Origin of the sequence: Streptomyces sp. NPDC021212 (genome assembly GCF_044332925.1) — a bacterium.
Classification (GTDB): domain Bacteria; phylum Actinomycetota; class Actinomycetes; order Streptomycetales; family Streptomycetaceae; genus Streptomyces.
The window spans coordinates 454,005-511,675 of record NZ_JBIRPZ010000007.1; the positions used below are offsets into that span (position 1 = coordinate 454,005).

At 71.6% G+C, this 57,671-nt stretch carries 47 protein-coding genes (2 of these 47 cut by a window edge); 17 read left to right on the plus strand and 30 right to left on the minus strand.

Annotated features, from left to right (window positions below; genetic code table 11):
* Both ACH4SI_RS21485 and nrdR read right to left on the minus strand, forming a co-directional pair.
* A protein-coding gene (locus ACH4SI_RS21485; protein WP_398297870.1) for a vitamin B12-dependent ribonucleotide reductase crosses the window boundary here: on the minus strand, positions 1-603 show its 5' portion. The gene continues 2,262 nt to the left of window position 1, outside the view; 603 of the gene's 2,865 nt are visible here — the first part of the coding sequence; the start codon lies at positions 601-603; its stop codon lies beyond the left edge, outside the window.
* 115 nt (positions 604-718) lie between these two features.
* Positions 719-1,240, minus strand: a complete 522-nt coding sequence (gene nrdR / locus ACH4SI_RS21490) for a transcriptional regulator NrdR (RefSeq protein WP_398297872.1) — start codon at positions 1,238-1,240, stop codon at positions 719-721.
* A gap of 476 nt (positions 1,241-1,716) precedes the next feature.
* On the opposite strand from nrdR, the gene lexA reads away from it, so the two are divergent.
* Positions 1,717-2,520, plus strand: a complete 804-nt coding sequence (gene lexA / locus ACH4SI_RS21495; RefSeq protein WP_398297874.1) for a transcriptional repressor LexA — start codon at positions 1,717-1,719, stop codon at positions 2,518-2,520.
* A 93-nt stretch (positions 2,521-2,613) separates the two neighbouring features.
* Here the strand turns inward: lexA and ACH4SI_RS21500 are convergent, their stop codons facing one another.
* From ACH4SI_RS21500 to ACH4SI_RS21515, 4 genes are all read right to left on the minus strand, one after another.
* Complete coding sequence (locus tag ACH4SI_RS21500) at positions 2,614-4,614, minus strand: ATP-dependent DNA helicase (RefSeq protein WP_398297876.1); 2,001 nt, start codon at positions 4,612-4,614, stop codon at positions 2,614-2,616.
* A gap of 167 nt (positions 4,615-4,781) precedes the next feature.
* Positions 4,782-5,468 (minus strand): GNAT family N-acetyltransferase, encoded by a 687-nt coding sequence (locus tag ACH4SI_RS21505; RefSeq protein ID WP_398297878.1) that lies wholly within the window; start codon positions 5,466-5,468, stop codon positions 4,782-4,784.
* A gap of 68 nt (positions 5,469-5,536) precedes the next feature.
* Complete coding sequence (locus tag ACH4SI_RS21510) at positions 5,537-7,642, minus strand: IucA/IucC family protein (RefSeq protein ID WP_398297880.1); 2,106 nt, start codon at positions 7,640-7,642, stop codon at positions 5,537-5,539.
* Between the two features lie 163 nt (positions 7,643-7,805).
* Positions 7,806-9,332 carry a diaminobutyrate--2-oxoglutarate transaminase family protein gene (locus ACH4SI_RS21515; protein WP_398298010.1) on the minus strand — a complete coding sequence of 509 codons (1,527 nt, stop codon included), beginning with the start codon at positions 9,330-9,332 and terminating at the stop codon, positions 7,806-7,808.
* A gap of 259 nt (positions 9,333-9,591) precedes the next feature.
* Here ACH4SI_RS21515 and ACH4SI_RS21520 point away from each other — a divergent pair, with 259 nt between their 5' ends.
* Entirely contained in the window at positions 9,592-10,770 is a 1,179-nt protein-coding gene (locus ACH4SI_RS21520; RefSeq protein ID WP_398297882.1) for a trypsin-like serine peptidase, read from the plus strand.
* A gap of 83 nt (positions 10,771-10,853) precedes the next feature.
* On the opposite strand, the gene hflX is transcribed toward ACH4SI_RS21520, so the two are convergent.
* From hflX to miaA, 6 genes are all read right to left on the minus strand, one after another.
* The gene (gene hflX / locus ACH4SI_RS21525) at positions 10,854-12,356 is read right to left on the minus strand and encodes a GTPase HflX (RefSeq protein WP_398297884.1); all 1,503 of its coding nucleotides are present in this window, start codon (positions 12,354-12,356) and stop codon (positions 10,854-10,856) included.
* A 118-nt stretch (positions 12,357-12,474) separates the two neighbouring features.
* Entirely contained in the window at positions 12,475-14,079 is a 1,605-nt protein-coding gene (locus ACH4SI_RS21530; RefSeq protein ID WP_398297886.1) for a M1 family metallopeptidase, read from the minus strand.
* Between the two features lie 126 nt (positions 14,080-14,205).
* On the minus strand, positions 14,206-16,410 hold the full coding sequence (locus ACH4SI_RS21535) for a RelA/SpoT family protein (protein WP_398297888.1): 2,205 nt from the start codon (positions 16,408-16,410) through the stop codon (positions 14,206-14,208).
* A 136-nt stretch (positions 16,411-16,546) separates the two neighbouring features.
* Positions 16,547-17,482 (minus strand): diaminopimelate epimerase, encoded by a 936-nt coding sequence (dapF, locus tag ACH4SI_RS21540; RefSeq protein ID WP_398297890.1) that lies wholly within the window; start codon positions 17,480-17,482, stop codon positions 16,547-16,549.
* 74 nt (positions 17,483-17,556) lie between these two features.
* Complete coding sequence (locus ACH4SI_RS21545) at positions 17,557-18,057, minus strand: hypothetical protein (RefSeq protein ID WP_398297892.1); 501 nt, start codon at positions 18,055-18,057, stop codon at positions 17,557-17,559.
* A gap of 108 nt (positions 18,058-18,165) precedes the next feature.
* Entirely contained in the window at positions 18,166-19,104 is a 939-nt protein-coding gene (gene miaA, locus ACH4SI_RS21550) for a tRNA (adenosine(37)-N6)-dimethylallyltransferase MiaA (RefSeq protein ID WP_398297894.1), read from the minus strand.
* Between the two features lie 189 nt (positions 19,105-19,293).
* On the opposite strand from miaA, the gene ACH4SI_RS21555 reads away from it, so the two are divergent.
* Together ACH4SI_RS21555 and ACH4SI_RS21560 are read left to right on the plus strand one after the other, a co-directional pair.
* Positions 19,294-19,530: a gliding motility protein gene (locus tag ACH4SI_RS21555; RefSeq protein ID WP_398297896.1), complete on the plus strand. Its 237-nt coding sequence runs from the start codon at positions 19,294-19,296 to the stop codon at positions 19,528-19,530.
* 25 nt (positions 19,531-19,555) lie between these two features.
* The gene (locus ACH4SI_RS21560) at positions 19,556-19,819 is read left to right on the plus strand and encodes an antitoxin (protein ID WP_398297898.1); all 264 of its coding nucleotides are present in this window, start codon (positions 19,556-19,558) and stop codon (positions 19,817-19,819) included.
* Positions 19,820-19,879: 60 nt separating this feature from the next.
* Here the strand turns inward: ACH4SI_RS21560 and ACH4SI_RS21565 are convergent, their stop codons facing one another.
* From ACH4SI_RS21565 to miaB, 3 genes are read right to left on the minus strand one after another with little or no spacing between them, the layout of a single operon-like run.
* Positions 19,880-20,605, minus strand: a complete 726-nt coding sequence (locus ACH4SI_RS21565; RefSeq protein ID WP_398297900.1) for a class III extradiol dioxygenase subunit B-like domain-containing protein — start codon at positions 20,603-20,605, stop codon at positions 19,880-19,882.
* Positions 20,606-20,615: 10 nt separating this feature from the next.
* Positions 20,616-20,921, minus strand: coding sequence for a hypothetical protein (locus ACH4SI_RS21570; protein ID WP_398297902.1), 306 nt, complete (start codon positions 20,919-20,921; stop codon positions 20,616-20,618).
* Between the two features lie 34 nt (positions 20,922-20,955).
* On the minus strand, positions 20,956-22,446 hold the full coding sequence (miaB, locus tag ACH4SI_RS21575) for a tRNA (N6-isopentenyl adenosine(37)-C2)-methylthiotransferase MiaB (RefSeq protein WP_398297904.1): 1,491 nt from the start codon (positions 22,444-22,446) through the stop codon (positions 20,956-20,958).
* A 78-nt stretch (positions 22,447-22,524) separates the two neighbouring features.
* On the opposite strand from miaB, the gene ACH4SI_RS21580 reads away from it, so the two are divergent.
* Positions 22,525-23,514: a TAXI family TRAP transporter solute-binding subunit gene (locus ACH4SI_RS21580; RefSeq protein ID WP_398297906.1), complete on the plus strand. Its 990-nt coding sequence runs from the start codon at positions 22,525-22,527 to the stop codon at positions 23,512-23,514.
* Positions 23,515-23,536: 22 nt separating this feature from the next.
* Here the strand turns inward: ACH4SI_RS21580 and ACH4SI_RS21585 are convergent, their stop codons facing one another.
* Both ACH4SI_RS21585 and ACH4SI_RS21590 read right to left on the minus strand, forming a co-directional pair.
* A complete protein-coding gene (locus ACH4SI_RS21585) occupies positions 23,537-24,952 on the minus strand; it encodes an ATP-binding protein (RefSeq protein ID WP_398297908.1) in 1,416 nt (471 codons plus the stop codon).
* A 16-nt stretch (positions 24,953-24,968) separates the two neighbouring features.
* Entirely contained in the window at positions 24,969-25,685 is a 717-nt protein-coding gene (locus ACH4SI_RS21590) for a response regulator transcription factor (protein ID WP_398297910.1), read from the minus strand.
* A 295-nt stretch (positions 25,686-25,980) separates the two neighbouring features.
* Between ACH4SI_RS21590 and ACH4SI_RS21595 the strand changes: the two genes are divergently transcribed.
* The 8 genes from ACH4SI_RS21595 (at position 25,981) to ACH4SI_RS21630 (ending at position 32,534) form a co-directional block, all read left to right on the plus strand.
* Complete coding sequence (locus tag ACH4SI_RS21595; protein WP_398297913.1) at positions 25,981-26,757, plus strand: amino acid ABC transporter ATP-binding protein; 777 nt, start codon at positions 25,981-25,983, stop codon at positions 26,755-26,757.
* A 101-nt stretch (positions 26,758-26,858) separates the two neighbouring features.
* Entirely contained in the window at positions 26,859-27,767 is a 909-nt protein-coding gene (locus tag ACH4SI_RS21600; RefSeq protein ID WP_398297915.1) for a glutamate ABC transporter substrate-binding protein, read from the plus strand.
* 85 nt (positions 27,768-27,852) lie between these two features.
* Complete coding sequence (locus tag ACH4SI_RS21605) at positions 27,853-28,500, plus strand: amino acid ABC transporter permease (RefSeq protein ID WP_398297917.1); 648 nt, start codon at positions 27,853-27,855, stop codon at positions 28,498-28,500.
* A complete protein-coding gene (locus ACH4SI_RS21610; protein WP_398297919.1) occupies positions 28,497-29,432 on the plus strand; it encodes an amino acid ABC transporter permease in 936 nt (311 codons plus the stop codon). Before ACH4SI_RS21605 ends, ACH4SI_RS21610 begins: the two co-directional genes overlap by 4 nt.
* Before the next feature lie 159 nt (positions 29,433-29,591).
* Positions 29,592-31,301, plus strand: a complete 1,710-nt coding sequence (locus ACH4SI_RS21615; RefSeq protein ID WP_398297921.1) for an FAD-dependent monooxygenase — start codon at positions 29,592-29,594, stop codon at positions 31,299-31,301.
* 124 nt (positions 31,302-31,425) lie between these two features.
* A complete protein-coding gene (locus ACH4SI_RS21620) occupies positions 31,426-31,515 on the plus strand; it encodes a putative leader peptide (RefSeq protein WP_324618140.1) in 90 nt (29 codons plus the stop codon).
* 61 nt (positions 31,516-31,576) lie between these two features.
* Positions 31,577-32,134, plus strand: coding sequence for a cysteine dioxygenase (locus ACH4SI_RS21625; protein WP_398297923.1), 558 nt, complete (start codon positions 31,577-31,579; stop codon positions 32,132-32,134).
* Between the two features lie 19 nt (positions 32,135-32,153).
* The gene (locus tag ACH4SI_RS21630) at positions 32,154-32,534 is read left to right on the plus strand and encodes a rhodanese-like domain-containing protein (RefSeq protein WP_398297925.1); all 381 of its coding nucleotides are present in this window, start codon (positions 32,154-32,156) and stop codon (positions 32,532-32,534) included.
* Between the two features lie 30 nt (positions 32,535-32,564).
* On the opposite strand, the gene recX is transcribed toward ACH4SI_RS21630, so the two are convergent.
* The 4 genes from recX to ACH4SI_RS21650 all read right to left on the minus strand — a co-directional run bounded on the left by recX (position 32,565) and on the right by ACH4SI_RS21650 (position 35,938).
* The gene (gene recX / locus ACH4SI_RS21635; protein WP_398297927.1) at positions 32,565-33,176 is read right to left on the minus strand and encodes a recombination regulator RecX; all 612 of its coding nucleotides are present in this window, start codon (positions 33,174-33,176) and stop codon (positions 32,565-32,567) included.
* A gap of 3 nt (positions 33,177-33,179) precedes the next feature.
* Entirely contained in the window at positions 33,180-34,310 is a 1,131-nt protein-coding gene (gene recA, locus ACH4SI_RS21640) for a recombinase RecA (RefSeq protein WP_398297929.1), read from the minus strand.
* Between the two features lie 137 nt (positions 34,311-34,447).
* A complete protein-coding gene (locus ACH4SI_RS21645) occupies positions 34,448-35,653 on the minus strand; it encodes an AI-2E family transporter (RefSeq protein WP_398297931.1) in 1,206 nt (401 codons plus the stop codon).
* Positions 35,654-35,743: 90 nt separating this feature from the next.
* Positions 35,744-35,938 (minus strand): DUF3046 domain-containing protein, encoded by a 195-nt coding sequence (locus ACH4SI_RS21650; protein WP_398297933.1) that lies wholly within the window; start codon positions 35,936-35,938, stop codon positions 35,744-35,746.
* Between the two features lie 79 nt (positions 35,939-36,017).
* On the opposite strand from ACH4SI_RS21650, the gene ACH4SI_RS21655 reads away from it, so the two are divergent.
* The 4 genes from ACH4SI_RS21655 to ACH4SI_RS21670 all read left to right on the plus strand — a co-directional run bounded on the left by ACH4SI_RS21655 (position 36,018) and on the right by ACH4SI_RS21670 (position 43,345).
* Positions 36,018-36,974 (plus strand): hypothetical protein, encoded by a 957-nt coding sequence (locus tag ACH4SI_RS21655; protein WP_398297935.1) that lies wholly within the window; start codon positions 36,018-36,020, stop codon positions 36,972-36,974.
* A gap of 63 nt (positions 36,975-37,037) precedes the next feature.
* Positions 37,038-41,705, plus strand: a complete 4,668-nt coding sequence (locus ACH4SI_RS21660) for an ATP-dependent helicase (protein WP_398297937.1) — start codon at positions 37,038-37,040, stop codon at positions 41,703-41,705.
* A 15-nt stretch (positions 41,706-41,720) separates the two neighbouring features.
* Positions 41,721-42,524: an Fpg/Nei family DNA glycosylase gene (locus ACH4SI_RS21665; protein ID WP_398297939.1), complete on the plus strand. Its 804-nt coding sequence runs from the start codon at positions 41,721-41,723 to the stop codon at positions 42,522-42,524.
* A 32-nt stretch (positions 42,525-42,556) separates the two neighbouring features.
* Positions 42,557-43,345: an SDR family NAD(P)-dependent oxidoreductase gene (locus ACH4SI_RS21670; protein ID WP_398297941.1), complete on the plus strand. Its 789-nt coding sequence runs from the start codon at positions 42,557-42,559 to the stop codon at positions 43,343-43,345.
* A 511-nt stretch (positions 43,346-43,856) separates the two neighbouring features.
* On the opposite strand, the gene ACH4SI_RS21675 is transcribed toward ACH4SI_RS21670, so the two are convergent.
* The 9 genes from ACH4SI_RS21675 to ACH4SI_RS21715 all read right to left on the minus strand — a co-directional run.
* Positions 43,857-44,336 (minus strand): Dps family protein, encoded by a 480-nt coding sequence (locus ACH4SI_RS21675; RefSeq protein ID WP_398297943.1) that lies wholly within the window; start codon positions 44,334-44,336, stop codon positions 43,857-43,859.
* 159 nt (positions 44,337-44,495) lie between these two features.
* Entirely contained in the window at positions 44,496-44,879 is a 384-nt protein-coding gene (locus tag ACH4SI_RS21680; RefSeq protein ID WP_398297945.1) for a helix-turn-helix domain-containing protein, read from the minus strand.
* Between the two features lie 109 nt (positions 44,880-44,988).
* Entirely contained in the window at positions 44,989-45,540 is a 552-nt protein-coding gene (locus ACH4SI_RS21685; RefSeq protein ID WP_398297947.1) for a CinA family protein, read from the minus strand.
* Entirely contained in the window at positions 45,537-46,211 is a 675-nt protein-coding gene (pgsA, locus tag ACH4SI_RS21690; protein WP_398297949.1) for a CDP-diacylglycerol--glycerol-3-phosphate 3-phosphatidyltransferase, read from the minus strand. The genes ACH4SI_RS21685 and pgsA overlap by 4 nt, the downstream gene beginning before the upstream one ends.
* Positions 46,208-47,704, minus strand: a complete 1,497-nt coding sequence (gene rimO / locus ACH4SI_RS21695; protein WP_398297951.1) for a 30S ribosomal protein S12 methylthiotransferase RimO — start codon at positions 47,702-47,704, stop codon at positions 46,208-46,210. Before rimO ends, pgsA begins: the two co-directional genes overlap by 4 nt.
* 67 nt (positions 47,705-47,771) lie before the next feature.
* A complete protein-coding gene (locus tag ACH4SI_RS21700; protein WP_398297953.1) occupies positions 47,772-48,605 on the minus strand; it encodes a helix-turn-helix domain-containing protein in 834 nt (277 codons plus the stop codon).
* Positions 48,606-48,808: 203 nt separating this feature from the next.
* Entirely contained in the window at positions 48,809-51,655 is a 2,847-nt protein-coding gene (locus tag ACH4SI_RS21705) for a DNA translocase FtsK (protein ID WP_398297955.1), read from the minus strand.
* A 158-nt stretch (positions 51,656-51,813) separates the two neighbouring features.
* Positions 51,814-52,488, minus strand: a complete 675-nt coding sequence (locus ACH4SI_RS21710; protein ID WP_398297957.1) for a two-component system response regulator — start codon at positions 52,486-52,488, stop codon at positions 51,814-51,816.
* Between the two features lie 297 nt (positions 52,489-52,785).
* A protein-coding gene (locus tag ACH4SI_RS21715) for a HAMP domain-containing protein (RefSeq protein WP_398297959.1) crosses the window boundary here: on the minus strand, positions 52,786-57,671 show its 3' portion. 667 nt of this gene lie beyond the right edge of the window; the window shows 4,886 of its 5,553 coding nt (coding positions 668-5,553); the start codon falls outside the window, past its right edge — the gene reads right to left on this strand; it ends in the stop codon at positions 52,786-52,788.

The following is a 57,671-nucleotide window of genomic DNA, read 5'->3' on the forward strand; positions in this document are numbered from 1 at the left end:
CAGTTCCTTGGAGGAGCGGATGCGGGAGAGGTTCAGGCCGGCACCGGAGCCGCCCTTGAAGATCATCCCCTCCTCCTTGTACCAGTCCAGGATCGACTCCATGGAGTCGTCCACGGAGAGGATGAAGCAGGCACTGACCTGCTGCGGCTGCTTGGTTCCGACGTTGAACCACACGGGCGAGTTGAAGCTGAAGACCTGGTGCAGCAACGCATACGTCAGCTCGTGATCGAAGATCTCGGCGTCCGCGGGGGAGGCGAAGTAGCCGTTGGCCTCGCCGGACTTGCGGTAGGTGCCCACCACCCGGTCGATGAGCTGCTTCAGGCTGGCCTCGCGGGTCGGGGAGCCGACCGCGCCGCGGAAGTACTTGCTCGTGACGATGTTGACCGCGTTCACCGACCAGAAGTCGGGGAATTCCACGCCGCGCTGCTCGAAGTTGACCGACCCGTCACGCCAATTGGTCATGACGACGTCACGACGCTCCCAGGCCACCTCGTCGTACGGGTGCACGCCGGGGGTGGTGTGGACGCGCTCGATACGCAGACCCTTGTTCCTGCTTCCCTTGGAGCGGGAGCCTCGTGCGGGGCCGCTCGCCGTCTCTGTCATTCCGCCTCCCTGTACGGGCGAAAACGCCCTGATGTGCCCATTTCTTCCCAGGCACGGTGTCTCTTGTCTTTCACCCGGAAGCGCGATGCGCCCCGGGCAGGTCTTCGGCCGCCGGTCAGTCGACGGCGGTGACGGGCGCGGGGGCCTCCGCGGCCCCATCGGCGCCGGGCCCGCGGTCGCGCGCGGGAGGCCGTTGCTGGTCACGCAGCTCCGCGACCGCGGCCTCGAAATCCTCGAGCGAGTCGAAGGCGCGGTAGACGGAGGCGAAGCGGAGGTAGGCGACGAGGTCCAGCTCCTGGAGCGGACCGAGTATGGCGAGCCCCACGTCATGGGTGGACAGCTCGGCGCTGCCGGTGGCCCGTACGGCCTCCTCCACGCGCTGGCCGAGCTTGGCGAGGGCGTCCTCGGTGACGGGACGGCCCTGGCATGCCTTGCGGACGCCGGAGATGACCTTGTCGCGGCTGAAGGGCTCGGTGACCCCGCTCCGCTTGATCACCATCAGCGACGCGGTCTCCACGGTCGTGAAGCGGCGCGAACAGTCGGGGCACTGGCGGCGCCTGCGGATCGAGCAGCCGTCATCCGTGGTCCGGCTGTCGACGACACGGCTGTCGGGGTGCCTGCAGAAGGGGCAGTGCATGATTCCGTACCCTCCCTCACCCTCAAGAACGGCGCATGACTGATAAGCCCCGACCGGCCGCGCAGGCCCGTCGAAGCGACCACAAGCATAGGCGAAGATCTCGGCAACGAATCACCAGGGACCACAAGCTGTGGGTGGCTGACATCCATCAAACCACTAGATCTGGTGTCTGGCACTCAATCGTCCCGGATGGCGTGTCACGGCTCGGGAGCAGGCACGAGACTACGCGAACCCCACTGGTCCCGGATCCACGGGGACCGGGGTGCAAGACTGAGCCGCGCCGCCGGATACGACTGAAGCCCGCCGCCGGGCACGGCCGAAGCCCCCCATCAATCCGCGCCGGAACCGCCCTATACACCCAGTCCTGTGATCACGTCAGCTCATCCGGGATATTTCACTCGAACGTGTGTTTGGCGCAACCTTTCGAAAGCAACTACCGTTGTCCAACTAGGGAGAACATCTCGAGAGGGGCCGTCGTGACCACCACCGCAGAGAGCGCCGCTGTTACCGCCCAGGAGCGCTCCCAGAGCCGACTCGAACAGCCGCACGCGATGAATCAGACTCACGCGATCAACGACGCGAGCACGAACCCGGAGGGGCAGAAGACGACCCGATCACTACCCGGGCGACCGCCAGGAATCCGGGCGGACAGCTCAGGGCTGACCGACCGGCAGCGTCGCGTCATCGAGGTCATCCGCGACTCTGTGCAGCGGCGCGGCTACCCCCCGTCCATGCGGGAGATCGGCCAGGCGGTGGGCCTCTCCAGCACCTCGTCCGTCGCCCATCAGCTGATGGCGCTGGAGCGCAAGGGCTTCCTGCGGCGTGACCCTCACCGGCCCCGGGCGTACGAGGTCCGTGGCTCGGACCAGCCCAGCACGCAGCCGACGGACACCACCGGCAAGCCCGCCGCCTCCTACGTCCCGCTGGTCGGCCGGATCGCGGCCGGCGGGCCGATCCTTGCCGAGGAGTCGGTCGAGGACGTCTTCCCCCTCCCCCGCCAGCTGGTCGGCGACGGTGAGCTCTTCGTCCTGAAGGTGGTGGGCGACTCCATGATCGAGGCCGCCATCTGCGACGGGGACTGGGTCACGGTGCGCCGCCAGCCCGTCGCCGAGAACGGGGACATCGTCGCCGCCATGCTCGACGGGGAGGCGACGGTGAAGCGCTTCAAGCGCGAGGACGGCCATGTCTGGCTCCTCCCGCACAACGCCGCGTACCAGCCGATCCCCGGTGATGAGGCGACCATTCTGGGCAAGGTCGTCGCGGTGCTGCGGCGCGTCTGAGCCGACGGTCCGAGGTGCGCCCCCAGCGCGCACCCAACGACCGGGCCCCGGGACCACTGCGCCGGTTCCGGGGCCCTGCTGTATGCCCGCGCGCTACGCCTCGTCGGCCTTGGCCGCCGCGTCGATCGCGGCCAGGGAACGACGCACCTGGTTGCGGTCGGTCGTGTACCAGAAGTCCGGCATGGTCTTGCGCAGGAACGAGCCGTAGCGGGCCCGCTCGACCCGCGGGTCCAGAACGGCGACGACGCCGCGGTCCCCGGAGGCTCGGACGAGGCGGCCCGCGCCCTGCGCCATCAGAAGGGCGGCGTGCGTGGCCGCGACCGCCATGAAGCCATTGCCACCGGCCTCCTCCACCGCCTTCTGGCGAGCGCTCATCAGCGGGTCGTCGGGGCGCGGGAAGGGCACCCGGTCCATGACCACCAACTGACAGCTCGGGCCCGGCACGTCCACGCCCTGCCACAGCGACAGCGTGCCGAACAGGCAGGTCCTGGCATCGGCGGCGAACGCCCGGATCAGCTCGCCGAGGGTCTCCTCGCCTTGGAGGAGGATGGGCATGTCGAGCCGTCCGCGCAGCTCCTCCGCGGCGGCCTGGGCGGCACGCATGGACGAGAACAGCCCGAGCGTGCGCCCGCCCGCGGCCTCCACCAGCTCGGCCAGCTCATCCAGCATGTCGCTGCGGCTGCCCTCGCGGCCGGGCTGCGCGAGATGCTTGGCGACGTAGAGGATCCCCTGCTTCGCGTAGTCGAAGGGCGAGCCGACGTCGAGGGCCTGCCAGCGCGGAGCGGACTCCTCGCCGCCCTCGGGGTCCTGGGGGCTCTCGGGCTTGAGGCCGAGCGACGCCGCCACGCCGTTGAAGTCCCCGCCGATCTTGAGAGTGGCGGAGGTGAGGATCACCGAGCGGTCATCGAACAGCTTCTCGCGCAGCAGGCCGGACACGGACAGCGGGGCGACGCGCAGCGAAGCACCGAAACGGTCGTGCCGCTCGTACCAGACCACGTCGAATTCGGAGCCCTCCACGATCCGCTCCGCCACCTGGTGGATGTTCTCCACCGCGCCCAGAGCCTGCTTGCGGACGGCGTCCTCGTCCTGAACCGAGGCATCACGGGTGGCGCCGAGCGCGGAGATCACCGTACGGGCCGCGTCGCGCAAGGCCATCAGGGCATAGCTCAGGTCCTCGGGAATGGTCTCGAGGCGGCCGGGCAGCGCCAGCTCCATGATCCGCTCGAAGGTCTCCGAGGCGGTCTGGAGTGCGTCGGCCGCCTTCTCGTTGACCAGCTTGGCGGCGCGCCGCACCGCCCGGTTGACCTGGCCGGGGGTGAGCTCGCCGCTGGCGACGCCGGTGACGCGGGAGACCAGTTCATGCGCCTCGTCGACGATCAGCACCTCGTGGCTGGGCAGCACCGGGGCGCCCTCGATGGCGTCGATGGCGAGCAGCGCGTGGTTGGTGACGACGACCTCGGCGAGCTTGGCGCGCTCGCGGGCGGCCTCGGCGAAGCACTCCGCGCCATAGGCGCACTTGGACGCGCCGAGGCATTCCCGGGAGGTGACCGATACCTGGGACCAGGCACGGTCGGAGACGCCGGGCGTCAGGTCGTCGCGGTCGCCCGTCTCGGTCTCGTCGGACCAGTCGCGCAGCCGCATCAGGTCCTTGCCCAGCTTGCTGGTGGGCGCCGCCGCCTCGAAGGGGTCGAACAGTCCGGCCTCGTCGGCGTCCTCCTGCGGCACACCTTCGTGGAGGCGGTGCAGGCACAGGTAGTTGGACCGCCCTTTGAGCATGGCGAATTCGGGGCGGCGGCGCAGCAGCGGATGCAGGGAGTCGACGGTACGCGGCAGATCGCGCTCGACCAGCTGGCGCTGCAGGGCGAGGGTCGCCGTGGCGACGACGACACGCTCGCCGTGGGCGAGGGCGGGCACCAGATAGCCGAGCGACTTTCCGGTGCCGGTGCCGGCCTGGACCAGCAGATGGGAGCTGTCGTCGATCGCCTCCGCCACGGCTTCGGCCATGGCTGTCTGGCCAGGTCGTTCGGTGCCGCCGACGGCGGTGACGGCGGCGTGCAGCAGGTCTGCGAGGGGAGGCGAGGACGTGTCAGTCATAGGGCTGCCAGCCTACGCGGCGGCACCGACATCACTCTCGTCGGCGGTCGCATCACCCTCCGTGGAGTGAGCGCGTGGCGTCGGCGGAACCTGGGCGGGCCGAGCGGTGTATCAGAGGAAAGGGCGGCATTCGGAGGCCGCCGCGGAGCACAGGGGGTCACGATGGCTCACAGCAGGTGGCGCAGGGCGCGGTCGCGCAGCATCAGTGCCGCGCGCTTCCCGGGGAGGTCCACCTCGGCGGAGAAGCGGAAACCGGCGCCGAGGAAGGCGGCGACGGAGGGGGTGTTGCGCAGGTCGGGTTCGGCCACCACGCGCGCGCAGGACGGGCGGCGTTCGAGCACGAGATCGGCGGCGGCGCGGAGCAGGATCGTGCCGAGGCCCTGGCCGCGGTCGCTGACGCGGCCGATGAGCAGGTGGATGCCGGTGTCGTGCGGGCGGGCCGGGTAGTGCCGGGCGAGCGGGTCGAGATCGGCGCGGTACACCTCCCAGTAGCTCATCGGGACGCCGTCCAGCACTCCCAGGCAGGGCACGCTCCGGCCGTCGCCGTCGAGTTGGCCGCCCAGGTGGCTCGCCGTGATGTCGTCCGAGCCGTCGAGTTCCCAGAAGGCGGCCACGGCGGGGTCGTTCATCCATCGGGCGATGAGGCGCAGATCGCGCCCGATGCGGACCGGGACCAGCTGGAAGGCCCCCGCCGGGGTGCTGGTGGGTCCCCATTCGCAAATGCGGTCCAGCAGATCGGGTCGGCTGTCGCACTCCGGGCCGGTCAGCTGGCTCTCGGGCATTCGCGCGGTGTCTTCTTCCTGGCGCATCCGCATGTCGATGGTGTCGTCGGTGCTGGAGTCGGAGTGCGGCACGGCGACGCTCTCCTCTCATGGATCTCAGACGCGCCGTGAGGGGCGTGATCGGCGGTGGGGTACGGACGTCATGCCGTGGAAGCGGCGGAAGTGACAAGGGGGTTGGCGATGGTGACGTAAACGGACTGGGTGTCGACCGGCCCCACGAGTTCGTCCAGGCCGCGCAGGCGGGTGAGCAGATTGGCCTTGCAGCGCAGGTTGGGTGTCTCGAGGAGGTGGGCGGGCAACCGCGAGCGGAGCTTGCCGGGGCCGGACGCGGCGTCGGTGAGGAATCGGCGGAACGCGGCCAGCAGCACGCGCTCGTCGGCGAGCCGCTGCGACCCGAACGCTCCGATCACGCCGAGGACGTTGTTGACGCCGAGGTAATAGGCGAAGCGCTCATCGGTGACCTCGTCGGACACGAAGGTGTCGCTGCGCCCGCCGATGCCGGGCAGTCGCCGCTGGAGATCGTCATACCGGGACTCACGGAAGTAGTAGCCCTGGTTGTCCCGGTAGCGGCCCCCGACCGGCCAGCCGTCCGGGTCCAGCAGCACCAGGGTGTTCTGCTGGTGTGCTTCCAGGGCGATGCCCGCCTCTCCGTCCAGCCAGAGCACGGGGCGTACGACCGCGTGCAGATAGCGCAGGAACCACTCGGCGCTGACGGCCGCCGAGGAGCGGCCGGTGCGGGCGGCGAGCCGGGCGACGAGGTGGGACAGGCGTGAGCGCATGGCGGGCCGCCCCGGCCAGGGCCGGAGCGAGAGGAGCCCGGCGACGCAGACGGCGTCGTCGCCCGGGCCGAACGGGTTGTGCCGGATGACGACGTCGAGCCCGGTCAGGGGGTCGCCGTCCGGCCCGTCCACAGCGAGCCAGGCCGGGTCACGGACGATGTCGAAGCCGGGGAACCCGGGGAAGGCAGCCCGCCACTGCTCGGCCAGCCCGCTGCGCAGCAGCCGGTGCACCTCGACGCCACGGCGAAGCTCCTTGCGGAGGTTCTCACGGCGGGAGTTGGTGATCCGCAGTCCGAGGGAGAGTTTGAGCATCGCGGGCGCGCCGGGCCGGTAGACGGTGCGGACCGAGGAGGTGGGGTGCCAGTGTCCGCCGGCCGGGCCGAGGTCGTGCAGCAGGCCCGCGTCGAACAGCTCGGCGGCGGCCGGGCGGTGCCGGATCTCATGGGCCTGCCAGGGATGCAGCGGCAAGGGCACGGTTCCGGGGGGCAGTTGCAGACCGCTGCCCGCGAGAGAGAGGGCGAGCCTCTCGGCCGGCACTGTTCTGCCGCGTTCGGTCCACGCCGACTCGCAGGCGAGCACGGACCGGTCAACGGCCAGCCAGTGCAGGGGGAAGGAGCCGCGCGATTCGGGTGAGCAGACAGGTGTCGCGGCGTCGGAGAGACCTTCGCGGCTCTTCGGCGTGGGATGAAGGGGGTGGCCGAGGAGGAGGGACTGTTCCGCGCTGAGAAAGGGGGTACCGGCGCCGGGGTCGGCGGGCACGGCCCGGCGGTGGGCGAGGAATTGGGCCGTGCGTCGGACGGAGTCGGCAACCCGGCCGATGAGTTCGGATGCCTCCGCGTCGGTTTCGTCCTGCCGGGCTGCGTACGCCGCCTCCCGGGTGAGCAGCGCGGCGAGGGCCACCGCGCCGACGGCGGGGGCGTCCCAGGGCCCGTGTTCCAGCACCGGTGGGCCGAAGCGGTGCCAGCCGGTGGCCGACCAGTAGGGCACGGGCACCTGGAGCGAGGTGCCGCTCGCAGCGAGGGGGATGCGCAGGATGTCACCGTCCGGGGGCCCTGCGGCGGTCTCCCGTACCCAGCAGCGCAGCAGGTTCTCGACCCCCGCGGCGTCGGCGGCGAGCTGGGGATCGGGATGGTCGAGCGGGTCGTACCCGGCGGAGGGAGCGGGGTCCTCGGGTACGTCATGACCACTGTGGTCCTGACGCGGCTCCGGAGCCGTCACGACGAGGGGCGGCGCGGCAGAGGCTGCCGACGGTGCGGGTGCCGCGGGCTGGGGCAATACGACCGCCGGGTGCGGCGTCCGTGGCTGTGGTTCCGTCGGCACGGTCGCGGGTGGGAGTCCCGTCGTCGGCTCCACCACGGCCCCTGGGGGCGCTGAGGGCACGGAGGGCGTGGAGGGCGCGGTGGGCGGTGCCTCACCCTCGGCTCGGGGGTGTCCGGCGGCGGGGGCGCGTACCGTCCGGTCGCTCATGGCACCGTCCTCCGGGTCCGGCTGGGGACGGAGGGGGGCTCGCCCAGGGGAGTGCGGCATGGTGGGTGCGGCGCTCGTGTCACGGCCTTCACGCCGGGAGCCTGGCGCCTGCCTCCTTCGGTGGTGCGGTGGTGGTGCGGTCTTCTCACGGCCGCGGGGCGCGTCACCGGCGGCCTCCGGTGAAGGGCGGGGCGGGCGGCGGGAGTTCCTGGGCGGCGCGATCACCGAGAGCGCGGATCGCGGCCTCCAGGGCATCGGCGAGCCGATCCAGAACGGCTTCGGCCTGCTCGTCGGTGATGGTCAGCGGCGGAAGGAGGCGGATCACGGCGGAGTGGCGGCCGCCGAGTTCGACGATCAGACCGCGGTGCAGGCACTCCCGCTGTACGGCGGCCGCCAGCATCGGGGCGGCGGACCGAGCAGCGGGACGGGCGGCGGCACCGGTGTCCGTACGGACGGCAGCGCGGCCGTCCGCACCGGCGAGGGCACCGGTCGTCGCGGCGGTGTCGGCCGTGGCCTCAGCGCGCCCGGGGCCGGGTTCCGGTTCCGCCGGGTCGACCAGCTCGAGGCCGATCATGAGGCCGCGGCCGCGGACGTCCCCGATGTGGGGCCACCGCGCGGCGAGGGCGCGCAGCCGCGTCAGCATCCGCTCGCCCACGACCGCGGCCCGCTGCGCGAGGTCGTTCTCGCGGACGTAGGCGAGGGTGGCCGCGCCCGCCGCCATCGCCAGCTGGTTGCCCCGGAAGGTGCCCGCGTGGGCGCCCGGCCGCCAGGAGTCCAGCTCCTCCCGGTAGACCACCACGGCCAGCGGCAGGCTGCCGCCGATGGCTTTCGACAGCACCATCACATCGGGCACCACGCCGCTGTGCCCGACCGCCCAGAAGGATCCGGTGCGCCCCACGCCGGTCTGCACCTCGTCCGCGATGAGCGGGATACCGCGGGCCGCGGTGATCTCCCGCATCCGGCGCAGCCAGCCGTCGGGTGCGGGGATCACCCCGCCCTCGCCCTGTACCGGTTCGAGGATCATCCCGGCCGGTGCGCCCGCCCCGCCCTTCGGATCGTCCAGCAGCCGCTCGGTCCAGCGCGCCGCGAGTTCCGCCCCGCGCTCGCCGCCCACCCCGAACGGGCAGCGGTAGTCGTAGGGGAAGGGCAGCCGGGTCACGCTCGGCGTGGGGGCGCCGCCGGAGGCGGCCAGCGCCCCGGCCGTCATCCCGTGGTAGGCCCCGGAGAAGGCCAGCAGACCGTCTCGCCCCGTGGCGGTCCGTACCAGCTTGAGCGCGGCTTCGACGGCGTCCGTGCCCGCGGGACCGCAGAACTGCACCCGCGCGTGTGCGGCGAGTTCGGGCGGCAGCGTGGCGAACAGCTCGTCCGTGAAGGCGTCCTTGACCGGGGTGGCCAGGTCCAGGACCTGGAGCGGCGCTCCCGAGTCCAGGACGGCGCGGATCGCTTCCAGCACCACCGGATGGTGGTGCCCGAGCGCCAGTGACCCGGCCCCGGAGAGGCAGTCGAGGTAGCGGCGGCCGTCGGCTCCCTCGATCGTCAGCCCGCGGGCGCGCACCGGGACGATGGGCAGCGCCCGGGCGTAGGTGCGGGCGGCCGACTCCCGCAGCGACTGGCGTCGCAGGATGCCCGGAGCGTCCTCGCCGGACCCTTCGCCGTACGGCACGACGGGCGGCGAAGGGTCCGGCGTCATCGGCGGGAGCTGGGTCATGGCCACGGCTCACGGTCCTCTCGCTGCTGAACACCCTCCGGCAGTCCCCCGTACGTACCAACGACGGGTCAGGCCCGGGATCACGGGCTGGCCGAAGATCGTTGCCGCCGGGAACCAAGGACCCGCCTGCAGCCGTCGTAGGCGACACCGGCATAGTGGGGGATCACCCCGCTGTCGGGGGGAGCATGACAATTCCGGACAGGCCGTGAAGCCGTTCAGAACATCAGGGGGAGTTCCGCCCATGCCTTTCAAACGCCGACCCGCGCTCGCGACGGCGGCCGTCGCCGCCGTGCTGGCGCTCAGCGCCACCGCGTGCGGATCGTCGGACGACTCGGCCGATGCCGCCAAGGCGTCCGCCTCGTCGGCGCAGCAGGGCGCGGACGACATCAAGCTGCCCGACAACCTCAACGACAAGCTGAAGAATCTCGGCGTCGATCTGGACGAGTGGAAGAACGGCGCCTGGAACAAGTGGGACCGGGACGACTGGCTCCGCGAGGCGGGCGACTTCATCAACCCGATCATCAAGGGGCTGTGGAAGCCGGACCGGATGCGGGATGCGCAGGAGCCGGAGGAGCAGGTCGACGACAGCGATATCGCTGACGACCAGGGTGTGACCGACCCCGATCCGCAGCCGGTGAAGGCGCAGGAGGTCGACAGCCCGTACAGCTCCCGCGTTCCCTACGCGGGCAAGGTCTTCTTCGACGGCCCCGAGGGATCGATGGTCTGCTCCGCGACCGTGGTCGAGGACCCCGCCCACCCCGGCAAGTCCAACATGGTCTGGACGGCGGGCCACTGCGTCCACGCGGGCAAGGGCGGCGGCTGGTACAAGAACCTGATGTTCGTGCCCTCGTACAACGACTCCGGCAAGTCGGCGGCCGCGCTGGAGAACGCCACGAAGGAAGAGCTGGCCCCCAAGGGTGTCTGGTGGGCCGACTGGGCGCAGACCTCGTCCCAGTGGATCGACAGCGGCGCGGCCACCGGCGGCAAGGGCGCCCCGTACGACTTCGCGGTCATGCATGTGAAGCCGGAGGTCAGCGGCGGCAAGTCGCTGGAGGAGACGGTCGGCGGCGCACTGCCGGTCGACTTCAACGCCCCGGCCGTGAAGTCCATCGACGAGATCACGGCCACCGGCTACCCGGCCGCCCCACCGTTCGACGGCCAGAAGATGAACCAGTGCGCCGACCAGCCGGGCAGGCTGTCGCTGGATGCCAAGCAGCCGACCATGTACCGCATCGGCTGCACGATGACCGCCGGTTCGTCCGGCGGCGGCTGGGTCGCGAACGGTGCGGACGGCAAGCCCGCGCTGGTGTCCAACACCTCGATAGGCCCGTCCAACGCCACCTGGCTGGCGGGCCCGCACCTCGGCCCCGAGGCCAAGGGCGTCTACAACGCGGTCAGCAAGAAGTTCGCGGGCCAGTAGTCACCCGCGAGCAGATCGGCACAGCGGCGAAGGCCCGCCCCCGGAACGGGGGCGGGCCTTCGCCGTGAACGGTGCCGTCGGTCCTATTGCCGTGCGCCCGCCGCGGCCGGTACGAACCGCCGCAGCTCGGCTGCCAGCTCCTCGTGCACCCGTGCCTTGAGCAGGGTGCCCTCGGGGGTGTGCTCCTCGGAGATCACCTCACCGTCGGCGTGCGTACGCGAGACCAGCTTGCCCTCGGTGTACGGCACCAGGGCCTCGATCTCGACCTGCGGCCGGGGCAGCTCGTCATCGATCACCGCGAGCAGTTCGTCGATGCCCTGCCCGGAGCGGGCCGAGACGGCCATCGCGCGCCGCTCCATGCGCAGCAGCCGCTGCAGCACGAGCGGGTCGGCCTTGTCCGCCTTGTTGATGATCACGATCTCGGGCACGCCGACCGCGCCCACGTCACGGATCACCTCGCGCACCGCGGCCAGCTGCTCCTCCGGCGCCGGATGCGAGCCGTCCACCACATGGAGGATCAGATCGGCGTCGCCGACCTCCTCCATGGTGGAGCGGAACGCCTCGACCAGGTGGTGCGGCAGATGGCGGACGAAGCCGACGGTGTCCGCCAGCGTGTAGAGCCGCCCGCTGGGCGTCTCGGCCCGGCGCACGGTCGGGTCCAGGGTGGCGAACAGCGCGTTCTCCACCAGGACGCCCGCGCCGGTGAGCCGGTTGAGCAGCGAGGACTTGCCCGCGTTGGTGTATCCGGCGATCGCGACGGAGGGCACCTTGTGGCGCCTGCGCTCCTGCCGCTTGATATCACGGCCGGTCTTCATCTCGGCGATCTCGCGGCGCATCTTCGCCATCTTCTCGCGAATGCGGCGCCGGTCCGTCTCGATCTTGGTCTCACCGGGACCACGGGTGGCCATACCGCCGCCCGACGAGCCGGAGCCACCGCCACCCATCTGCCGGGACAGCGACTGACCCCAGCCGCGCAGCCGCGGCAGCATGTACTGCATCTGGGCGAGCGAGACCTGCGCCTTGCCCTCGCGGGACTTGGCGTGCTGGGCGAAGATGTCGAGGATCAGGGCGGTGCGGTCGACCACCTTGACCTTGACGACGTCCTCGAGATGGATCAGCTGGCCGGGGCTCAGCTCACCGTCGCAGACGACGGTGTCGGCACCGGACTCGATCACGACATCGCGCAGTTCCTCGGCCTTGCCGGAGCCGATGTACGTCGCCGGGTCGGGCTTGTTGCGGCGCTGGATGACGCCGTCGAGCACCAGAGCGCCCGCGGTCTCCGCGAGCGCGGCCAGTTCGGCGAGGGAGTTCTCCGCGTCATGCACGGTGCCGGACGTCCAGACGCCGACCAGCACCACGCGCTCCAGGCGCAGCTGCCGGTACTCGACCTCGGTGACGTCCTCCAGCTCGGTGGAGAGTCCCGCCACACGCCGTAGTGCGGCGCGGTCGGAGCGGTCGTACTGGTCGCCGTCACGCTCCCCGTCGATCTCGTGACTCCAGGCGACGTCCTCTTCCATCAGGGCGTCGGCCCGAAGGCTCTCGGCGAGGCGCTGCCGGTCCTGCGGAAGGGAAGAGGAGTGGGTCAAAGGAATCCTTACGTCGAGGGATATCGTCACTGTCGACAACGCACGACGGGCCCGTGGGATTCCCCACCGCTCGGCCGCGACGCCGACCCCTCGATGGTCGCACGCGGCAGCGGGGCAGTCACCCGGGTTTCGCGGTGTGGCGCGCCGCCGGGCCGTGCGGGGTGGCGCGGGCCGCGGGCCCGGCGCCCTGCTTCGCACCCGGTTTCGAGCCCGGCTTCGCACCGGGTTTGGATCCCGGCTTCGCTCCCGGCTTCGGGGTGGACCTCCAGTTCGGGTGCCCGGGCATCTTCGGCGTCTTCTTCGCGTACAGCCAGGGGTGCAGGAAGCCGTTCAGATCCCGGCCCGCCACCTCCGAGGCGAGCCGGACGAAGTCGGCGGTCGAGGCCACGCCGTCCCGGTGGCGGACCACCCACTGCCGCTCCAGCCGCTCGAAGTCCGCCCGGCCGATCCGCTGCCGCAGCGCGTACAGGACCAGAGCGCTGCCGTCGTAGACGATCGGCCGGAAGAGCCCGATCTGCTTGCCGGGTTCGGCGGGCCTGGGCGCGGCGGGCGGCCCTCCGGCGGCGCGCCAGGCGTCGGACTGCTCATAGGCCAGCCGCATCCGCCGCTCCAGGCTCGCCTTGCCGTACTGCTCCGCGTACAGCGCCTCGTACCAGGTGGCGTGGCCCTCGTTGAGCCACAGATCGGCCCAGCGGCGCGGGCTGACGCTGTCGCCGAACCACTGGTGCGCCAGTTCGTGCAGCATGATCGACTCGACGTACCACCGCGGATACCCGTCATCGGTGAACAGGCCGCGTTCGAAGAGCGAGAGCGTCTGGGTCTCCAGCTCGAAGCCCGTGGTGGCGTGGGAGATCAGCACGCCGTAGTCCTCGAAGGGGTACGGCCCGGCCTTCTTCTCCATCCAGGTCAGCTGCCCCGGGGTGCGCGCGAGCCACTTCGCGAGCTTCTTGCGGTCCGCGACGGGCACCACGTCGCGCACCGGCAGCCCGTGCGGGCCGGTGCGGTGGAGCACGGCGGAACGGCCGATGGAGACCTGCGCCAGCTCGGTGGCCATGGGATGGGCGAGGCGATACGCCCAGGTGGTGCGCGCCCCGTCGCGGACGCGCCCGGCCGGGAGGCCGCCGGCGACGACCGTCAGGTTCTTCGGCGCGGTGACCCGGAAGGTGAAGAGCGCCTTGTCGGACGGATGATCGTTGCACGGGAAGACCCGGTGGGCGGCGTCGGCCTGGTTGGCCATGGCCAGCCCGTCCCGGGTACGGACCCAGCCGCCGCTCGCGCCGTCCCCCGGATCGCTGGTGTGGCGGACCGTGACGCGGAAATCCGCGCCCCGCCCGATCCTGGTGCGCGGGGTGATGACCAGGTCCTCGCCCGCGGTGGCGAACGCGGCGGGCGCGCCGTCGACCCGTACGGAGCGCACGGTGCCCTCAGTGAAGTCCAGGTTGAGGGTGCGTAATCCGGCGGTGGCGCGGGCGTCGATAGTGGTGACGGCGTCCAGCGGCCGGTCCGCGCGGCGGTAGTCCAGGGCGATGTCGTACGCCGTGACGTCGTAGCCCGGATTGCCGAGCCGCGGGTAGAGCGGGTCGCCGAGGCCGAGCGGCCGCGGGCCCGTGCCGCTCACCGGCCCGGCGGCGGAGGACGGGCCGACCGAGGCGAGAACGGCGGCCAGGGCGACGGCCACGAGGGCGGTCCTGCGGCGCCCCATCCGCGGAAGGGGACCGGCCATCCGTGGAAGACCGGAGGTCCGCGGGAGAGGACCGGGGCGGGGGCCCGGAGAATGCGTCATGCCTTACGGCTATCAGCGCCCGGGCGGGGACGCAGTCCCACCCGGGCCCGATCCACCCGAAGGAGTTCAGGAACGGGCGGTCGCCACCCGGCGGCCCTCCCGGGTCACGTCGTAGACGCCGGGTACGTCGCGCATGGCCCGCATCAGCGTCGGCAGCCGGCCCGCGTCGGACAGCTGGAGCGTGTACGTATGGCGGACCCGCTGCTCACGCGGCGGTTCGACGGCGGCGGCGACCACCTCGGCGCCCTCCGCGGCGATGGCCTCGGTGAGGTCCGCGAGCAGATGCGGCCTGCTGAACGCCTCCGCGAAGAGGGTGACCCGGTAGTCGCCCCCGTCCCCGTCGTCCTGCTCCGACCAGCGCACCCCGACCCGGTCCCGCCCGGCCGCGGTCATGCGCGCCACGGCGGGGCACCGCTCCCGGTGGACGGTGACGGCGCCGCCGCGCACCGCGAAGCCGGTGATCGCGTCCGGCGGCACGGGGGTGCAGCACCGGGCCAGCCGTACGATCGCACCGGGCAGGTCGACGACGATGCCCGCCTCCGGGCGGCCCGCGGAGGCCACCGGGAGCACGGCGGGGGCCGCGTCCCCGATGTCCTCCGGCTCGGCCTCTCCCGACTCGGCCTCCTCCGGCTCCACGGGGGCGTGCAGGTGCTCGCCGCCGGGCGCCTCGCCCTGCGACGGCTCGTGCGCCGGGTCCGCCGGATGGGCGGCCAGCCAGCGGTTGATGGCGATGCGCGCGGCCGGGGTACGGGCGTGGTCGAGCCACTCCGGCGACGGCCCGGACGAGGCCGCGTCACCCGTCATCAGCAGCTGGAGCGTGTCGCCGTCGCACAGCACGGTGCTGAGCGTCGCGATCCGCCCGTTGACCCTGGCCCCGATACAGGAGTGGGCGTCCTCGCCGTACTGCGCGTACGCGGCGTCCACGCAGCTCGCGCCGGCGGGCAGGCCCAGGGTGCCGCCGTCGGACCGGAAGACCGTGATCTCCCGGTCCTGCGCGAGGTCGTCGCGCAGCGCGGTCCAGAAGATGTCGGGGTCGGGGGTGGCGCTCTGCCATTCGAGCAGCCGGGACAGCCAGCCGGGCCGGGTCGGGTCGGCCCGCTCGCCCTCGGGCGCGGCGGCGGCCTCGGTCGGGGCGTACGGATTGCCGAGGGCGATCACCCCGGCTTCGGCGACCCGGTGCATCTGGTGCGTGCGGATGAGGACTTCGGCGACCTCGCCGGTGCGCCCGGCCACGGCCGTGTGCAGCGACTGGTACAAGTTGAACTTGGGGACGGCGATGAAGTCCTTGAACTCCGAGATCACCGGGGTGAAACAGGTGTGCAGCTCGCCGAGGACCGCGTAACAGTCCGCGTCGTCGGCGACGAGGACCAGAAGCCGCCCGAGGTCGGATCCGGTCAGCTCGCCCCGCTTGATCCCGGCGCGGTGGACGGAGACGAAATGCCGTGGGCGGACCAGGACTTCGGCGGTGATGCCCGCCTCCTGCAGCACGGTCCGTACGTCCGCGGCGGCGCGGGCGAGCGGATCGGGGCGGTCCGCGTGGGCCTGGAGCAGCTCCCGGGTGCGGGCGTACTCCTCGGGGTGGAGGATCGCGAAGACCAGGTCCTCCAGCTCGGTCTTGAGCGCCTGCACGCCGAGGCGTTCGGCCAGCGGGATCAGCACATCGCGGGTGACCTTGGCGATGCGGGCCTGTTTCTCGGGGCGCATCACGCCGAGGGTGCGCATGTTGTGCAGCCGGTCGGCGAGCTTGATCGACATCACCCGGACGTCGTTGCCGGTGGCGACGAGCATCTTGCGGAACGTCTCGGGCTCGGCCGCCGCCCCGTAGTCGACCTTCTCCAACTTGGTGACGCCGTCGACGAGATAGCGCACCTCCTCGCCGAACTGCTCCCCCACCTGGTCGAGCGTCACCTCGGTGTCCTCGACCGTGTCGTGGAGCAGGGACGCCGTCAACGTGGTGGTCTCGGCGCCCAGTTCGGCGAGGATGAGCGTGACGGCCAGCGGATGAGTGATGTACGGCTCACCGCTCTTGCGCATCTGGCCGCGGTGGGAGGACTCGGCGAGCACATACGCCTGGCGCAGCACATCCAGATCGGCGCCGGGGTGGTAGGCGCGGTGCACCTTCGCGACGTGTTCGATCGCGTCCGGCAGCCGGTCCCGGGACGCCGGTCCCAGCAGCGCGGCCCGGCCGAATCTGCGGATATTGCGCAGGTCGATGCGGGGGAGGCCGCGCCTGCGGCCGAGAGCGGCTTGATCTGGGGCCTCTGCGCTCATGGGCACCTCCGGCGGCGTCGAGCGTCAACCGGCGTGGGCACTCCCCCGGGGCCGGTGCTTGATGCTATCGAGCCCACCACGCACGGCCGACCGGCTCTCGCCCAGAGTGAAACGGATCACCCATGAGAGGGACGAGTCAGTCGAGGGCCGCGTCCAGCCATGCGGGATCCAGCTCCCCCTCGGCAACGATCACGGCAGGGCCCGTCATCTCCACCGTACCGTCAGGCCGCTCGCTGATCACAAGTCGCCCACCGGGTACGTCCACCGTGTACGTGACGGGCCGGCCGGTGACCCCCGGGTCGGCCCCGTCACGGCGCGCGGCGGCCACCATGACGGCGCAGGCGCCGGTGCCGCAGGAACGGGTCTCGCCGGAGCCGCGCTCGTGCACACGCATCGCGATGTGCCGCGAGCCGCGGTCGACGACGAACTCGACGTTGACGCCGTCCGGGTAGGCGGAGGCGGGGTGGACGGCGGGAGCCGTGAACAGGTCCCCGGCTTGGCCGAGGTCGTCGACGAAGGCGACCGCGTGCGGGTTGCCCATGCTGACGTTGCGGGCGGACCAGGTCCGGTCGCCGACCGCGACGGTGATACCGCCGTCGGCGCCGGGCTCGGGCAGCACGGCCTTGCCCATGCCGACGGTGATCGCGCCGCCGTCCGCGCCCGCGTCCGGGGCGCCGGACTCCCCGGCGCCACCGGCGGCCTTGGCGATGTGGACGTGCCGCAGTCCGGCACGGGTCGCGATCGTCAGATCGCCCTCCTCGGCCAGCCCCGCCCGCTGGAGGTACCGGGCGAACACGCGGACGCCGTTTCCGCACATCTCGGCGATGCTGCCGTCGCTGTTGCGGTAGTCCATGAACCACTCGGCCTCGGCCGCCATGGCCCGCGCCTCGGGGTGCGCCGACGACCGTACGACGCGGATCAGCCCGTCGCCGCCGACACCGGCGCGGCGGTCGCAGATCCGGGCGACGGCGGCCGCGGACAGCTCCAGATGACCGTCCAGGTCGGGGACGATGACGAAGTCGTTCTCGGTGCCGTGGCCCTTCAGGAACCGCAGCCGGGGCGCGTTGCTCATCCCTCGATCCTACGGGGCGCCGCGCGGGCCGTCGCTTCCGTGCCGGTCGGGCCCGGGGAAGCCCTGGCAGGCGGCTAGCGCAGGCGGGCCACGCGCCAGAAGGTGAGGGTCGCGAGCAGCACCACGATCACCACGTAGAGCACCACGAAGCGCCAGTCCGGGCGGCGGCCGGAGCCCCGGGGCGGCAGGCCGGGCCAGGTGTAGCCCACCCGGCGGGCGGCCATCAGGCCCCAGCCCGCCGCGCAGCAGCTGAGCAGCAGGCCCAGCATGGCCACGACCGCGCCTCCGTCGCCGAACTCGAAGGCGAGCGGGAAGGCGAACATCAGCGAGCCGAGGATGGCGAGGCCGACAATCGGCGCGATCTGCCAGATCCGCAGTCGGCGCGGCGGACGCAGCTCGCGGAACGACTCCCCGGAGCCCGGCTCACCGGGCTCCCCCGTCTCGTCGAGAGCCGGGTCCCCCAGCCCGGGGAGCGCGGGGATCTCGTCGGGGCCGTCCGGGGTCAGCGACCCGGGATCGCCGTGCGGCGAGTCCCGTGCTGCTTGCTGCGCTGCGTTGCGAGGGCCGGCCTCCATCGCCACACGCCCTCCCAACTCCAGACACCACGGCACGATCGGTGCTTGATGATGGCATGCTCGCGGGGGCCTCAATGACGCACGGAGCGTCCCGATGCCATCACGTGATCAGGCTGTGACCGCCCGTTCAACCAACGAGAGCGCGTGTCCCAGGAGTTCTTCCCGATCCGCGGCCGCTCCGCTGAGCCAGTGGACCCTCGGATCGCGGCGGAACCAGGAGTCCTGGCGGCGCGCGAACCGCTTGGTGGCGCGCACGGTCTCGGCCCGGGCCTCGTCCTCCGTGCACTCCCCGGCGAGGGCGGCGAGCACCTGCTGGTAGCCGAGGGCCCGGGAGGCGGTACGCCCCTCCCGCAGCCCGGCCGCTTCGAGCCGGCTGACCTCGTCCACCAGCCCGGCCTCCCACATCCGGTCCACGCGCACGGTGATCCGCTCGTCCAGCTCGGGCCGCTCGACGTCCACGCCGATCTGGAGGGTGTCGTAGACGGCCTCGTGACCGGGGAGGTTGGCGGTGAAGGGGCGGCCGGTGATCTCGATGACCTCCAGCGCCCGCACCACGCGCCGCCCGTTGCTGGGCAGGATCGCCCGGCCCGCCTCGGGGTCGGCGGCCGCCAGCCGGGCGTGCAGGGCCCCCGGGCCCAGCTCCTCCAGCTCGGCCTCGAGCCTCGCCCGCACGGCGGGGTCGGTGCCCGGGAAGTCGAGGGCGTCGATGGCCCCGCGGATGTACAGGCCGGAGCCGCCGACCAGGACCGGCGTACGGCCCTCGGCGAGCAGCCGGTCCATCTCGGCGCGGGCCAGTCGCTGGTATTCGGCGACGCTGGCCGTCTGGGTGACGTCCCAGATGCCGAGCAGACGGTGCGGCACGCCCTGCCGCTCCTCCTCCGTCAGTTTGGCGGTGCCGATGTCCATGCCCCGGTAGAGCTGCATGGAGTCGGCGTTGACGACCTCGCCGTCGAGGTGCCGGGCGAGTGCGACGCCCAGATCGGACTTACCGGCCGCGGTGGGGCCGACAACGGCGACGACTCGCGGCGGATGGCCTGCTGTATTCACCCGCCCAGTCTCGCAAACCCCGGGGGGCCTCCTCGAACGAGCGACGTGACGGGAGACGGCCGTGGTCGTTGCCTGTTGCGAGGTTCCGAGGACCGGTTCGGGAAACCGGCCCCCGCGAGCGGCGCAATGAGACGCTCCGAGCGGCACGGGATTTCGCCCACACGAGTAGGCTATGGAGTAGATATGGGCGTGTTTTCCAGGTTTCGTCGTGCGTCGAAGGAGACGAGCCGTTCATCCGAAGAGGCACCATCCGAGCACTCCGCGGCCGACGCCGTGACGGCGGCACCGGCCCCCGGGGCCTCCGCCGAGGCGGAGCCGGATCGGAGCGAGGAGGAGGCCGCGCCGGGCGAGGGGGCGGCGATCCCGAAGCAGCAGTCCGCGGCCGATACGGCCGACAGCGAGGCCGGTGAGGGCGCCCGCACATAAGGGATCCGACAAGGGAAGGTGGCCCATGGGCCTGCTGGACAATCTCAAGGCCAAGGCCGGTGCCATGAAGGACCGGGCCGGCAACTTCGCACAGCAGCACGAGGCCAGGGTCGAGCGCGGTCTCGACAAGGCGGCCAAGACGGTCGACACCAAGACCAAGGGCAAGTACAGCGCAAAGATCGAGACTGGCACGGGCAAGGCGAAGAACGCCTTCAGCCGCCTCTCCCACAGGAGCGAGGACCGAAGCGGGAGCGAAGAACGCAAGGACCAGGGCGGCGAGAGCGCCTGACCCCCGCTGGTACGCGGCCGCGAAGCGGATGACTCGCGGCCGCGGCGGCCTGTGCCCGCACTACGCCCAGCGGGCCGCGAAATACCCCACGCCGTACGGCGCCTCGTCATACCGCAACTCCCCCTTCAGCCCCGCCCCTTCGCCGGCGCCCGCGAGCACCTGCAGCGGGGCGCGGCCCGCCGCCTTCAGCTCGTGGGCCAACTCCTCGTCGAGCGACGCGAGGGCGCCGGTGTCGGCCGACGCCAGCGCCCTCGCCACCTCGGCGTCGAACGCCGCGGCGCGCTCGTCGAGATAGCCCGGCGCCTTCAGCGTCCGGCACGCGCTGCCGTCGCCCATCACCAGCAGCGCGACCCGCTCCGCCGACGCCGCGAGCTTCCTTCCGACTTCGATACACCGCTCGGCCGCGAGAGGTTCCCCCACCCCCAGCCCCTCGACGGGCGAAACGTCCCACTCCGCCCGCTCCAGCAGCCAGGCGCCGACCGCCAGCGACGACGGCAACGGCCGCCCGCCGTCTTCGGCACCCGCCGTCGGCGCCGCACCCCCGAGCCGTACCTCCACGTCCACGCCGAAGCTTCGGAACGACCCGGTCGCGCCCTGCGGATGGGTCCCGAGCCCGGAGGGCTCCGCCGGACCGACCACGATCAGCCGCCCCGGCCGGGCCGCCACGAGCGCCGCGACCGCGTCCAGGCACGCCGCGCGCAGCGCGTCCAGCTCGGGGGCCGCCCCGGCGGCCACCTCGGGCACGAGCAGCGGCGGACACGGACAGACGGCGGCGGCGATCAGCATGATCGCCAGCCTATCCGGCGGGCTCGGGGCGGGGTGCCGAGTCCCACAGCAGCTCGGCCACCCTGAACCGGTAGCAGTAGTTGCCGGTCGCGGCCTCCAGGACCATCAGGAAGATGTCCCCGTCCCGGTACACCAGCTTCCGGTAGGGGTTCACCGGGTGCCGGGGCTCGTACCGCAGCGCGCGCTCGCGCAGGGCCTCCAGCGCCTCCTCGCGGCTCCCCCGAACATGCCCCAGCGCCGTGATCGAGTGGTTGCGGGCCCCCGGGCCCATGATCTGGAGGTAGTCCTCGACCAGCAGGCCCCACCACATCGTCATGCCGTCCCCCGTCGGTTGTGTGCAGGCGAGCTGGTCAGTCGCAGCCGCAGCCCGTCGCGGGCGCCGGGACAGGGGCCGGGGCGCCGATCGTGGGCAGTCCGAGCATCACGCCCGCCGGCTTCTTCTCCTCGGCCGCGTTCCGCCGCTCCCAGGCGTCGCCCGCGCGCGTGCGCCGGACGCCCCGGGACGGGCCCTCGGCCAGCAGGTGGTGGGGCGCGGCGTAGGTGATGTCGACGGTGACGACGTCGCCGGGGCGCACCGGCTCCTCGGGCCGGGCGAAGTGCACCAGGCGGTTGTCGGGGGCGCGGCCGGACAGCCGCCGGGTGGCGTCGTCCTTGCGGCCCTCGCCCTCGGCGACGAGCACCTCCAGCGTCCGGCCCACCTGCTTCTTGTTCTCCTCCCAGGAGATCTCCTCCTGGAGGGCGACCAGCCGCTCGTACCGCTCCTGGACGACCGCCTTCGGCAGCTGCCCGTCCATCTCGGCGGCGGGCGTCCCGGGCCGCTTGGAGTACTGGAAGGTGAACGCCTGGGCGAACCGTGCCTCGCGCACCACGTGCAGCGTCTGCTCGAAGTCCTCGTCCGTCTCGCCGGGGAAGCCGACGATGATGTCGGTCGAGATGGCGGCGTCCGGCATCGCGGCACGCACCTTCTCGATGATGCCGAGGTAGCGCTCCTGCCGGTACGAGCGGCGCATCGCCTTGAGCACGGTGTCCGAGCCGGACTGCAGCGGCATGTGCAGCTGCGGCATCACGTTCTCCGTCTCCGCCATGGCGGAGATGACGTCGTCCGTGAAGTCGCGCGGATGCGGCGAGGTGAACCGGACCCGCTCCAGTCCCTCCACGTTTCCACAGGCGCGCAGCAGCTTGCTGAACGCCTCGCGGTCGCCGATGTCGGAGCCGTACGCGTTCACGTTCTGGCCGAGCAGGGTGATCTCGGTGACCCCCTCGGCGACCAGCGCCTCCACCTCGGCGAGGATGTCGCCCGGGCGGCGGTCCTTCTCCTTGCCGCGCAGCGCCGGGACGATGCAGAACGTGCAGGTGTTGTTGCAGCCGACGGAGATGGAGACCCACGCGGCGTACGCGGACTCGCGCCGGGTCGGAAGGGTGGAGGGGAAGGCTTCGAGGGACTCGGCGATCTCGACCTGGGCCTCCTCCTGGACCCGGGCGCGCTCCAGCAGCACCGGCAGGCTGCCGATGTTGTGGGTACCGAAGACGACGTCGACCCAGGGGGCCTTCTTGACAATGGTGTCGCGGTCCTTCTGGGCCAGGCATCCGCCCACGGCGATCTGCATGCCCGGCCGCCGCGCCTTGATCGGTGCGAGCCTGCCGAGATTGCCGTAGAGCCGGTTGTCGGCGTTCTCCCGCACCGCGCAGGTGTTGAAGACGACGATGTCGGCCTCGCCCTCACCGGTGCCTTCGGGCGCACGGACATACCCGGCGCCTTCCAGCAGGCCGGACAGGCGCTCGGAGTCGTGGACGTTCATCTGGCACCCGTAGGTGCGCACCTCGTAAGTCTTCGCACTCATCTCAATCGACCAGGGTACGTGTTCGTCCCGCTCCCCCGCCCCTCCCTTCCCGGGGCGGGGCCTGGCAGGATCCTGCCCATGGCCGTCAGTCTTCCGCGCCCGGACCGGCGCCGCGCCCTGCAGTCCGCCGCGGCGGGCGTGGTCGTGCTCGCGCTGCTGCTGTGGTGGCTCCTGCCGGTCGGCGGCGAGGAGCAGCCCCGGGGGAAGGTGACCTTCGCGACGGGGGTGTCCACCGGCGTCTACCAGACCTACGGCGAGATGCTGAAGCGGGACCTGTCCCGGGACCTGCCCGATGTGGACGTCAGGCTCGTCGAGACCCGGGGGTCGCCCGACAACGTGGAGCGGCTGGCCCGGGGCCGGGCCACCTTCGCCATCGCCGCCACCGACGCCGTCGCCGCCTACCACGGCAGGGACGCCAAGCGGCTGCGGGCCTGCGCGCGGCTGTACGACGACTACATGCAGCTGATCGTGCCGCGGAGCTCGAAGGTGCGCTCGGCGCGGGATCTGCGGGGGTTGCGGGTCGGCGTCGGGGACAACGGCTCGGGCGTACAGCTGATCACGCGAGCGCTGATCAAGGCGGCCGGGCTCCACTTCGACAAGGACTTCACGGCCGTGCGCTCCGGTATCGACGAGATGCCCGAGCTGCTGCGGAAGGGGAAGCTGGACGCCTTCTTCTGGTCGGGCGGACTGCCGACGACCGCGGTGCGCACCCTGGCCCGCATGTATCAGATCCGGCTCGTCCAGCTCGGCGACCTCACCGGCCCGCTGCACCGGCAGGGTGGGGTGACGCGCTACTACCGGGCGGCGACCGTGCCCGCCGACGCGTACCAGGAGATACGTCAGCCGGATGACGTCAAGACGATCGCGGTACCGAATCTCCTGGTCACAACGGACCGGGTGGACCCGGAGCTGGCGAAGGGCGTCACCCGCACGGTGATAGAGAACCGGGACCGCATCGGGGCGAAGGTGCACGCCGCACAGAAGGTGGACCTACGGACGGCCGTTTTCACCGATCCGCTGCCGCTGCACCAGGGCGCCGCGCGCTATTACCGCTCCGAGAAGCCATGAGGCCGGCGCGGGCGCGGGCGTCTCACTGCGGCTTGTCGCGCGGCACGGTGATGGTGACGCGCAGTCCGCGGGGCTCGTTGGGCGCGTAGGTGATGGTGGCGCTGCCCGCCGTGAGCAGCGCCCGGGAAATGGACAGGCCCAGTCCGGAACCCGAGACGTTCTGGTGCCGGGTGCTGCGCCAGAAGCGGTCGCCGATCCGGGCCAGCTCGTCCTCGGTGAGGCCGGGGCCGCCGTCGGCGACGGTCAGGGCGATGGTCTCGCCTTCGGCCCGCGCCGAGACCTCGACGTGCGACCCCTGGGGCGTGAACTTCAGCGCGTTGTCGACCACCGCGTCCAGCGCGCTGGACAGGGCGACCGGATCGGCCCAGCCGGTGACGGCCGAAGGGCCCGTGTAGGCGAGGCCGACCTCCTCGCGGGCGGCGACCGGAAGCCAGGCGTCCACCCGGTCGGCGGCCAGTTCGGCGATGTCGGTGAGCCGCAGGTCGGCCGCGGTGTGCTCGGCCAGGGCGAGGTCGAGGAGGTCGTCCAGGACGCGGGCCAGGCGTTTGCCCTCGGTGCGCACCGAGGCGATCTCCTCATGGCCGTCGGGCAGTTCGAGACCCAGCAGCTCGATGCGCAGCAGCAGCGCGGAGAGCGGGTTGCGCAGCTGGTGGGAGGCGTCGGCGACGAAGGCCCGCTGCTGTTCCAGGACTTCCTCGACGTTGTCGGCCATCTCGTTGAACGAGCGGGCCAGCCGGCGCAGCTCCGGCGGGCCCGAGGCGGCCGCGACCCGCGACTGCATGCGCCCGGTCGCGATGTCGTGCGTGGCGGTGTCCAGGATGCGTACGGGGCGCAGCACCCAGCCGGTGAGGCGGATCGCGGCACCCACCGCGAGCAGCATCGCGGCGCACTCTCCACCGGCGATGACCAGCCAGCCGTGCAGGATGCGCGAGCGCATCCGGCCGGTGGGCGAGTCGGTCACGACGACGGCCACCACGTCCCCGTCCCGTACGACCGGGGACGCGACGGTGAGCCTGCCCCGCTGCCAGGGCCACACCTGCGGCGGATCGTGGCTGCGGCGCCCGGCCAGGGCCTCCTCGAATGCCTCGCCGCCGTTCCCCTCCCGGGGCAGCCGCCAGTCGGCGGGCGCCTTGGCCATCTTCAGGCCGTCCCGGAAGAACACCCCGGCTCGGATGCCGTACAGGTCGTGGTAGCGCTTGAGCTCCGAACTCAGCGTATTGAGCCGTTCGTTGCCGTCCTCGCCCTCCGCGGCCGCAGCGGCCATCGGCCCGGCGGTGACGAACTGGGCGAGCGCGGCGAAGCGGGCGGTGTCGTCGATCCGGTCGACGACGACGCGCTGCTGCTCACGGGCGGCCAGGCTCCCGGCGAGCGGGAAGCCGAGCGCGAGCAGTACGCCCGCCATGAGGACGATCAGCAGCGGGAGGAGGCGAGTGCGCACGCGGAGCCCCGGCCGCTCAGCCGGCCGGGGCGACGAGACGGTAGCCCACGCCGCGGACCGTCTCGATCAGGGCGGGCATGTGCAGCTTGGAGCGGAGGGAGGCGATGTGGACCTCCAGGGTGCGCCCGGTCCCCTCCCAACTGGTGCGCCACACCTCGCTGATGATCTGCTCACGGCGGAAGACCACGCCGGGGCGCTGGGCGAGCAGCGCGAGCAGGTCGAACTCCTTGCGGGTGAGCGAGACCGTCGTGCCGTCGACCGAGACCTGGCGGGTGGGCAGCTCGATGGTGACCGGACCGAGCCGCAGCGGCGGCTGCGGGCCCTCTGCGCTCTCCTCGGCAGCGGCCCCGGTACCGGAGTCGGAGGGAAGGGTGCGCCTGCTGACGGCGTGGATGCGGGCGAGCAGCTCCATGGTGTCGTACGGCTTGACCACGTAGTCGTCGGCGCCGAGGTTGAGCCCGTGTATGCGGGACCGCACGTCGGAACGCGCGGTCACCATGATCACGGGCGTCGTGGTGAGCTTGCGGATCCGGCCGCACACCTCGAAGCCGTCCTGGTCCGGCAGTCCGAGGTCGAGGAGTACGACGCCGAAGGGCGCGCCCGCGCCGGGCAGCAGCGCCCGCAGTGCTTCCTCGCCGCCGCGGGCGTGGGTGATGTCGAAGCCGTGCCGGGACAGCACCGCGGTCAGGGCCGCGGCCACATGGTTGTCATCCTCGACGAGCAGCAGCCTCAACGGCCCCTCCTCCACCTTCCCTCTCATGGGTGCGCGCCCCAGGTATGCACCGTCCGAACGTGACCGAAGACACGGCCCCAGGGAATCCACTCCGATACACACGCGCGCGTCAAGACGCATACGGTCACAAGAGGGTTTCCGTTATGCAGCCGGTACAACACCCTTACAGGTGTTTACGCAGAGTGCCACACCGAAGCCAGATCGTTATCCTCAATTTCCGCTCAGATGTAATGACGCTGATTGTGGCTGCTCATTAATGTCCTCCCAACCAAGGAGGACGGGAGCGGAAAGCCGAATGAGCGAAGTATCGGTGACCAAGGACGCCTCGCCGGTGGCGAACGCGTTGGTCGCGCTGTCCGGAGTCAACAAGCACTTCGGCGCGCTGCATGTCCTCCAGGACATCGACCTGACCATATCCCGCGGCGAAGTGGTCGTCGTCATCGGGCCGTCGGGGTCCGGCAAGTCCACGCTGTGCCGCACCATCAACCGGCTGGAGACGATCGACGCCGGGTCCATCACGATCGACGGCAAGCCGCTGCCCCAGGAGGGCAGGGAGCTGGCCCGCCTGCGGGCGGACGTCGGAATGGTCTTCCAGTCCTTCAACCTCTTCGCGCACAAGACGGTGCTCGAAAACGTGGTGCTGGGCCAGGTCAAGGTCCGTAAGGCGGACAAGAAGGCCGCCGAGGACAAGGCCCGCAAGCTGCTCGACCGGGTGGGCGTCGGCGCCCAGGCGGACAAGTACCCCGCGCAGCTCTCCGGCGGTCAGCAGCAGCGGGTGGCGATCGCCCGGGCGCTGGCCATGGACCCGAAGGTGATGCTCTTCGACGAGCCGACCTCCGCGCTCGACCCGGAGATGATCAACGAGGTGCTGGAGGTCATGCAGCAGCTCGCCCGGGACGGCATGACGATGGTCGTCGTCACCCACGAGATGGGCTTCGCGCGCTCCGCCGCGAACCGCGTGGTCTTCATGGCGGACGGCCGGATCGTCGAAGAGGCCGAGCCGGACCAGTTCTTCAACAATCCGCGCAGCGACCGGGCCAAGGACTTCCTCTCGAAGATCCTCCACCACTGAGCCATTGAGCCACTGGGCCACTGAGTCCAGGACGCGCGCACCAAGTTTTGCGATGACGTCGAGTCCGCGAAGACGTACGGAACCAAGGATGGGGCAGCACCATGAGGATGCGTAACACGGCAGCGGCCGCAACGGTGGCACTCGCTCTGGCGGCGACCGCGACCGCCTGTGGCGGCGAGAAGGGCACCGCCGGCGACAAGCCGAAGGGTGGCGAGGTCTACAACGGCTCGTACACGGTCGCCAAGGACGTGAAGCTGGACTCTCCGACCCTGAAGGCGGCGCAGAAGCGCGGCAAGATCGTCATCGGCGCCAAGGCCGACCAGCCCTTCCTGGGCTTCGTGGACACCGAGGGCAAGCGCTCCGGCTTCGACATCGAGATCGCCAAGATGGTCGCCGCCGACCTCGGCTTCTCCGCGGACAAGATCACCTTCAAGACGGTCGACTCCAACGTCCGCGAGACCTCCATCTCCAAGGGCCAGGTCGACTACTACGTCGGCACCTACACGATCAACGACGAGCGCAAGAAGCAGGTCGGCTTCGCGGGCCCGTACTACCAGGCCGGTGCCGATCTGCTGGTCCGCAAGGACGAGAAGGGCATCACCGGTCCGGACAGCGTCAAGGGCAAGAAGATCTGCTCGATCGTCGGGTCCACTCCGCTCCAGGAGATCAAGAAGCCGAAGTACGGGGCCAAGACCACCGAGCTGGGCAAGTACTCGCTCTGCGTCAAGCAACTCCTCGACGGCCAGGTCGACGCGGTCACCACCGACGACGCGATTCTCAAGGGCTACGCGGCCCAGCGGCCCTCGAAGCTCAAGCTGGTCGGCAAGCCGTTCACCGAGGAGCCGTACGGCGTCGGGATGAACAAGAACGACAAGGTGCTGCGCGACGCGATCACCGACTCGCTCGAGAAGCACATCAAGAACGGTGACTACAAGAAGGCGTACGAAGGCACGCTCGGCAAGTCCGGCTCCTCCTACGTCGCGCCGAAGACCCCGCTGCCCCGTTACTGAGCAGGTCCGGTCTCCGGTCCCCCGTTCACCCGTGAAGCCGGTGCGCTCCGCACGCCGCTGACCCGACCGCTACCGCGGAGAATCGATGAACGTACTCCTCGATCATTTGCCCCAGTTCCGTGAGGGGTTCCTCGGAACCCTCGGCCTCACGGCGGCCAGTGCGGCGCTCGCCCTCGTCCTGGGCATCATCATGGCCGGCTTCCGGGTGTCCCCCATTCCGCCGCTGCGCGCCTTCGGCACGGCGTGGGTCACCCTGTTGCGCAACACCCCGCTGACCCTGCTGTTCCTGATCGCCTTCTTCGTGGTCCCGCAGATCTTCTTCCCGGGAACGAGTCCGTTCGTTCTCGCGATGCTGGCGCTGGGCTGCTACACGTCGTCCTTCGTCTGCGAGGCCGTGCGGTCCGGTATCAACACCGTGCCGCTCGGCCAGGCGGAGGCCGCCCGTAGCCTGGGCATGACCTTCGCCCAGACGCTGCGGATGATAGTCCTTCCGCAGGCCACCCGGACCGTGATCCCTCCGATGAGCAGCATCTTCATCGCTCTGACGAAGAACTCGGCCATCGCGGGCGCCTTCAGCAACACCGAACTTTTCAACGTCTCGAAGCTGCTCAGCGACAAGGGCTTCGCGATCGGGTGGATCTTCCTGTGGGTCGCCCTGTGCTACCTCGTCATCACCTTCGCCATCAGCGGTGCCTTCCGACTGCTGGAGAGCCGTCTGGAGGTGGCCCGATGAGCGCGAGCGTCCTGTACGACGCGCCCGGCCCCAAGGCCCGCATCCGTAACCGCGTCTACTCGGTCCTCGGCACCCTCGCCGTCCTCGGCCTGATCCTCTTCGCCGTTCTGCGGCTGAACGAGAAGGGCCAGTTCGCGCCGGAGATGTGGGACATCTTCAACTACGCGGGCGTGCGGACCAGCATCCGGGACGGTGTGCTCACCACCCTCCAAGTGTTCGCCGTGGCGGCGGTGCTCTCGCTGGCCCTGGGCGTCGTGCTCGCGATCGCACGGCTCTCGGACCACCAGCCCGTCCGCTGGCTCGCGACCGGTTTCATCGAGCTGTTCCGGGCCATCCCGCTGCTGATCACCATCTACGTGCTGTGGGTGCTCCTCCTCACCTACCGCTCCGACCTGGGCCTCAGCGGTGACGACACCGGCTTCTGGGCCCTGGTCGTCGGACTGACCGTCTACAACGGATCGGTGCAGGCCGAGGTGCTGCGGGCGGGCATCAACGCGGTGCCCCGCGGACAGCGCGAGGCCGCCTACGCCCTCGGCATGAGCAAGACCCAGGTCATGACGACGGTCCTGATCCCGCAGGCCGTCCGGGCGATGCTGCCCACCATCATCAGCCAGCTCGTGGTGACCCTGAAGGACACCTCGCTCGGCTACGTCATCACCTACCAGGAGCTGCTGTACCAGCTCCAGCAGATCGCGAACAACACCATCGTCAACGACGACAACCCCTACGTGTCGGTGATCATCGTCGGGGGCACCATCTACATCGCGCTGTGCCTGGCCCTCTCCGCGCTGGCAAGCTGGATCGAGCGACGCGGCCGGCGCGCCAAGACCGGCATCCCGGTCGCGGACGCCGCCCAGCCGCTCGCGGCCGGCGACGCGCTCGACACCGCGGATCAGCCCGCGCCGGAGCAGCCGGCCGGCAAGACCGGCTGAGGCAAGCGGGTCCTGACGGGCGGTGGCGCGCGCCACCGCCCGTCGCCGCTTGACGCGGGCACTCGCAGTCGGTTGCATGCTGTCTGTGATCGCTCACCGGGTTTCAACTGCCAGTTTCCGTACATCGCGTACGCCCCACAGGGCCATGGGAACCGCGCCGTGGACCCGGTGATCGTCGCCGGGGCGGGCCCGGTCGGGCTCACCCTGGCCCTCGCACTCGCCCGTCTGGACGTCCCCGTCGTGCTGTTCGACGAGACCACCGGGGGCGACGAACCGCGGCTGGCCCGCACCGTCGTGCTGCGCCCGGACACCGCCACCCTGCTGGAGCGGCTCGGCTGCCGGGCCACGGCCGGGGCGCGGCCGTGGACGGGGTGGCGCACGCTGCGCCGCCGCCAGCTTGTACGGCACGTGCCCCTGGAGCCCGGCCCGCTCTTCGGCGCCCCTCCCCCGGCAGCTGTCGAAGACGGGGACGGGCAGGACGGCGCGCAAGAGGCGCCGACGGCCTCGCCGCTGCATCTGCCCCAGCACGAGCTGACCCGGGCACTGCGGGCCGCGCTGGCCGCCATCGGTGACCAGGACCTCGTACGGATCGTCCCCGGCACCCGGGTCGAGACCGTGGAGCAGGACGCGCGCGGGGTGAGCGTACGGACCCGGGGCGCCCAGGCCACCTGGTGGCGGGGCAGCCATCTGGTCGGCTGCGACGGCCCCCGGTCCACCGTCCGCAAGCAGTTGGGGGTGCGTTTCCCCGGCCGTACGGCGGTGGAACGGCACGCCGTCGCCGCCCTGCGCGCCGACCTCCCCTGGCCCGGCGAGGCCGTACTGCACCGCTCACCGCCGTGGCGCAGCATCGACGCGGAGGTGACCGCCCGTCCGCTGCCGCACGGCGTCTGGCGGATCGACTGGCTGCTCCCGCCGGGTCGCGACCTCGTCACCCCGGACGCGCTGATGGTCCGGGTGCGCGACACCCTGGCGGGGTGGTGCGAGGAGACCGCGATCCCCTACGAGCTTCTGGACACCGGCGTGCACACCGTGCACCACCGGCTCGCACGGCGCTGGCGCGTGGGCCGCGCCTTCCTCGCCGGGGACGCCGCCCATCTGCACGGCGCCCTGGGCACCCAGGGACTCGAAGAAGGGCTGCGGGACGTCGGCAATCTGGCCTGGAAGCTCTCCCTCGCCTGGCATCACGACGCCTCGGACGCCCTGCTCGACAGCTATCAGGCGGAGCGGCGGACGGCCGTCGCCGCGCGGCTGCGCACCGCCGACCAGTCGCTGCCGCTGGTCCGGGCGGCCGGGGGGTGGCGCGCGGTGCGGCGCACGGTGCTGCCCGGCGGCACGCGCGGCCATGACGCGCTGCTCACCGACGGTCACCTCGGCCATGGTCCGCTGGGCGCGCCCCCCGTCTACCACCGCTCCCCGCTGGCTCCCGCGGCGCCCCCGGAGGGCTCCGTCACGGTGGGCACGCCGACCGGGGCTCCGGTGGCCGACGTCCGCGTGACCGCGCCGGACGGTGCGGTGGTGCGGCTGTGGGAGCGGCTGGGCCGGGAACTGCTGGTGGTGCTGGTCGCCCCGGGCACCGGGGTGTGGGACCGCCGCCACTGGATGCGTGCCGGGCTGATGCCCCGGCTGGCGGCGGCCGTCTCGGCCCTGCCGATGCGCACGGAACTGCTGGTCGCCGAGGAGTACCCGGGGGCTCCGGCCCACACCGTGCTGCTGGTGCGTCCGGACGGTCATCTCGCCGCGGCGCTGTCCGGGGTGCGCCCGGCCGAGCTGTACGCGTGCGCCGACGCGGCGCGGGGCGGGGACGCCGCCCGGGGCGCGGACGCGGAGCAGCGAGGCCGGCGGGACACAGAGGCCACGGCACGCCGGTAGTGAGGAGTGTGTCACGTGCCCTCGCGCGCTCCATGCCGCTGACGTCGTGCGCCGTGGTGTGAGTGCTCCGGGCCCGCGTCGGCACGATTGACCTTCCCTTCCAGATCATGCTTCACTGCGGAGCGTGACTGACACCGGCCTGCCTCGCTTCTGGCGGAGGGTCCATCTGGACCTCCTCCGCTATGCGGGCTGCGTGTGTCGTCCGTCCTGTTGATCCGCTTTTCCTTCCGCGCGGCCCGGCCGCGCCTCTTTCGCGATCACCCAGGACGGTTCCCGTGTCTGACGCATCTCTTCTCTCCCCTGAGCGCCCCTCTGAGCGCCCCTCGGCCGGTCCCGCCGCGCCGCCCAGCGCGGCCGATCTGCTGGACTTCGTCCGTCGCACCGCCGCCGACGCCGAACTCATCGCCTCGCTTCCGCTCGATCCGGAGGGCCGCACCTGGCTGCGGCTGGACGGCCCGGGCGGCAGCGAGGCGTGGCTGATCGCCTGGCCGCCCGGCACCGGCACCGGCTGGCACGACCACGGCGGTTCGCACGGGGCGTTCGTGACGGCGGCCGGTGAGCTGAACGAACAGTCGCTGGCCGTCCGCCTGCCCACCGAGGGCTGGAAGACCCTCGAACTGGCCGAGGGCGTGGACCGCGAACGGCGGCTGTCCGCCGGGCTCGGCCGGGCCTTCGGTGCGCACCATGTCCATGAGGTCATCAACCCGTCGCCGGAGCGGCACGCGGTGTCGGTGCACGCCTACTACCCGCCGCTGCCGCTGATGCGCCGCTACAGCCGCACCGGCCAGGTGCTGCGGCTGGAGCAGGTCGAGCGGCCGCAGGAATGGGAGTAACGGGTTGGGCGCGGCACACGTGACGAAGCGGAGCGTGGACGAGCTGCTGGCCGAAGCACGCCAGGGGCTGGACCGGCTCGGCCCCGAGGAAGCCGCCGCCGTGCAGTCCGCGGGCGGGCTGCTGGTGGACATCCGGTACGCGGCGCTGCGGGAGCGCGACGGCACCATCCCGGGCGCGCTGATCGTCGAGCGGAACGAGCTGGAGTGGCGGCTCGACCCGCAGTGCGACCACCGGCTGCCCGAGGCCACGCACCACGATCTGCGCGTGGTGGTGGTCTGCAACGAGGGCTACGCGTCGAGCTTCGCGGCGGTCTCGCTGCGGCAGCTGGGCCTGGCGCGGGCGACCGATCTGGCCGGCGGCTTCCAGGCATGGCGAGCGGCCGGTCTCCCGGTGCACTGACCTCCCGGCCCGGCCCCGTGGGCCGGAGGGTCAGACGTCGGGCAGATGGTGCTCCAACAGCTCCGGGTCCTCGCCCTCCTCCTCCAGCGCGCGCCGCACCACCCGGAGTGCCAGTCCCTCGGGATACCCCTTGCGGGCGAGCATTCCGGCGAGGCGGCGCAGCCGCTTCTCCCGGTCGAGGCCGCGAGTGGTGCGCAGCTTGCGCTCGACCAGCTCGCGGGCGGTCTGCTCCTCCTGGTCGGTGTCGAGCTGCCCCACGGCATCGGCGATCAGCGCGGAGTCGACGCCCTTGGTGCGCAGCTCGCGGGCGAGCGCGCGGCGGGCGAGGCCCCGGCTGTGGTGCCGGGACTCCACCCAGGCGTCCGCGAACTTGGCGTCGTCGATCAGCCCGACGTCCTCGAAACGGGACAGCACCTCCTGCGCCGCCTCGTCGGGGATGCCGCGGGTGCGCAGGGCGTCCGCGAGCTGCTTACGGGTGCGCGCGGTCCCGGTGAGCAGGCGCAGGCAGATCGCCCGCGCCTGCTCCTCCGGGCCGAGCGGCGTCCCCTGCTCGGCCCTCGACGAGGAGGGGGCGCCGCGATCCGGACGGTCCGGGGGCTCCGGACGGCCCGAGCCGTCCGGCCAGTCGGTCCGCCGTGTCATGGATCAGCTCTTCGCCGTGGCGGTCTTGGCCGCCTTCGCCCCGGACTTGGCCGCCGGGGCCGCTGCGGGCTTTGCCGGCGCGGCGGCGGGCACGGCACCCGCCGCGTCCGGGCCGGGCTCGGCGGCAGGCTCCGCGGGCTTCACGCCGATGCCGAGCTTCTCCTTGATCTTCTTCTCGATCTCATTGGCGAGATCGGGGTTGTCCTTCAGGAAGTTGCGGGCGTTCTCCTTGCCCTGACCGAGCTGGTCGCCCTCGTAGGTGTACCAGGCACCGGACTTGCGGACGAAGCCGTGCTCGACGCCCATGTCGATCAGACCACCTTCACGGCTGATGCCCTGGCCGTAGAGGATGTCGAACTCGGCCTGCTTGAAGGGCGGCGCGACCTTGTTCTTGACGACCTTGCAACGGGTGCGGTTGCCGACCGCGTCCGTACCGTCCTTGAGGGTCTCGATACGACGGATGTCGATGCGGACCGACGCGTAGAACTTCAGCGCCCGGCCACCGGTCGTCGTCTCCGGGGAGCCGAACATGACGCCGATCTTCTCGCGCAGCTGGTTGATGAAGATCGCGGTGGTCTTGGACTGGTTCAGCGCGCTGGTGATCTTGCGGAGCGCCTGGCTCATCAGCCGGGCCTGGAGGCCGACATGGGAGTCGCCCATCTCACCCTCGATCTCCGCGCGCGGCACCAGCGCGGCGACGGAGTCGATGACGATGAGGTCGAGGGCGCCGGAGCGGACCAGCATGTCGGTGATCTCGAGCGCCTGCTCGCCGTTGTCCGGCTGGGAAAGGATCAGCGAGTCCGTGTCCACGCCCAGCTTCTGCGCGTAGTCGGGGTCGAGCGCGTGCTCCGCGTCCACGAAGGCCACGGCGCCGCCCGCCCGCTGGGCATTGGCCACCGCGTGCAGGGTCAGGGTCGTCTTACCGGAGGACTCGGGGCCGTAGACCTCCACCACGCGGCCACGCGGAATGCCACCCACGCCGAGGGCGACGTCGAGAGCGGTCGACCCGGTGGGAATCACCTCGATCGGGTCGTTCGGCCGGTCGCCCATACGCATCACGGCGCCTTTGCCGAACTGCCGTTCAATCTGTGCGAGCGCGGCGTCGAGCGCCTTCTCGCGGTCGTTTCCTGCCATGGGTTCCACCCGGTTTGCTTGAGTCGATCGCTTCACGTCCAAGACGCTAGCGCCTGCCACTGACAAGCGGCCCGGACATGCTCGGCCTGTGGATAACCAGGCCGGGCCTCCATGAGAATGGATGTTCGATTTTTGTGTCAATCGCGCCGGGACAGCGCGTGCCGCATGCGCGCCAGCGCGGAGGCCCCGCGCCGCCGCGTCCGCCCGTGCATCCGCGGATCGTCCGTCACGTCGTAGCGCTTGATGTACGCGCCGAGGAACGCCTGCAGCGTCGCGGTCGCCGGAATCGCGATCAGTGCCCCCACCGCACCCAGCAGCGCGGTGCCCGCGATCACCGATCCGAAGGAGACGGCGGGGTGGATGTCCACGGTCCGCGCCGTGATCCTCGGCTGCAGCAGGTAGTTCTCGAACTGCTGGTAGACCACGACGAAGACCAGCACCCAGAGCGCGTACCAGGGGTTGACGGTGAAGGCGATCAGCATCGGCAGGGCGCCCGCCAGATAGGTGCCGATGGTCGGGATGAACTGGGAGATCAGCCCCACCCAGACGGCCAGCGCCGGGGCGTAGGGCACGCCCAGGCTCTCCAGCAGGATGTAGTGCGCGACCCCGGAGATCAGGGCCATCAGCCCGCGCGAGTAGATGTAACCGCCGGTCTTGGCGACCGCGATCTCCCAGGCCCGCAGTACCTCGGTCTGCCGGTTCGGCGGCAGCACGGAGCACAGCGCCCGGCGCAGCCGGGGGCCGTCGGCGGCGAAGTAGAAGGCGAACAGCGTCACCGTGAGGAGCCGGAACAACCCGCCGAGCACCTGTGCGGAGACGTCCAGCACATTGTCGGCGCTGTTCTTCACATAGCTCTGCAACCAGTCGGAGTGGAGCATGCTGTCCTGGATCTCCAGCCGCGACAGCCGGGTGTGGAACGTCTCGTTGATCCAGCTGACCACCTGATCGAGGTACTTCGGGAAGTCCTGGACCATGGTCATGATCTGGTCGGCCAGCATCGAGCCGAGCAGGGTGAAGAAACCCGCCGCGACGACGAGGATGCCCAGGAAGACCAGCCCGGTGGCCAGGCCCCGCCGGACGCCGCGCGCGGCCATGCGGTCCACGGCCGGCTCGATCGCGAGCGCCAGGAAGAACGCGATCAGGACGTTCAGCAGCAGTCCGGTCAGCTGGTCGAAGGCCCAGGTGGCAAGCCGGTAACAGGCCACCAGGGCAAGGGCGAGCACCATGGCGCGGGGCAGCCAGCGCGGCATGCGCGCGGACTGCGCCGGCGCGTCCTCGGGGGCCTGTGCGGAGGCAGGGACGCCGTCGGCGTCGGGGGAGAGGGTCTCTTCGGTCGGGGCCACCCGGCAAGTGTGGCGTACACCCGTCCGGAAAATCCGGCCACCCCGGGAGTCCGCCTCCCCACCGGCCTCCCGGCCCCCGCCCGGCGCTCGTCAGCGCTTCTCGGCAGGAATCTCCATCGCGACACACACCCCGCGCCAGACGTCCTTGGCGTCCCATCCCGCGGCGAGCGCCTGGTGGACGGTCCGGCCGCCGAGTTGGGACATCACATGATCGCGCGCGAAGGAGTCGGCGTACGCCTCACCGAAGTGATCCGCCATCCGCTGCCAGAAGACCGTCAACCGCATGCGACCAGTATCGCGCTCCCGGGGTGCACCGGGGCGTGAGCCCCCTTCCGCAGGCGTTTCCCGCCCTACGGTCTGTCCCATGGATCGATCCGCAGCAGTCCCCTCCTCCCAGCCCACGCCGCCCGCGCCCGCCTCGCCGCTCGCGCGCGCCGCGCGGTTCGTGTGGCTGACCGCACGCGTGCTCGAGCAGCGCCGGTTCGCGTATCACTTCCAGGACGCCGACGCCGAGCCGGTCGAGACCGCGCTCGCCGCGTACCTGGGTGCCGACGGGGGCTACGGCCACGCCCTGGAGCCGGATCTGCGCGGCCCGGTGAGCCAGCCGCAGCACGCCGCGCACGCCCTGCGGGTGCTCGACGGGATCGGCCGCTGCGGCGGGCAGCGGGTGGAGCGGCTGTGCCGCTACCTGACCGCGATCTCCACCCGGGACGGCGCGCTGCCCGGATGCCACCCGGCACTGCGCGACTACCCGGCCGCCCCCTGGATCCGGCCGTCGGACCAGCCGCGCGGCGATCTGCTGACCACCGGTCCTGTGGTGGGGCTGCTGCACCGCAACGAGGTGTGGCACGCCTGGCTGTTCCGGGCCACGGACTTCTGCTGGGCGGCGGTGACGGCGCTGGAGGAGGGCGGCCCGGCGCGTCCGTGCGAGGTAGGGGCGGCCGTCGCCTTCCTGGACGGCGCCCCGGACCGGGCGCGCGCCGAGGAGGTGGCCGAGCGGCTGGGCCGCCGGGTGCGGGAGCGGCGGCTGGTGGTGCTGGACCCCGAGCGCGCCGAGGACGGCCCTCTGCCGCCCGGCCACGGCCCCGGTGAGCACACCTTCGCGTACGACGTCGCCCGCACGCCGGGCTCGCTGGCCCGCCGCTGGTTCACCGACGCCGAGGTCGAGCGCTCGCTGGACTTCCTGGCGGACGCGCAGCGGGAGGACGGCGGCTGGCCGGCCCGGCGCCGGGTCTGGGCCCCGGCGGCGGCGCTGGAGTGGCGGGCGGTGGTGACCGTGGAGGCGCTGCTCACGCTGCGCGCCTACGGGCGGGCGCTCTGAGGGACCTCCCCGCTGACCTGCGGAGACGGCCCGTTGTCAGTGGGGCGGTGCACGATGGGGGGCATGGCACGGTCGGCGCTGCAGTCATTCTCCCCGGCCACCCGCGGGTGGTTCACGGGGGCCTTCACCGCGCCCACTGCCGCGCAGGAGGGGGCGTGGCGGGCGATCGGCGAGGGCTCGGACGTGCTGGTGGTCGCCCCGACCGGCTCCGGCAAGACGCTGGCTGCGTTCCTGGCGGCGCTGGACGGGCTGGCCGCCGAGCCGCCGCCCGCCGAGCCCCGCAAGCGCTGCCGGGTGCTGTACGTGTCGCCGCTGAAGGCCCTGGCGGTGGATGTGGAGCGCAATCTGCGCAGCCCGCTCACCGGCATCCGGCAGGAGTCGGTGCGCCTGGGCCTGCCCGAGCCGGAGATCCGGGTGGGCATCCGCTCCGGCGACACCCCGGCCGCCGAGCGCCGCGCCCTGGCCACCCGCCCGCCGGACATCCTCATCACCACGCCCGAGTCGCTGTTCCTGATGCTCACCTCCGCCACCCGGGAGGCGCTGCGCGGGGTGGAGACGGTGATTCTGGACGAGGTGCACGCCGTCGCGGGGACGAAGCGCGGCGCGCATCTCGCCCTGTCCCTGGAGCGGCTGGACGAGCTGCTGGACCGCCCCGCCCGGCGGATCGGTCTGTCGGCGACGGTGCGCCCGGTGGACGAGGTGGCGCGTTTCCTGTCGCCGCGGCGCACAGTGGAGATCGTCCAGCCGCCCTCGGGCAAGGAGTTCGATCTGTCGGTGGTCGTCCCCGTCGAGGATCTGGGGGAGCTCGGCGGCTCCCCGGCGCAGGACGGGCAGCCGGGCGAGAAGCCGTCGATCTGGCCGCACGTGGAGGAGCGGATCGCCGATCTCGTCCAGGCGCACCGGTCCACGATCGTCTTCGCCAACTCCCGCCGGCTGGCCGAGCGGCTGTGCAACCGGCTCAACGAGATCGCCTACGAGCGGGCCACCGGTGAGGCACTGCCCGAGGACCACTCCCCCGCCGAGCTGATGGCGGAGGCCGGTGCGGCCCGTGGTGCGCCCGCGCTGCTCGCCCGCGCGCACCACGGCTCGGTGTCCAAGGAGCAGCGGGCCCTGGTCGAGGAGGATCTGAAGGCGGGCCGGCTGCCCGCCGTCGTCGCCACCTCCAGCCTGGAGCTGGGCATCGACATGGGCGCGGTGGACCTGGTCGTCCAGGTCGAGTCGCCGCCCTCGGTGGCCTCCGGGCTGCAGCGGGTGGGCCGGGCCGGCCACCAGGTGGGCGCGGTCTCCACCGGTGTGGTGTTCCCCAAGTACCGCGGCGACCTGGTGCAGGCGGCGGTGGTCACCGAGCGGATGCGGGAGGGGGCCATCGAGTCGCTGCGGGTGCCCGCGAACCCGCTGGACGTGCTCGCCCAGCAGCTCATCGCCATGACGGCCATGGACAGCTGGGACGTGGAGGAGCTGCTGGCCCTGGTCCGCCGTGCCGCCCCGTTCGCCGCGCTCCCGGAGTCGGCGTACACCTCGGTCCTCGACATGCTCGCGGGCCGCTATCCCTCCGACGCCTTCGCCGAGCTGCGGCCGCGCCTGGTGTGGGACCGGGTCGCCCATACGGTCACGGGGCGGCCGGGGGCGCAGCGGCTCGCGGTGACCTCCGGCGGCACCATCCCCGACCGCGGGCTGTTCGGCGTCTTCCTGGCGGGCGCGGACCCGAAGAAGGGTGGCGGCAGGGTCGGGGAGCTGGACGAGGAGATGGTCTACGAGTCGCGGGTGGGCGATGTGTTCACCCTGGGCACCACGTCCTGGCGGATCGAGGACATCACCCGCGACCGCGTTCTGGTCTCCCCCGCTCCCGGCGTCCCCGGCCGGCTGCCCTTCTGGAAGGGCGACCAGCTCGGCCGGCCGCTCGAACTGGGCCGGGCGCTGGGCGCGTTCCTGCGGGAGGTCGGGGCGCTGGCCCCCGAGCAGGCCCGGGCGCGGCTGCTGGCCGCCGGGCTCGACGCCTGGGCCGCCGACAACGTGATCGCGTACCTGGGCGAACAGCGTCAGGCCTGCGGCCATGTGCCGGACGACCGGACGATCGTGGTGGAGCGCTTCCGCGACGAGCTAGGCGACTGGCGCGTGGTGGTCCACTCGCCCTTCGGGGCGCAGGTCCACGCCCCCTGGGCGCTCGCGCTCGGCGCGCGGCTGTCCGAGCGGTACGGGATGGACGCCCAGGTGATGCACGCGGACGACGGCATCGTGCTGCGGCTGCCCGACGCGGACCTCATGGGCCTGGACCTGCTGGATGCGGATCCGATGCGGCAGGGCACCGAGTACGACGGCGAGCAGTCCCCCGTGGGTGCGGCCGATGTCGCCTTCGAGCAGGGCGAGGTGTCCCAGATCGTCACCGATCAGGTCGGCGGCTCGGCCCTGTTCGCCTCCCGGTTCCGCGAATGCGCCGCCCGCGCCCTGCTGTTGCCCCGCCGCGATCCCGGTAAGCGCACCCCGCTGTGGCAGCAGCGTCAGCGCGCCGCCCAGCTCCTCCAGGTGGCGAGCGAGTTCGGTTCGTTCCCCATCGTCCTGGAAGCCGTCCGCGAATGCCTTCAGGACGTCTTCGACGTGCCCGGCCTCACCGAGCTGATGGGCGACATCGAGGCCCGGCGGGTGCGGCTGGTGGAGGTGACCACCCCGGAGCCGTCCCCCTTCGCCCGCTCGCTGCTCTTCGGCTACGTGGCGCAGTTCCTGTACGAGGGGGATTCGCCGCTGGCCGAGCGGCGCGCCGCGGCCCTCTCCCTGGACTCGCGGCTGCTGGCCGAGCTGCTGGGCCAGGCCGAGCTGCGCGAGCTGCTGGACGCCGATGTCCTGGCCGAGCTGGAGCGCGAGCTGCAGTGGCTCACCGAGGACCGCCGGGTCAAGGACGCCGAGGGCGTCGCCGATCTGCTGCGGCTGCTCGGCCCGCTCACCGGCGCCGAGCTGGCCGGGCGGGGCGCCGACCCGGCGTGGGCGGAGGAGCTGGGGCGGGCCCGGCGCGCCATCCGGGTCCGTATCGCGGGCGAGGAGCACTGGGCGGCCGTCGAGGACGCGGGGCGGCTGCGCGACGCGCTGGGCACGGCGCTGCCGGTCGGCGTTCCCGAGGCGTTCACCGAGCCCGTGGGCGATCCGCTCGGCGATCTGCTGGCCCGATACGCCCGCACCCACGGCCCGTTCACCTCCGCCGAGGCGGCCACCCGGCTGGGCCTGGGCACGGCCGTCACCGACGGCGCGCTCCAGCGCCTGGCCGCGAGCGGCCGCGTCGTCCAAGGGGAATTTCATCCGGCGGGCACGGCGCACGAGTGGTGCGACGCCGCCGTGCTGCGCCGGCTGCGCCGCCGCTCGCTGGCCGCGCTGCGCCAGGAGCTGGAGCCCGTACCGCCCTCGGCGCTCGCCGCCTTCCTCCCCCAGTGGCAGCATCTGGGCACCCACAGCCTGCGGGGCATCGACGGGCTGGTGCGCGCCGTCGAGCAGCTCCAGGGCGCCCCGGTTCCGGCGTCCGCCCTGGAGAAGCTCGTCCTGCCCTCCCGGGTCGCCGACTACAGCCCGACGATGCTGGACGAGCTGACCGCCGCCGGTGAGGTCGTCTGGGCCGGGGCGGGCGCGCTGCCCGGCAAGGACGGCTGGGTCAGCCTCCATCTCGCCGAGACCGCGCCGCTGCTTCTGCACACCCCGCACCCCTTCGAAGCGGGCCCGCTCCACCAGGCCGTGCTGGACGCGCTGGCCGGGGGCTTCGGCCTGTTCTTCCGTCAGATCGCCGAGCAGGTCCGCGCCGCCGGTCACGAGTTCCAGGACGCCCAGCTCGCCGAGGCCATATGGGACCTGGCCTGGTCCGGCCGGCTCACCGGCGACACCCTGGCCCCGCTGCGCTCGCTGCTGGGCTCGGGCCGCACCGCGGGCTCCACCGCCCACCGCGCCAAGCGCACGGTCCCCCGGGGCCGGTACGGCACGCTGACCGGGCGCACCGGCCGCCCCACCGCCTCGCGCAACGGGCCGCCGACCGTCGCCGGACGCTGGTCGCTGCTGCCGGAGCGCGAGTCCGAGCCCACCCACCGGGCGCACGCCCTGGCGCGCACCCTGCTGGACCGGCACGGCGTGGTCACCCGCGGGGCGGTCGCCGCCGAGGGGGTCGAGGGCGGCTTCTCCGCCGCGTACCGGGTGCTGTCCGCCTTCGAGGAGACCGGTCAGGCGCGCCGCGGTTATGTGGTGGAGGGGCTGGGTGCCGCGCAGTTCGCGATGGACGGCGCGGTCGACCGGCTGCGCGCGGTCAGCACGGCGCGCGACCGGGCGGCGGGCGCGCCGTTCGGCGGTCCGCCGGGGCAGTCGTCCCCCCGCGCCGTCGTTCTCGCCGCCGCCGACCCCGCCAACGCGTACGGCGCGGCCCTCCCCTGGCCCGACCCTCCCGAGGGCGCGAGCCACCGGCCCGGCCGCAAGGCGGGGGCGCTGGTGGTGCTTGCCGACGGCGAACTGGCCCTCTACATGGAGCGCGGCGGCAAGACCCTGCTCGCCTGGCCCGCGGGCGAGGCCGAGGCGGCCTCCCCGGAGGACGACGCCCGGCTGCGTACCGCGGTGGAGGCCCTGGCCCAGTCCGCCCGCGCGGGGGCCCTCGGCTCGGTGACCGTCGAGCGGGTCAACGGCGCCGCGGCGCTGTCCTCGCCGATCGGCCGCGTCCTGGAGGCCGCGGGCTTCCACGCGACCCCGCGCGGCCTCCGGCTGCGTCCCTGATCGAGGGGGCGGCGGATGCCCGAGGGAGACACCGTCTGGCAGACGGCCCGGCGCCTCCACGACGCGCTGGCGGGCCCGCCGCTCACCGGCTGTGATCTGCGGGTGCCCCGGCTGGCGACCGTAGACCTCACCGGCCGCCGGGTCCTCGAGGTGGTCGCGCGCGGCAAGCATCTGCTCACCCGGGTGGAGGGCGGGCTGACCCTCCACTCCCATCTGCGGATGGACGGCGCGTGGCTGGTATACGGCCACGGTGAGCGCTGGCGCGGCGGCCCGCACCACCAGATCCGCGCCGTCCTGGCCACGGCCGAGCGCACCGCCGTCGGCTACCGCCTCCCGGTCCTGGAGCTGCTGCGCACCGCGGACGAGGACCGTGCGGTGGGCCACCTCGGGCCCGACCTCCTCGGCCCGGACTGGGATCCGGACGAGGCGCTGAGGCGGCTGCTCGCCGATCCGTCCCGCCCGGTGGGCGAGGCGCTGCTGGACCAGCGCAATCTGGCCGGGATCGGCAATGTGTACAAGTGCGAGCTGTGCTTCATGCTCCGGATCCCGCCCTGGCTGCCGATCGGCCGCGTCCCCTCCCCCGAGCACCTGGTGGCCCTCGCCAAGCGGCTTCTGGAGGCCAACCGGAGTCGCCGGGCCCGGGTCACCACGGCGCACGCGCGCCCCGACCGGCGGCTGTGGGTGTACGGCCGTGCCGCGCGCCCCTGTCTGCGCTGCGGTACGCCGGTGCGCACCGCGGAAGAGGGGCGCGCGGGTCAGGAGCGTACGACCTTCTGGTGCCCGGTGTGCCAGCCGGAGCCGTCCCCGCCGAGTAATTGACGGTTCGTCAGGTCCGGTCGTACCGTCGGCCCATGACCGTCACGGCGTACGACCTCACCGGCCGCACCGCACTGGTCACCGGCGCCGCGAGCGGTATCGGCCGGGCCACAGCCGTCCTGCTGGCGGCGGCCGGAGCGGTCGTGCACTGCGCCGATCTGGACGAGAAGGGCGCCCGCCACACCGCGGAGCGCATCACCTCCGAGGGCGGCAGTGCCCACGCCCACCTCCTCGACGTCAGCGACCGCGCCCAGGTCGCGACCGTCGTCTCCGCCGCCGCCACGGCGGCCGTCCGCGCCGGGGGCCACCTCGCCGTCATGACGGCCATCGCCGGAGTCATGCACCGCAGCCCGGTCCTGGAGACCGCGGAGGCCGATCTGGACCGGGTGCTGGCGGTCAACTTCAAGGGCGTGCTGTACGGCTGCCAGGAGGCGGCCCGCGCCATGATCGACCACGGCGCCGGAGGGTCCATCGTCACCATGGCGTCCGGCGCGATCGACTCCGGCACCCCCGGGCTGCTGTGCTACGGCGTCGCCAAGGCCGCCGTGGTCCAGCTGACCCGGACCCTCGCCGCCGAGGTGGGACACCACGGCATCCGCGTCAACGCGGTCGCGCCCGGCTGGGTCCGTACGCCCATGACGCGGCGCGGCACCGTCGAGGAGCAGCGGCGCGCCGAGGCACCCATGGTCCGGCACGCACCGCTGGGGCGGGTGGGAGAGCCGGAGGACGTCGCCCATGCGGTGCTGTATCTGGCGTCGGACGCCGCCGCCTTCACGACGGGCCAGATTCTGCGCCCGAATGGCGGAGTCGCGATGCCCTGGTGATCCGCTCGCGCATCCTTCCGCGCCGGGGCGAGGGGCCGCAGTGCACGGGCAGCAGGCTCAGCCCCCAGCCGCCGATGGCGAACGCCCCCTCGACCGGTCCGGTCCCGGTCGGCTGCACCGCCAGCCGGAGCACGGACCACCACCACAGACCGCCGAGAACGAGCGCGATCACCCATCGAACCGGCCTTCGGCGCAGGGTGCCGGCCCCTCCCACGGCTGCCATGCTGCCTCCTTCGGGCGACGCTAGCGGGCGACGCTAGACGCCTGTTCGCGCGCGGCGGGAGGGCGCACAGAAGGCCCGTCAGCGCGTGTCGGACCCCCGCGCTCCCCCAGTGTGCCCAGCCCCACCGCAGGGCGCACCCAGAGCGGGGCACGCCCGCGGCGGACCCATGAGCCGACGTCCGTCAGCCCGCAGACTGTGCGGCCATCGCCGGGGGCCGGGGGCGTGCCCCGGCGATGACCACACAGGGTGCGAGCGGAAGTACCGCCCCTGTCCTGCCGGACTTGTCGCTCAGTGTCCGTTGACGTTCTCCGCCTGGAACATCCAGTGGTGCTTCTCCAGGTCCCGGGTGAGCCCGATGAGAATGTCCTGGGTCACCGGGTCCGGCTCGTCCGTCGCGGCGATGCGCTCGCGCATGCGCGCGATCACGGACCCGAGTGCGTCCACGAGCGTCCTCACGGCGTCCGTGTCCTGGGTCCAGCCCTCCTTGACGTTGCCGATGACGCTCTGCTTGGCCACCGTCTCGGCCCGTCCGTCCGGCGCTATCCCGAGCGCCGAGGCACGCTCCGCGACGGTGTCGGCGTGCGTCCTGGCCGTCGACACCACATCATCGAGCTGGAAGTGAACCGTGCGGAAACGCGGTCCGATGACCGTCCAGTGGATCTGCTTGCCCACCAGAGCGAGGTCGACGAGGTCGACGAGGGCGCCTTGCAGAGCGTCGCTGACGACCTTGAGGTTCTCCTCGGCGAGCGGGCTCTTGACCACAGACATCCACTTCCTCCTGTTCGACCGTTTGACCCCCCTTGATTACCTCTCCACCAGTCAGGTGACCGGAAAGCCGCCGGTCAAACATGCCGGTCAAACATCGAGCCCCGGCCGGTATCGCTACCGGCCGGGGCTCGAAGAGCTTCCGCGCTGACGTGGGGGCCGTCAGGCCGCCACGACGTCCACAGCCTCCTTGGGCGGCTTGATGGTCACCCGCTCGTCCGCGACGCCCGTCACGGACGTGACGGACACCGAATTGAGCATCGGCCGCATCGGTGCGGGCACCTTCTCGCTCGCCGTGGCCGACTCCGCCAGCTCCGCGAGCGACAGCTCGTCGCTGACCTCACGCATGACCTGTGACATCCGTACGTCCAGGGCGTCGCAGATCGCCGACAGCAGCTCGGACGAGGCTTCCTTCTGCCCGCGCTCGACCTCTGACAGATAGCCGAGCGACACCCGGGCGGAGGAGGAAACCTCGCGCAGAGTACGGCCCTGGCGCTGGCGCTGCCGGCGCAGCACGTCACCCAGCAGGCGACGGAGCAGAATCATCGCTGGCTCCCTCCTCGGACCTCGGATCCGGATCCTTCTCGCCCCACCGTACCGCCTCTGGCTGTGCGCGTGCGGGGAGCGATGTCGTGTTCACTCAGGGCTGCAAACATCAAAATTCGTCGTGTTGTTCCGTATCCTGTGCCCCCGCTGTCGCGATCAATTCGCTGAACAGCAGCTTGACCGCCGCGCGGACGCTCTGTGCGCGGATTCCGGCCCGGTCCCCCTCCAGCCGCAGCGCCGCGGCCGCGGGTCTGTTCGAGGGCCCGGCGACGGCCACGTGGACAGCGCCCACCGGGTGGCCGTCCTGCGGTGTGGGACCCGCCACACCGGTGGTCGCCACGCCCCAGTCGGCACCCAGAGCGCGCCGTACGCCCTCGGCCATCTGCCGAGCGACCTCCGCGTCCACCGCCCCGCGCTCGGCCAGCAGCGCGCCGTCGACGCCCAGCAGCTCGCGCTTGAGGTCGGTGGCGTACGCGGTCACCGAGCCGCGGAAGGCGTGGGAGGCCCCGTCCACGGCGGTCAGCTCGGCAGCCACCAGGCCGCCGGTCAGGGACTCGGCGACGGCCACGGTCTGCCCGCGCCGCCTCAGCAGCGCCAGAACCCCGGCCGCGTCGGCCTCAGCGGCACCACCTCGCGCCGCCGCCGTCTCGTCGCCGCTCATCGGGCCGGTTCCTGCCCGGGTTCCTCCTCCGCGCCGACGCTCTCCGCCGCGCGGCCCGCCCGGCGCAGCACCAGGGCCTGCCGTACGTAGTCGAGGCCGGTGAGGACGGTCAGGGCGACGGCCACGGCCATCACCCAGAACCGCAGCGTGGCCAGCGGCCCGGTGAGCACGAGGATGTACATCCCGACGGCCACGCCCTGGGCGAGGGTCTTCATCTTCCCGCCTCGGCTGGCCGGGATGACCCCGATCCGGATCACCCAGAACCGCATCAGGGTGATCCCCAGCTCACGGAAGACGATCACACCCGTCACCCACCACGGCAGATCGCCGAGGGCCGACAGGCAGATCAGCGCCGCACCCATGATCGCCTTGTCCGCGATGGGATCCGCGATCTTGCCGAAGTCGGTGACCAGGTTGTAGCGGCGGGCCAGATGCCCGTCGAACAGATCGGTGATCATGGCGATGGCGAAGGCGGCCCAGGCATAGGCCCGCCAGGCCGGGTCGTAGCCGCCGTTGTGGAGCATCAACAGGACGAACCCGGGCACCAGGACCAGGCGCGCCATGGTGAGGATGTTGGCGATGTTCCACAATCCGGCGGCCGGAGCGGCCGGGGCGGACGCAGCGGCCCGGTGGTGGTGGCTCCCCGCGGCGGAGGCCGGGACGCCTGTCATCTGTCCGCCTCCTCGGTACACACGCCGCCGCCCCGCTGCTCCAGCGGTTCCAGCGGCTCCGCGACGAGGTCCACTCCCTCCGCCGCGATCACCTTCGCTTCGACCATACGTCCCGGGGCGGGCCGGGCCGACGTGCGGAGCAGCGTCTGCCCGTCGGTCTCCGGCGCCTGGTGGGCGGCCCGGCCCAGTACGGCACCGGTGTCGTCGATCTCGTCCACCAGCACCGTGACGGTCTCGCCGAGCCGCTCGTCCGCCCGCTGGGCGGTCAGCTCCTCCGCGAGCCGCGAGATGTGCTCCAGCCGCTCCGCGACCTCGTCCGGGTCGACCTTGTCCTCGTAGCCCGCGGCCTCGGTGCCGTCCTCGTCCGAGTACCCGAAGACGCCGATCGCGTCGAGCCGCGCCTCGCTGAGGAAACGCTCCAGCTCGGCCACGTCGTCCTCGGTCTCGCCGGGGAATCCGACGATGAAGTTGGAGCGGGCGCCTGCCTGCGGCGCCTTGCCTCTGATCGCTTCCAGCAGTTCCAGGAAGCGGTCGGTGTCGCCGAAGCGGCGCATCCGGCGCAGCACCCCGGGCGAGGAGTGCTGGAAGGACAGGTCGAAGTACGGGGCGACCTTCTCGGTGGAGGTCAGCACATCGATCAGCCCGGGCCGCATCTCCGCGGGCTGGAGGTAGCTGACCCGGATCCGCTCGATCCCGTCCACCGCGGCCAGCTCGGGCAGCAGCGTCTCCAGCAGCCGGATGTCGCCCAGGTCCTTGCCGTAGGAGGTGTTGTTCTCGGAGACCAGCATGACTTCCTTCACGCCCTGCTCGGCCAGCCACCGGGTCTCGCCCAGCACATCGGAGGGACGGCGGGAGATGAACGAGCCGCGGAAGGACGGGATGGCGCAGAAGGAGCACCGCCGGTCGCAACCGGAGGCCAGCTTCACGGAGGCGACGGGGCTGTTCCCGAGTCTGCGGCGCAGCGGGGCGCGCGGGCCGGAGGCCGGGGCGACACCGGCGGGCAGGTCCTCGGGCGGGGTGTCCTGGGCGTGGCCGGGCAGCGCCACGGCGGAGCTGTCCTGCCGCTCGGCGGGGCTGATCGGCAGCAGCTTGCGCCGGTCGCGAGGGGTGTGGGAGGCGTGGATTCCGCCGGAGAGGATGGTCTGCAGGCGGCCGGAGATGTCGGTGTAGTCGTCGAAGCCGAGCACCCCGTCGGCCTCGGGCAGTGCCTCGGCCAGTTCCTTGCCGTACCGCTCGGCCATGCAGCCGACGGCCACGACCGCCTGGGTGCGGCCGTGGTCCTTCAGATCGTTCGCCTCCAGCAGGGCGTCGACCGAGTCCTTCTTGGCGGCCTCGACGAAGCCGCAGGTGTTGACGACGGCGACGTCGGCGTCGGCGGCTTGCTCGACGAGCTCCCAACCGTCCGCCGCCAAGCGGCCTGCGAGCTCCTCCGAGTCCACCTCGTTACGGGCGCAGCCAAGAGTGACAAGGGCGACAGTGCGGCGTTCGGGCATGGCCTCAGACTACTTTGTCGCAGCCCCGGCCTCCGCTGCCAGGTCTCCCACCCCGCCGCCGGGCTGGTCAGCCCGCTTCGGGATCGCCCTTGGTGTAGCTCAGGCGCTGCACCGTGCCGCTGTCGCTGAGGTTCTTGACTTCCTTGCCGTTCACGAAGAGCTTGATCGCGCCGGCGTTGCCCAGCACCAGGTCGATGCGCTTGCTGTCGCTGAAGGTCTTGGACTGGCCCTTGCGCAGCACGCCCTCTTCCATCAGCCGGCCGTTGTGGTCCTGCGCGGAGATCCAGCTCTGGCCGTCCTCCGCGGTCAGCTTGACGGTGACCTTGTCCGCGGGGACGCCCGCGATGGCGCTCTCGGACGGCTCGGGCTTCCGCTCGCCGGACTTGCTGGGGGCGGCGCTGGGGCTGCTGGAGGGGGACGCGGTCGGCTTGGCCGAGCCGGTCTTCTCGGCGACCGAGGAGCCGTCGTTCTTGTCGCCGCCACTGAAAAGCGTGAATCCCACGAATCCGACGACGGCGACGATCGCGGCGACCATCGCGGCCGTCCAGTTCGGCCGGCGGGGTTCGGGACGGATGCGCTCGGCATCGAACAGCGGCGCCGCCGGGGTCGGCTCGGGCCGGCCGCCGTGCTCGGCGTCGAATTGGTTGATCAGGGCCTCCGGGTCGAGCCGGACGGCGCGCGCGAGCACACGAATGTGCCCCCGGGCGTACACATCCCCGCCGCAGCGGGAGAAGTCGTCCTGCTCGATCCCCTGCACTATGGGGACGCGCACCCGGGTGGCGGAACTGACCTCGTCGACGGTCAGTCCCGCGGCGATGCGGGCCTGCTGGAGGGCGCGACCGACGGAAGGCCGGTCTTCTTCGGGGGAGTTGCCGTCTTCGAGATCGTTGCCGATGGACACGGGGGCGCCTTTCGAGCGTGTAGCCACCTGCTGGAGGTTCAGTCTAGGGGTGGAGCGAAAGGGTCGGGCAAGCGGGAGGACGGAGTTTGTCCGCCATCGGGATTGACCTGTAACCAAGATCCTTGGACAAGATCCTTGGACGTCACTCCGCCACCTCCCTCAACTTGACGTCTCGGCAGGGGAAACGGTTGCCCGCCATACCCTTACGAGTGAGCGTTTCCGCGAATCACGTCCAGCACGCCATCCAATTCGTCCGGCTTGACGAGCACATCGCGCGCCTTGGAGCCCTCGCTCGGCCCGACCACCCCGCGCGACTCCATGAGATCCATCAGCCGGCCCGCCTTGGCGAAACCCACCCGCAGCTTGCGCTGGAGCATCGACGTCGAGCCGAATTGCGTGGAAACCACCAGCTCAGCGGCCTGGCACAGCAGGTCGAGATCATCGCCGATCTCCTCGTCGATCTCCTTCTTCTTCGACTGCCCGACCGTGACGTCGTCCCGGAAGACCGGCGCCATCTGCTCCTTGCAGTGCGCGACGACCGCCTGGACCTCATCCTCGGTGACGAACGCGCCCTGCATCCGGACCGGCTTGCTCGCGCCCATCGGCAGGAACAGCCCGTCGCCCTTGCCGATCAGCTTCTCGGCGCCGGCCTGGTCCAGGATGACCCGGCTGTCGGCGAGCGAGGAGGTGGCGAAGGCGAGCCGGGAGGGTACGTTCGCCTTGATCAGACCGGTGACGACGTCCACGGACGGCCGCTGGGTGGCCAGCACCAGGTGGATGCCCGCCGCCCGGGCCAGCTGCGTGATCCGCACGATCGAGTCCTCGACGTCCCGCGGCGCGACCATCATCAGGTCAGCCAGCTCGTCGACGATCACCAGCAGATACGGATACGGCTTGAGCTCCCGCTCGCTGCCCTCCGGCTCCTTCACCTTTCCGGAGCGCACCGCCGCGTTGAAGTCGTCGATGTGGCGGAAGCCGAACGCGGCGAGATCGTCGTACCGGAGATCCATCTCGCGGACGACCCATTGCAGGGCCTCGGCCGCGCGCTTGGGGTTGGTGATGATCGGTGTGATCAGATGCGGAATGCCCTCGTATGCGGTCAGCTCCACGCGCTTGGGGTCGACCAGCACCATGCGCACGTCGTCCGGGGTCGCGCGCACCATGATCGAAGTGATCAGGCAGTTGATGCACGACGACTTACCGGAACCGGTCGCACCGGCCACCAGCACATGCGGCATCGTGGCCAGGTTGTGCGACACATAGCCGCCTTCGACGTCCTTGCCGAGCCCGACGACCATCGGATGCGTCTCGCCCCACGAGTCGGCCGAGCGCAGCACGTCCCCGAGGTTGACCATCTCGCGGTCGCTGTTGGGGATTTCGATGCCGACCGCCGACTTGCCGGGGATCGGGCTGATGATCCGCACATCGGGGCTGGCGACGGCGTACGCGATGTTCTTGGTCAGCGCGGTGATCCGCTCGACCTTGACGGCCGGGCCCAGCTCCACCTCGTAGCGGGTGACCGTCGGACCGCGGGTGAAGCCGGTGACCGAGGCGTCCACCTTGAACTCCGAGAACACCTTCGACAGCGACTCCACCACGGCGTCGTTGGCGGCGCTGCGGGTCTTGCCGGGGCCGCCGCGCTCCAGGAGGTCGAGCGGGGGCAGGGCGTAGGTGATGTCGCCGGAGAGCTGCAGCTGCTCGGCGCGCGGCGGCAGCGCTTCGCCCGGCTCGGCGGAGGTCCGGGTGAGGTCGGGGACCTCGGACCGCTCCGACGCGGCGGAATCGTCCCCCCGGCCCTTCTTGCCCTTGCCCGCAGCGGCCTTGCCCGGCCCGGCCTTGCCCGAGTCGCTCGTGACCGGCGCCCCGCCGGTGCCGGACGCGCCGTCCTGCTCGTCCTGCTCGCCCGAGATGCCGTTGCTGAGTCCGGCGACCAGCGGTGAGGGCTGGACGCCGTGCAGCACCGCGCCGTCCAGCGAGGCGGCCGCGGCGGCCGCCACGTCCACCGCGTCCATGGGACGGTCCAGCGGGGGCTGGACGGACGACTGCCGGCGCGACCGCCGGCGCTTGCGCAGAGCCTCCTCCTCGGCCTGCTCAGGGTCGCCCGCGCCGTCCGGGCCCGCTTTCTCCAGCGAGGCCCCGTGAGGCCGCCTGGCGGGCTTCTCGCGCCATTCGTCGGCATACCCGGCGGCATCGCCGACCGCGTCGCCGTCGTGGCCGTACGCCTGCTCCTCGTCCCGCACCAGGCCGAGCCGGATGCCGAGCGACCGCAGCCGCTGCGGAATCGCGGCGACCGGTGTCGCGGTGACGACCAGCAGCCCGAAGACGGTGAGCAGCACCAGCAGCGGTACGGCCAGCACATCGCCCATCGTGTAGATCAGCGGCCGGGAGACGGCCCAGCCGATCAGCCCGCCCGCGTCCTGGATGGCCGCGTCGCCCTGGCCGCGCCCGGGGGCGCCGCAGGCGATGTGGACCTGTCCGAGGACGCCGATCACCAGCGCGGACAGGCCGATGACGATCCGCCCGTTGGCCTCGGGGCGTTCGGGGTGGAGGAACAGCCGCCCGGCGATGGCGCCCAGGAGTATCGGCACCACCAGGTCCAGGCGTCCGAACGCGCCGGTGACGAGCATCTCGACCAGATCGCCGACCGGGCCCTTGAGGTTGGACCAGGTCCCGGCCGCGACGATCAGGGCCACGGCGAGGAGCAGCAGCGCGCTGCCGTCCTTGCGATGGGCCGGGTCGAGCCCCTTCGCGCCGCGCCCTATGGAACGGAACATCGCCGCGACGGTGCGCGCGAGGCCCATCCAGACGGCGCGCGCGGCGCGGTACACACCGCTGGTGGCGTAGGGCGCGGGCGGCGGGGACGCCTTGGCGGCCGCCTTCTTCTTCGGGGCCGCCTTCTTCGCGGGCGCGGTCGCCTTCTTGGCGGGCGCCTTCTTGACCGCCGCCTTCTTCGCGGGCGCCTTCTTCACAGCGCCTCCGGACTGCCCGGCGCGCTTCTTCGAGGTGCCCGCCGTGCTCTGGGAACCCTTGCCGGACGTACGAGAGGCCATGGGAGCGAGATTACCCGCGTCCGCCGTACGGAGCACGTATGGCATGGGCATCCGGCGCCACTGACGTCACACCCGTGTCGCATCCGGGCGCGACACCGGCCGGACGATGAAAAGAGAGTGACAGGACGTCAACGGCCGGGTGGCCGCGCGGTGGACGCTCAGTTCTGCGAGGAGACCTGGCCGGCTCCGCTGCCCGCGCCGGGCTCCAGCGCGTCCAGGGCCCGGCGCAGCCCGGTGAGCTTGCGCTCCAAGTGGGCGGCGGTGGCCACGGCCGCCGCGTCGGCCGACTCGTCCAGCTGCTTGGACAGCGCCTCGGCCTGCTCCTCCACGGCGGCGAGCCGTGCGGACAGCTCGGCCAGCAGCCCGGCCGACTCCTTGTCACCGGCGGCCGGCTGGCCGCCCTCCAACTGGAGCCGCAGCAGGGAGGCCTGCTCCCGCAGCTGGCAGTTCTTCATGTACAGATCGACGAAGACCGAGACCTTCGCTCTGAGCACCCAGGGGTCGAAGGGCTTGGAGATGTAGTCGACCGCGCCCGCCGCATATCCCCGGAAGGTGTGGTGCGGGCCGTGGTTGATCGCGGTGAGGAAGATGATCGGGATGTCCCGGGTCCGCTCCCGCCGCTTGATGTGCGCCGCGGTCTCGAAACCGTCCATACCCGGCATCTGGACGTCCAGCAGGATCACCGCGAAGTCGTCCGTCAGCAGCGCCTTGAGCGCTTCCTCCCCTGACGATGCCCGCACCAGGGTCTGATCGAGCGCGGAGAGAATGGCCTCCAGCGCCAGCAGATTCTCCGGCCGGTCATCGACCAGGAGGATCTTGGCCTTCTGCACCATGCCCCGTCCTCCTCGTCCCGGCTTGGGGTCTCCCCAGCTCGAAGCACTGGGAGAAGCACCGGGCGCCGCCCCAGGGGACGACTCCCTTGCGTCGCCCGTCCTTGTGCCGGTCATGGTAGCCGCACCCCGCTGTTCGCCACACCCTGTCACCGCGATGTCACTGTGCACGTAGCAGAAACGCGGCGGGAGACCAGAAGGTTCCCCGATTCCCGCGTTCCCACACGTGTTCGGCGACAGTCAGTCAACACCACGATGGCATCCGGTGTCCCATCGGACACTCCCCTGCCTTTCACCTGGTCACTCATCCGACATCCACTGCTCCATCACCGTAAGGAGATGATCGGTGTCGACGGGCTTGGTGACATAGTCCGACGCACCCGCCTCGATGCTCTTCTCCCGGTCGCCCTTCATCGCCTTCGCGGTGAGCGCGATGATGGGCAGCCCGGCGAACTGCGGCATCCTGCGGATCGCCGCCGTCGTGGCGTAACCGTCCATCTCCGGCATCATGATGTCCATCAGGACGAGCACCACATCGTCGTGCTGCTCCAGGACTTCGATGCCCTCCCGCCCGTTCTCGGCGTAGAGCACCTGCAGGCCGTGCTGTTCCAGCACGCTGGTGAGCGCGAAGACGTTGCGGATGTCGTCGTCGACGATGAGCACCTTCTCACCGTGGAAGCCGCCCGCCGGCTCCGGGGCCACCAGATCCTGGCCGCCCAGCATCCACGGCTCGGAGGCCTGCGCCTGCCGGCCGGTCGCCCGGCCGCCGCCGTTCCGGCGGGCCTCCGGGGCGGCCGGCTGCGGCTCGGTGGCCTGTGACGGCTCCTCCTCGGTCCGCTGACGCCGCCGGAAGAGCCCGGCGGCCCCGCGGGTCCGCTGCGCCGTGGCGTCGGCGGTGACGTCGTGCTCGGGCTCCCGCTCCGCCCCGGCCTCGTCGTCCTCGGCGTCCTCGGCGTCCTCGGCCGGGTCGTACGCCTCCAGCGCCGGCGGACCCGCGCTGCCCGGGGTGAGCTGCGGGTAGCCCTGCGGCGGCAGCTCGCTGGGGTACAGCGGCAGGTACAGCGTGAAGGTCGAGCCGCGGCCCGGCTCACTGGCCGCGTGGATCTCACCGCCGAGCAGCCGGGCGATCTCCCGGCTGATGGACAGGCCGAGGCCGGTGCCGCCGTACTTCCTGCTGGTGGTCCCGTCGGCCTGCTTGAAGGCCTCGAAGATCACCCGCATCTTGCTGGCCGCGATGCCGATGCCGGTGTCGGTGACCGAGAAGGCGATCATGTCGGCCTCCGGGTCGCGCAACGCGCCGTGTTCCAGCAGCTGTTCCCGGATGGCGTTGGGAACGTCCACCCCGGCCGGCCGGATGACCAGCTCCACCGCGCCGCCGTCGGTGAACTTCACCGCGTTGGACAGCAGGTTGCGGAGCACCTGCAACAGCCGCTGCTCGTCGGTGTGCAGCGTCGCCGGAAGCTCCGGCGAGACCCGGACGGAGAAGTCGAGGCCCTTCTCCGCGGTCAACGGCCGGAACGTCGCCTCCACGTAGTCGACGAGCTGGACCAGGGCGATCCGCGTCGGGCTGACGTCCATCTTGCCCGCCTCGACCTTCGACAGGTCGAGGATGTCGTTGATCAGCTGCAGCAGGTCCGAACCGGCGCCGTGGATGGTCTCGGCGAACTCCACCTGCTTCGGCGACAGATTGCCCTCGGCGTTGTCCGCGAGCAGCTTGGCCAGGATCAGCAGCGAGTTGAGCGGCGTGCGCAGCTCGTGCGACATGTTCGCCAGGAACTCGCTCTTGTAGCGCATCGACACCGCGAGCTGCTCGGCGCGCTCCTCGAGCACCTGCCGGGCCTCCTCGATCTCGGTGTTCTTGACCTCGATGTCGCGGTTCTGCCGGGCCAGCCGCTCGGACTTCTCCTCCAGCTCCGCGTTGGACGACTGGAGCGCCTTCTGCCGGTTCTCCAGCTCCGCCGAACGCTCCCGCAGCTGCTCGGTCAGCTCCTGGGACTGCTTGAGCAGCACCTCGGTCTTGGTGTTGACGCTGATGGTGTTGACGCTGGTGCCGATCATCTCGGCGATCTGGTTGAGGAAGTCCTTCTGGATCTGCGCGAAGGGCTGGAACGAGGCCAGCTCGATCACACCCAGCAGCTGCCCCTCGAAGAGCACCGGCAGCACGATCACATGGGCCGGGGCCGCCTCACCGAGCCCCGAGGCGATCTTGAGATAGCCCGGCGGCACGTTCTCCACCAGGATCGGGCGCTTCTCCTCCGCGACCGTGCCGATCAGCGTCTCGCCCGGCCGGAAGGACGTGGGCATCGAGCCGATGGCGTAGCCGTAGGAGCCGATCAGACGCAGCTCGTAGCCCTCCTCGGAGGTGCTGTCCGCGACCACCTCGGTGCCCTCGCCGACGGGGACCGCCAGGAAGAACGCGCCGTGCTGGGCGGAGACCACCGGGGTCAGCTCGCTCATGATCAACCGGGCGACGTCCTCCAGGTCGCGCCGTCCCTGCATCAGACCGGAGATCCGGGCGAGGTTGCCCTTCAGCCAGTCCTGCTCCTTGTTGGCGAGCGTGGTCTCGCGCAGGTTGGCGATCATGGTGTTGATGTGGTCCTGGAGGACCTGGATCTCACCGGAGGCGTCCACGTCGATCTTGAGGTTGAGGTCGCCGCGGGTCACCGCGGTCGCGACCTCGGCGATGGCGCGCACCTGACGGGTCAGGTTCCCGGCCATCTCGTTCACCGACTCGGTGAGGTCCTTCCAGGTGCCGGCCACGTCCCGCACCCGCGCCTGGCCGCCCAGCTGCCCCTCGGTGCCCACCTCACGGGCCACCCGGGTCACCTGGTCGGCGAACGACGACAGCTGGTCGACCATCGTGTTGATCGTGGTCTTGAGCTCGAGGATCTCGCCCCGCGCCTCGATGTCGATCTTCTTGGTCAGGTCACCCTGGGCGATCGCCGTGGTGACCATCGCGATGTTGCGCACCTGTCCGGTCAGGTTGGACGCCATCGAGTTCACGGACTCGGTGAGGTCCTTCCACGTCCCCGAGACGCCCGGCACCCGCGCCTGGCCGCCCAGGATGCCGTCCGTGCCCACCTCGCGCGCCACGCGGGTGACCTCGTCCGCGAACGAGGACAGCGTCGTCACCATCGTGTTGACGGTGTCGGCCAGCGCCGCGACCTCGCCGCGCGCCTCGACCGTCACCTTCTTCGTCAGATCGCCGTTGGCGACCGCGGCCGAGACCTGCGAGATGTTGCGCACCTGGATGGTCAGGTTGTTGGCCATCAGGTTCACGTTGTTGCTGAGGTCCTTCCAGATGCCGGTCACGCCCGGCACCCGCGCCTGGCCTCCCAACTGCCCTTCCGTACCCACCTCACGGGCCACCCGGGTGACCTGCTCGGCGAACGAGGACAGCTGGTCCACCATCGTGTTCACGGTGGTGACGAGCTCCAGGATCTCGCCCTTGGCGTCCACCGTGATCTTCTTCGACAGGTCGCCCTTGGCGACCGCCGTGGTCACCTCGGCGATGGAACGGACCTGGGACGTCAAGTTGTTGGCCATGCCGTTGACGGACTGGGTCAGGTCCTTCCAGGTGCCGGAGACCCCCTGCACCTCGGCCTGGCCGCCCAACTGGCCCTCGGTACCGACCTCCCGGGCGACCCTGGTGACCTCCTCCGCGAAGGACGACAGCTGGTCCACCATCGTGTTGAGGGTGTTCTTCAGCTCCAGGATCTCGCCCCGGGCATCGACGTCGATCTTCTGCGACAGATCACCCCGCGCCACCGCCGTGGCGACCTGCGCGATGTTGCGGACCTGGGCGGTCAGGTTGCCCGCCATGCCGTTCACCGAGTCGGTCAGATCGCGCCAGACGCCCGCGACACCGGGCACCTGCGCCTGACCGCCCAGCCGGCCGTCCGTACCCACCTCGCGGGCGACCCGGGTCACCTGCTCGGCGAAGTCGGACAGCTGGTCGACCATCGTGTTGATGGTGTTCTTCAGCTCCAGGATCTCGCCCCGGGCATCGACGTCGATCTTCTGCGACAGATCACCCCGCGCCACCGCGGTGGTCACCTGAGCGATCCCGCGCACCTGAGCGGTCAGGTTGCCCGCCATGGAGTTGACGGAGTCCGTCAGGTCCTTCCAGGTGCCGCTGACGCCGTCCACCCGGGCCTGGCCGCCCAGCCGCCCCTCGGTGCCCACGTCCCGCGCCATCCGGGTGACCTGGTCGGCGAACGAGGAGAGCTGGTCCACCATGGTGTTGACGGTGTTCTTCAGCTTGAGCATCTCACCGGAGACATCGACGGTGACCTTCTGAGACAGATCGCCGTTCGCCACCGCCGTCGTCACCTGGGCGATGTTGCGCACCTGTCCGGTGAGGTTACGGAACGCGGTGTTCACCGAATCGGTGAGATCCTTCCACGTCCCCGCCACACCTGGCACCTGCGCCTGACCGCCCAGCTCGCCCTCGACGCCGATCTCCCGAGCCACCCGCGTCACTTCGACGCCGAACGACTGCAGCTGGTCCACCATCGTGTTGACGGTGTTCTTCAGCTCCAGCATCTCGCCGGCCACGTCCACGGTGACCTTCTGAGACAGATCGCCGTTCGCCACCGCCGTCGTCACCTGCGCGATGTCCCGCACCTGAGCCGTCAGGTTGCGGAACGCGGTGTTCACCGAATCCGTCAGGTCCTTCCACGTACCCGCCGCACCCGGCACCTGCGCCTGACCGCCCAGCAACCCCTCGGCGCCGACCTCGCTGGCCACCCGCGTGACCTCGTCCGCGAAGGTACGCAGCGTCTCCGTCATCGTGTTGATCGTGTCGGCCAGCTGCGCGACCTCGCCGCGTGCGCTCACCGTCACCTTCTGCGACAGATCACCGTTGGCGACCGCCGTCGTGACCTGGGCGATCCCGCGCACCTGGGCGGTGAGGTTCCCGGCCATCAGGTTGACCGAGTCCGTCAGGTCCTTCCAGACGCCCGCGACGCCCGGAACCTTCGCCTGGCCGCCCAGTTCGCCCTCGGTGCCCACCTCACGGGCGACCCGGGTCACCTCGGCGGCGAACGAGGAGAGCTGGTCCACCATCGTGTTGACGGTTTCCTTCAGCTCGAGCATCTCCCCGGACACGTGAACCGTGACCTTCCGGGACAGATCACCCTTCGCCACCGCCGTCGTCACCAGGGCGATGTCCCGCACCTGGGCGG

Excerpts from the sequence above, each read along its gene's own strand:
- nrdR (WP_398297872.1), bottom strand. The coding sequence starts at position 1,240 with ATGCACTGCCCCTTCTGCAGGCACCCCGACAGCCGTGTCGTCGACAGC.
- ACH4SI_RS21500 (WP_398297876.1), bottom strand. The coding sequence starts at position 4,614 with ATGACTGACACGTCCTCGCCTCCCCTCGCAGACCTGCTGCACGCCGCC.
- ACH4SI_RS21510 (WP_398297880.1), bottom strand. The coding sequence starts at position 7,642 with ATGAGCGACCGGACGGTACGCGCCCCCGCCGCCGGACACCCCCGAGCC.
- ACH4SI_RS21515 (WP_398298010.1), bottom strand. The coding sequence starts at position 9,332 with ATGACGCCGGACCCTTCGCCGCCCGTCGTGCCGTACGGCGAAGGGTCC.
- ACH4SI_RS21520 (WP_398297882.1), top strand. The coding sequence starts at position 9,592 with ATGCCTTTCAAACGCCGACCCGCGCTCGCGACGGCGGCCGTCGCCGCC.
- ACH4SI_RS21530 (WP_398297886.1), bottom strand. The coding sequence starts at position 14,079 with ATGGCCGGTCCCCTTCCGCGGATGGGGCGCCGCAGGACCGCCCTCGTG.
- ACH4SI_RS21535 (WP_398297888.1), bottom strand. The coding sequence starts at position 16,410 with ATGAGCGCAGAGGCCCCAGATCAAGCCGCTCTCGGCCGCAGGCGCGGC.
- dapF (WP_398297890.1), bottom strand. The coding sequence starts at position 17,482 with ATGAGCAACGCGCCCCGGCTGCGGTTCCTGAAGGGCCACGGCACCGAG.
- ACH4SI_RS21545 (WP_398297892.1), bottom strand. The coding sequence starts at position 18,057 with ATGGAGGCCGGCCCTCGCAACGCAGCGCAGCAAGCAGCACGGGACTCG.
- ACH4SI_RS21560 (WP_398297898.1), top strand. The coding sequence starts at position 19,556 with ATGGGCCTGCTGGACAATCTCAAGGCCAAGGCCGGTGCCATGAAGGAC.
- ACH4SI_RS21565 (WP_398297900.1), bottom strand. The coding sequence starts at position 20,605 with ATGCTGATCGCCGCCGCCGTCTGTCCGTGTCCGCCGCTGCTCGTGCCC.
- ACH4SI_RS21570 (WP_398297902.1), bottom strand. The coding sequence starts at position 20,921 with ATGACGATGTGGTGGGGCCTGCTGGTCGAGGACTACCTCCAGATCATG.
- miaB (WP_398297904.1), bottom strand. The coding sequence starts at position 22,446 with ATGAGTGCGAAGACTTACGAGGTGCGCACCTACGGGTGCCAGATGAAC.
- ACH4SI_RS21580 (WP_398297906.1), top strand. The coding sequence starts at position 22,525 with ATGGCCGTCAGTCTTCCGCGCCCGGACCGGCGCCGCGCCCTGCAGTCC.
- ACH4SI_RS21595 (WP_398297913.1), top strand. The coding sequence starts at position 25,981 with ATGAGCGAAGTATCGGTGACCAAGGACGCCTCGCCGGTGGCGAACGCG.
- ACH4SI_RS21600 (WP_398297915.1), top strand. The coding sequence starts at position 26,859 with ATGAGGATGCGTAACACGGCAGCGGCCGCAACGGTGGCACTCGCTCTG.
- ACH4SI_RS21605 (WP_398297917.1), top strand. The coding sequence starts at position 27,853 with ATGAACGTACTCCTCGATCATTTGCCCCAGTTCCGTGAGGGGTTCCTC.
- ACH4SI_RS21610 (WP_398297919.1), top strand. The coding sequence starts at position 28,497 with ATGAGCGCGAGCGTCCTGTACGACGCGCCCGGCCCCAAGGCCCGCATC.
- recX (WP_398297927.1), bottom strand. The coding sequence starts at position 33,176 with ATGACACGGCGGACCGACTGGCCGGACGGCTCGGGCCGTCCGGAGCCC.
- recA (WP_398297929.1), bottom strand. The coding sequence starts at position 34,310 with ATGGCAGGAAACGACCGCGAGAAGGCGCTCGACGCCGCGCTCGCACAG.
- ACH4SI_RS21650 (WP_398297933.1), bottom strand. The coding sequence starts at position 35,938 with ATGCGGTTGACGGTCTTCTGGCAGCGGATGGCGGATCACTTCGGTGAG.
- ACH4SI_RS21655 (WP_398297935.1), top strand. The coding sequence starts at position 36,018 with ATGGATCGATCCGCAGCAGTCCCCTCCTCCCAGCCCACGCCGCCCGCG.
- ACH4SI_RS21660 (WP_398297937.1), top strand. The coding sequence starts at position 37,038 with ATGGCACGGTCGGCGCTGCAGTCATTCTCCCCGGCCACCCGCGGGTGG.
- ACH4SI_RS21665 (WP_398297939.1), top strand. The coding sequence starts at position 41,721 with ATGCCCGAGGGAGACACCGTCTGGCAGACGGCCCGGCGCCTCCACGAC.
- ACH4SI_RS21670 (WP_398297941.1), top strand. The coding sequence starts at position 42,557 with ATGACCGTCACGGCGTACGACCTCACCGGCCGCACCGCACTGGTCACC.
- ACH4SI_RS21675 (WP_398297943.1), bottom strand. The coding sequence starts at position 44,336 with ATGTCTGTGGTCAAGAGCCCGCTCGCCGAGGAGAACCTCAAGGTCGTC.
- ACH4SI_RS21680 (WP_398297945.1), bottom strand. The coding sequence starts at position 44,879 with ATGATTCTGCTCCGTCGCCTGCTGGGTGACGTGCTGCGCCGGCAGCGC.
- ACH4SI_RS21685 (WP_398297947.1), bottom strand. The coding sequence starts at position 45,540 with ATGAGCGGCGACGAGACGGCGGCGGCGCGAGGTGGTGCCGCTGAGGCC.
- pgsA (WP_398297949.1), bottom strand. The coding sequence starts at position 46,211 with ATGACAGGCGTCCCGGCCTCCGCCGCGGGGAGCCACCACCACCGGGCC.
- rimO (WP_398297951.1), bottom strand. The coding sequence starts at position 47,704 with ATGCCCGAACGCCGCACTGTCGCCCTTGTCACTCTTGGCTGCGCCCGT.
- ACH4SI_RS21705 (WP_398297955.1), bottom strand. The coding sequence starts at position 51,655 with ATGGCCTCTCGTACGTCCGGCAAGGGTTCCCAGAGCACGGCGGGCACC.
- ACH4SI_RS21710 (WP_398297957.1), bottom strand. The coding sequence starts at position 52,488 with ATGGTGCAGAAGGCCAAGATCCTCCTGGTCGATGACCGGCCGGAGAAT.